This is a genomic window from Halorubrum tebenquichense DSM 14210 (assembly GCF_000337415.1).
GTDB classification, from domain to species: domain Archaea; phylum Halobacteriota; class Halobacteria; order Halobacteriales; family Haloferacaceae; genus Halorubrum; species Halorubrum tebenquichense.
In genome coordinates this window covers 1-41973 of sequence record NZ_AOJD01000050.1, presented here as the reverse complement: position 1 = coordinate 41973, position 41973 = coordinate 1, and the positions used below count along the sequence as shown (strand labels likewise).

Annotated in this window: 40 protein-coding genes, 1 tRNA gene and 2 pseudogenes; 16 read left to right on the top strand and 27 right to left on the bottom strand. The window is 70.5% G+C overall.

The features are described from left to right. Positions 1 to 123: 123 nt before the first annotated feature. The gene (gene gatB / locus C472_RS09120; protein ID WP_006629535.1) at positions 124 to 1611 is read right to left on the bottom strand and encodes an Asp-tRNA(Asn)/Glu-tRNA(Gln) amidotransferase subunit GatB; all 1488 of its coding nucleotides are present in this window, start codon (positions 1609 to 1611) and stop codon (positions 124 to 126) included. Positions 1612 to 1924: 313 nt separating this feature from the next. Here gatB and C472_RS09115 point away from each other — a divergent pair. Continuing rightward, positions 1925 to 5322, top strand: a pseudogene (locus C472_RS09115) (PAS domain-containing protein). Positions 5323 to 5374: 52 nt separating this feature from the next. Further along, positions 5375 to 5923 carry an orotate phosphoribosyltransferase gene (gene pyrE / locus C472_RS09110; RefSeq protein WP_006629534.1) on the top strand — a complete coding sequence of 183 codons (549 nt, stop codon included), beginning with the start codon at positions 5375 to 5377 and terminating at the stop codon, positions 5921 to 5923. Between the two features lie 38 nt (positions 5924 to 5961). Here pyrE and C472_RS09105 read toward each other — a convergent pair whose 3' ends face one another. Then, positions 5962 to 6924 (bottom strand): AAA family ATPase, encoded by a 963-nt coding sequence (locus C472_RS09105; protein WP_006629533.1) that lies wholly within the window; start codon positions 6922 to 6924, stop codon positions 5962 to 5964. 143 nt (positions 6925 to 7067) lie between these two features. Here C472_RS09105 and C472_RS09100 point away from each other — a divergent pair. Next, positions 7068 to 7152, top strand: a tRNA-Ser gene (locus tag C472_RS09100). Between the two features lie 95 nt (positions 7153 to 7247). Here the strand turns inward: C472_RS09100 and C472_RS09095 are convergent. From C472_RS09095 to C472_RS09085, 3 genes are read right to left on the bottom strand one after another with little or no spacing between them, the layout of a single operon-like run. Beyond that, positions 7248 to 7871, bottom strand: coding sequence for a hypothetical protein (locus C472_RS09095; protein ID WP_006629532.1), 624 nt, complete (start codon positions 7869 to 7871; stop codon positions 7248 to 7250). Positions 7872 to 7875: 4 nt separating this feature from the next. Continuing rightward, positions 7876 to 9678 carry a glycine--tRNA ligase gene (gene glyS, locus C472_RS09090; RefSeq protein WP_006629531.1) on the bottom strand — a complete coding sequence of 601 codons (1803 nt, stop codon included), beginning with the start codon at positions 9676 to 9678 and terminating at the stop codon, positions 7876 to 7878. Then, complete coding sequence (locus C472_RS09085) at positions 9679 to 10527, bottom strand: CBS domain-containing protein (RefSeq protein ID WP_006629530.1); 849 nt, start codon at positions 10525 to 10527, stop codon at positions 9679 to 9681. A gap of 287 nt (positions 10528 to 10814) precedes the next feature. Between C472_RS09085 and C472_RS09080 the strand changes: the two genes are divergently transcribed. Continuing rightward, a complete protein-coding gene (locus tag C472_RS09080) occupies positions 10815 to 11036 on the top strand; it encodes a DUF7556 family protein (RefSeq protein ID WP_006629529.1) in 222 nt (73 codons plus the stop codon). A gap of 90 nt (positions 11037 to 11126) precedes the next feature. Here the strand turns inward: C472_RS09080 and C472_RS09075 are convergent, their stop codons facing one another. The 3 genes from C472_RS09075 to C472_RS09065 all read right to left on the bottom strand — a co-directional run bounded on the left by C472_RS09075 (position 11127) and on the right by C472_RS09065 (position 14333). After that, positions 11127 to 12023, bottom strand: coding sequence for a ketopantoate reductase family protein (locus C472_RS09075; protein ID WP_006629528.1), 897 nt, complete (start codon positions 12021 to 12023; stop codon positions 11127 to 11129). 124 nt (positions 12024 to 12147) lie between these two features. Then, on the bottom strand, positions 12148 to 13377 hold the full coding sequence (locus C472_RS09070; RefSeq protein ID WP_006629527.1) for a threonine synthase: 1230 nt from the start codon (positions 13375 to 13377) through the stop codon (positions 12148 to 12150). Beyond that, positions 13377 to 14333: a succinylglutamate desuccinylase/aspartoacylase family protein gene (locus C472_RS09065; RefSeq protein WP_006629526.1), complete on the bottom strand. Its 957-nt coding sequence runs from the start codon at positions 14331 to 14333 to the stop codon at positions 13377 to 13379. Before C472_RS09065 ends, C472_RS09070 begins: the two co-directional genes overlap by 1 nt. Positions 14334 to 14483: 150 nt before the next feature. Between C472_RS09065 and C472_RS09060 the strand changes: the two are divergent. After that, positions 14484 to 16696 (top strand): annotated as a pseudogene (locus C472_RS09060) (caspase family protein). On the opposite strand, the gene C472_RS18180 reads toward C472_RS09060, so the two are convergent. Beyond that, complete coding sequence (locus C472_RS18180) at positions 16693 to 16824, bottom strand: DUF7503 family protein (RefSeq protein WP_008366192.1); 132 nt, start codon at positions 16822 to 16824, stop codon at positions 16693 to 16695. The pseudogene C472_RS09060 and the gene C472_RS18180 sit on opposite strands and share 4 nt — an antisense overlap. A 216-nt stretch (positions 16825 to 17040) precedes the next feature. On the opposite strand from C472_RS18180, the gene C472_RS09055 reads away from it, so the two are divergent. Beyond that, on the top strand, positions 17041 to 17289 hold the full coding sequence (locus tag C472_RS09055; RefSeq protein WP_006629525.1) for a hypothetical protein: 249 nt from the start codon (positions 17041 to 17043) through the stop codon (positions 17287 to 17289). Between the two features lie 91 nt (positions 17290 to 17380). Beyond that, complete coding sequence (locus tag C472_RS09050) at positions 17381 to 18178, top strand: helix-turn-helix transcriptional regulator (protein WP_006629524.1); 798 nt, start codon at positions 17381 to 17383, stop codon at positions 18176 to 18178. A gap of 17 nt (positions 18179 to 18195) precedes the next feature. Here the strand turns inward: C472_RS09050 and C472_RS18010 are convergent, their stop codons facing one another. Together C472_RS18010 and C472_RS09045 are read right to left on the bottom strand one after the other, a co-directional pair. After that, a complete protein-coding gene (locus tag C472_RS18010) occupies positions 18196 to 18318 on the bottom strand; it encodes a hypothetical protein (protein WP_256470649.1) in 123 nt (40 codons plus the stop codon). A 97-nt stretch (positions 18319 to 18415) separates the two neighbouring features. Beyond that, positions 18416 to 18949, bottom strand: coding sequence for an inorganic diphosphatase (locus C472_RS09045; RefSeq protein WP_006629523.1), 534 nt, complete (start codon positions 18947 to 18949; stop codon positions 18416 to 18418). Between the two features lie 363 nt (positions 18950 to 19312). Here C472_RS09045 and C472_RS09040 point away from each other — a divergent pair, with 363 nt between their 5' ends. Further along, a complete protein-coding gene (locus tag C472_RS09040) occupies positions 19313 to 19663 on the top strand; it encodes a PadR family transcriptional regulator (RefSeq protein WP_006629522.1) in 351 nt (116 codons plus the stop codon). 101 nt (positions 19664 to 19764) lie between these two features. Here the strand turns inward: C472_RS09040 and C472_RS09035 are convergent, their stop codons facing one another. The 3 genes from C472_RS09035 to C472_RS09025 form a co-directional block, all read right to left on the bottom strand. Beyond that, the gene (locus C472_RS09035) at positions 19765 to 20562 is read right to left on the bottom strand and encodes a DUF7108 domain-containing protein (RefSeq protein WP_006629521.1); all 798 of its coding nucleotides are present in this window, start codon (positions 20560 to 20562) and stop codon (positions 19765 to 19767) included. Next, positions 20549 to 21145: a ribonuclease HI gene (rnhA, locus tag C472_RS09030; RefSeq protein ID WP_006629520.1), complete on the bottom strand. Its 597-nt coding sequence runs from the start codon at positions 21143 to 21145 to the stop codon at positions 20549 to 20551. Before rnhA ends, C472_RS09035 begins: the two co-directional genes overlap by 14 nt. A gap of 119 nt (positions 21146 to 21264) precedes the next feature. Next, a complete protein-coding gene (locus tag C472_RS09025; protein ID WP_241432963.1) occupies positions 21265 to 22107 on the bottom strand; it encodes a halocyanin domain-containing protein in 843 nt (280 codons plus the stop codon). A gap of 178 nt (positions 22108 to 22285) precedes the next feature. Here C472_RS09025 and C472_RS09020 point away from each other — a divergent pair, with 178 nt between their 5' ends. From C472_RS09020 to C472_RS09010, 3 genes are all read left to right on the top strand, one after another. Further along, positions 22286 to 22798 carry a hypothetical protein gene (locus C472_RS09020; RefSeq protein WP_006629518.1) on the top strand — a complete coding sequence of 171 codons (513 nt, stop codon included), beginning with the start codon at positions 22286 to 22288 and terminating at the stop codon, positions 22796 to 22798. Between the two features lie 167 nt (positions 22799 to 22965). Then, positions 22966 to 23961 carry a transcription initiation factor IIB gene (locus C472_RS09015; protein ID WP_049906479.1) on the top strand — a complete coding sequence of 332 codons (996 nt, stop codon included), beginning with the start codon at positions 22966 to 22968 and terminating at the stop codon, positions 23959 to 23961. Between the two features lie 93 nt (positions 23962 to 24054). Then, complete coding sequence (locus C472_RS09010; protein ID WP_006629516.1) at positions 24055 to 25383, top strand: Nre family DNA repair protein; 1329 nt, start codon at positions 24055 to 24057, stop codon at positions 25381 to 25383. A gap of 216 nt (positions 25384 to 25599) precedes the next feature. Here the strand turns inward: C472_RS09010 and C472_RS09005 are convergent, their stop codons facing one another. The 3 genes from C472_RS09005 to C472_RS08995 form a co-directional block, all read right to left on the bottom strand. Continuing rightward, entirely contained in the window at positions 25600 to 27399 is a 1800-nt protein-coding gene (locus C472_RS09005; protein WP_006629515.1) for an aldehyde ferredoxin oxidoreductase family protein, read from the bottom strand. Positions 27400 to 27454: 55 nt separating this feature from the next. Further along, entirely contained in the window at positions 27455 to 27751 is a 297-nt protein-coding gene (locus tag C472_RS09000; protein ID WP_006629514.1) for a DUF7130 family rubredoxin-like protein, read from the bottom strand. A gap of 462 nt (positions 27752 to 28213) precedes the next feature. Continuing rightward, entirely contained in the window at positions 28214 to 29212 is a 999-nt protein-coding gene (locus C472_RS08995; RefSeq protein ID WP_006629513.1) for a radical SAM protein, read from the bottom strand. A gap of 166 nt (positions 29213 to 29378) precedes the next feature. Here C472_RS08995 and C472_RS08990 point away from each other — a divergent pair, with 166 nt between their 5' ends. Both C472_RS08990 and C472_RS08985 read left to right on the top strand, forming a co-directional pair. Beyond that, the gene (locus tag C472_RS08990) at positions 29379 to 30101 is read left to right on the top strand and encodes a DUF6517 family protein (protein WP_006629512.1); all 723 of its coding nucleotides are present in this window, start codon (positions 29379 to 29381) and stop codon (positions 30099 to 30101) included. 117 nt (positions 30102 to 30218) lie between these two features. Further along, positions 30219 to 31328 (top strand): DUF373 family protein, encoded by a 1110-nt coding sequence (locus tag C472_RS08985; RefSeq protein ID WP_006629511.1) that lies wholly within the window; start codon positions 30219 to 30221, stop codon positions 31326 to 31328. 36 nt (positions 31329 to 31364) lie between these two features. Here C472_RS08985 and C472_RS08980 read toward each other — a convergent pair whose 3' ends face one another. From C472_RS08980 to C472_RS08960, 5 genes are all read right to left on the bottom strand, one after another. After that, the gene (locus C472_RS08980; protein ID WP_006629510.1) at positions 31365 to 32408 is read right to left on the bottom strand and encodes a DUF7139 domain-containing protein; all 1044 of its coding nucleotides are present in this window, start codon (positions 32406 to 32408) and stop codon (positions 31365 to 31367) included. 82 nt (positions 32409 to 32490) lie between these two features. Next, positions 32491 to 33552: a phosphotransacetylase family protein gene (locus tag C472_RS08975; RefSeq protein WP_006629509.1), complete on the bottom strand. Its 1062-nt coding sequence runs from the start codon at positions 33550 to 33552 to the stop codon at positions 32491 to 32493. After that, positions 33545 to 35719, bottom strand: coding sequence for an acetate--CoA ligase family protein (locus C472_RS08970; RefSeq protein ID WP_006629508.1), 2175 nt, complete (start codon positions 35717 to 35719; stop codon positions 33545 to 33547). Before C472_RS08970 ends, C472_RS08975 begins: the two co-directional genes overlap by 8 nt. An 89-nt stretch (positions 35720 to 35808) precedes the next feature. Further along, positions 35809 to 37512: a PAS domain-containing sensor histidine kinase gene (locus tag C472_RS08965; protein ID WP_006629507.1), complete on the bottom strand. Its 1704-nt coding sequence runs from the start codon at positions 37510 to 37512 to the stop codon at positions 35809 to 35811. 103 nt (positions 37513 to 37615) lie between these two features. After that, a complete protein-coding gene (locus C472_RS08960; RefSeq protein ID WP_006629506.1) occupies positions 37616 to 38002 on the bottom strand; it encodes a winged helix-turn-helix domain-containing protein in 387 nt (128 codons plus the stop codon). A 114-nt stretch (positions 38003 to 38116) separates the two neighbouring features. On the opposite strand from C472_RS08960, the gene C472_RS08955 reads away from it, so the two are divergent. From C472_RS08955 to C472_RS08950, 3 genes are all read left to right on the top strand, one after another. Then, positions 38117 to 38752 (top strand): helix-turn-helix domain-containing protein, encoded by a 636-nt coding sequence (locus C472_RS08955; protein WP_006629505.1) that lies wholly within the window; start codon positions 38117 to 38119, stop codon positions 38750 to 38752. A 64-nt stretch (positions 38753 to 38816) separates the two neighbouring features. Further along, positions 38817 to 38975: a DUF7560 family zinc ribbon protein gene (locus tag C472_RS17535; RefSeq protein WP_006629504.1), complete on the top strand. Its 159-nt coding sequence runs from the start codon at positions 38817 to 38819 to the stop codon at positions 38973 to 38975. Between the two features lie 116 nt (positions 38976 to 39091). Continuing rightward, on the top strand, positions 39092 to 39547 hold the full coding sequence (locus tag C472_RS08950) for a pyridoxamine 5'-phosphate oxidase family protein (RefSeq protein WP_006629503.1): 456 nt from the start codon (positions 39092 to 39094) through the stop codon (positions 39545 to 39547). A 515-nt stretch (positions 39548 to 40062) separates the two neighbouring features. Here the strand turns inward: C472_RS08950 and C472_RS08945 are convergent. From C472_RS08945 to C472_RS08925, 5 genes are all read right to left on the bottom strand, one after another. Then, a complete protein-coding gene (locus C472_RS08945; RefSeq protein WP_006629502.1) occupies positions 40063 to 40398 on the bottom strand; it encodes a DUF5615 family PIN-like protein in 336 nt (111 codons plus the stop codon). A gap of 4 nt (positions 40399 to 40402) precedes the next feature. Continuing rightward, entirely contained in the window at positions 40403 to 40699 is a 297-nt protein-coding gene (locus C472_RS08940) for a DUF433 domain-containing protein (protein ID WP_006629501.1), read from the bottom strand. Between the two features lie 248 nt (positions 40700 to 40947). Continuing rightward, positions 40948 to 41241, bottom strand: coding sequence for a type II toxin-antitoxin system RelE family toxin (locus tag C472_RS08935; protein ID WP_006629500.1), 294 nt, complete (start codon positions 41239 to 41241; stop codon positions 40948 to 40950). Beyond that, the gene (locus C472_RS08930; protein ID WP_006629499.1) at positions 41234 to 41428 is read right to left on the bottom strand and encodes a DUF7557 family protein; all 195 of its coding nucleotides are present in this window, start codon (positions 41426 to 41428) and stop codon (positions 41234 to 41236) included. The genes C472_RS08935 and C472_RS08930 overlap by 8 nt, the downstream gene beginning before the upstream one ends. Positions 41429 to 41643: 215 nt before the next feature. Continuing rightward, a partial coding sequence (locus tag C472_RS08925) for a PGF-CTERM sorting domain-containing protein (RefSeq protein WP_006629498.1) occupies positions 41644 to 41973 on the bottom strand: 330 nt, incomplete at its 5' end.

Below are 41973 nucleotides of genomic sequence, written 5' to 3'. Positions count from 1 at the left end.
CAGAGATGTGTATAAGAGACAGCATTATAAGTGAGCGTCGCCGCCGCTGGCGTTCACTTAAATACCAGATTGAAGTCGAGAAATCCGGTACGCGGCTCCGCTGTTGTTCGACGACCGGCCGTCTCAGCCGTCCAACTCCTCGCGGAGCAGGCCGTTCACCTGCCCGGGGTCGGCGCTGCCCCCGGTCGCCTGCATCACCTGCCCGACGAGGAAGTTGATCGCGCCCTCGTCGCCGTCGTGGTAGTCGCTCACGGCGTCGGGGTTCTCGTCGATGGCGGCCGCGACGGCGGCCTCGACCTCGCCGCTCTCGGCCTTCCCGAGCCCCTCGCGGTCGATGACCGTCTCGGGGTCGTCGCCCTCGTCGAGCATCTCGCGGAGGACGACCTCCTCGGCGTTCTTGACCGTCAGCTCCTCGGCGGCGACGAGCTCGATCAGCCGCGTGAACTCGTCGAGCCGGCCTTCGACGTCGGTTATCTCCATCTCGCGGTAGTTGAGTTCGCCGAGCAGGTTGTCGGCGACCCACGTCGCGGCGAGGTCGGGGTCGAACGACTCGGCCACGTCCTCGAAGAAGTCAGCGACCGCCTTCGTGGAGGTGAGCTTCGAGGCGGACTCGCGGTCGAGCCCGTACTCCTCGCGGAAGCGCTCGCGGCGCGCGTCGGGCAGCTCCGGGATCGCGATCTGCTCTTTCCAGTCCGACACCTCCAGGGCGGGGAGGTCGGCCTCCCGGAAGTAACGGTAGTCCTTCTCGGCCTCCTTCGAGCGCATCGAGACGGTGACGCCGCGCGCCTCGTCCCAGTGGCGAGTCTCCTGTTCGATCTCGCGGCCGCGGCGGAGCACGTTCTCCTGTCGGGTGACCTCGTAGGCGAGCGCCTGCTCCGCGCCCTTGTGGCTGGAGATGTTCTTCACCTCGGCGCGGTTCACGCCCTCGAGGGCCTCGTCCGTGATCGTCCCGTCGGCGGCGACCTGATCGTCCGGGACCAACGAGACGTTGGCGTCGACGCGGAGGCTCCCGTCGCGGGTCGGATCGAAGACGCCCAAGTATTCGAGGACCTCCTCAAGCTTCGCGAGGAAGGCCCGCGTCTCCGCCGGCGACCGGAAGTCCGGCTCCGTGACGATCTCCATCAGGGGCGTCCCGGCGCGGTTGTAGTTCACGAGGGTGTGCGTCGCCGACTCGATGGAGCCGCCGGCGTGCTGGAGGCTTCCGGGGTCCTCTTCGAGGTGCGCGCGGGTGATGCCGATGGTGCGGCTCTCGTCGTCGACGCGGACTTCGAGCTCCCCGGACTGGCAGATCGGGGCGTCGTACTGGGTGAGCTGGAAGTTCTTCGGCAGGTCGGGGTAGTAGTAGTTCTTCCGGTGGAACGTCGTCGTCTCGGGGACGTCGGCGTCTATCGCCTTGCCGACCTTCACGGCGGCCTCGACGGCGGCCTCGTTGAGGACCGGCAGCGCGCCCGGCAGCCCGAGGCAGGTGGGGCAGGTGCGCGTGTTCGGCTCCTCGTCGTCGGCCGGCTCCGTCGAGCAGCCGCAGAAGATCTTCGTGTCGGTCTCGAGCTGGACGTGGACCTCCAGCCCGATCACGACTGTCCGGTCCGCCGTCGCGGCCTGCGTGCTCATTACCGGCCCGTTGTGAGCGGGCCGCCTAAATCGTGTCGGGACGAGCGGCACGGACGGAGCGAGCGGCGGGACGGTCGGGCGGACGGGAGTCAGGCGGCTGGGAGCTGGGCGGCCGGGGGTCGAGCGGGGCGCAACGGCGACGCCCGCGGACGTGGGTATCTCCCCTGAGAACGCGAGCGAACGATTATTACGACGCCGCTCGTACTCGATGAGGTGATGAGATCGGACGGGGGGACGCGGCCGACGCTCCGACTGAGGGGACCCGCCGGAGAGCGGCCGACCGCCCGCGCGAAACGACCGGTAAACGACGGAGATGACGCCTGAGGAGACGGCCGTCCACGTCGGCGAGCCGGTCGACGCCGCGTGGGGGACGCTCCCGGACGGGACGCGGACTGTCGGAGCCCTCGGCGGTCCCGAGGCCGACCGCGAGGAGGCCGCGAGCGCCGTCGTCGTTCGACTGGCGGAACCCGACGAGACCGACGGACGCGCCGAGGGCCGCGAGGACGGGCGAACCGGCCAGAACGGCCGAACCGACGCCGGCGGGCGCGTCGCCGGTCTCGCGGCCGCGCCGATCGGCATCGAGGCGGTCCGCGAGCGCTACCCGGACGCGCGGGTCCTCGCGTACACCGTCCGCGACGACCCGGACGCCGCCATCGACGCGAGCCGGCTCGGTGTCGAGTACGTCTCCGGGCGGCGGCTCTCGGCCGACGGCGAGACGCTCGCGGACCGGGTCGAGAGGGGCGAGCGAGGGAACGGGTCCGACGCCGGCGAGAGCGACCGCATCGAGTCCGAGGAGGCGGGCCCGAACCCCGACGAGTCCGAGGAGGCGGACCCCGACGAGTCCGAGGAGGCGGAGCCGGACCGCGAGTTCCTCGAACCGTTCGTGCGGATCATCTCCGACCGGTCCACGGGGTTCGACGCGACGGTCGACGCGCTGCTCGACCTCGGTCGGGACCACCTCGACCTGTCTATCGGCTACGCCTCGCAGATCGACGGCGACCGGATCGGGCTCCGCCGGTACCGGGACCCGACCGGCCTCGTCGACTCGCTCGCGGCGGACGAACTGGACGCCGACGGCATGGTCCCGCTCGAACTGACATACTGTCGAGAGACCGTGCGGGGCGCGCTCCCGGGCGACCCCGACGGCGAAGACGGGGGCGACCGCGTGTTCTCGCTCACCGACCCCGAGGCCGAGGGGCTGGGAGACCACCCCTCCTACGAGCGGTTCGGCGTCGGCAGCTACGTCGGGGGGCGAGTCGTCGTCGACGAGGAGGTCTTCGGGACGATCTGTTTCCTCGACCCCGAGTCGCGGGACCGACCGTTCGACGCCGCGGAGGAGCTGTTCGTCGAACTGCTCGCCGCGTGGCTCGGGCGGGCGATCGAGCGCCGGCTGGCGGGGGAACAGCGCGAGGCCGCGATCGAGCGGTTCGAGGAGACGCTCGACCGGATCGACGACGGGTTCTTCGCGCTCGACGACGAGTGGCGGTTCACCTACGTCAACGAGCGGGCGGCGACGCTGCTCGACCGCACCCGAGAAGAGCTGCTCGGGGCCGACGTCTGGGACGAGTTCCCGGCCGCGCTGGGGGAGGCGTACGAGCGCCACTACCGCCGGGCGATGGAGACGCAGGAGCCGGTTTCGTTCGAGGACTACTACGAGCCGCTCGACCTGTGGACCGAGGTGACGGCGTACCCCTCGGCCGACGGGCTCTCCGTGTTCTTCGCGGACGTCACGGACCGGAAGCGGCGCGAACACACGCTCGAACGCCTGCTCGGGACCGTCGAGGAGCTACAGCGGACCGGCGACCGCGAGGCCGTCGCGGAGCGGCTGATCGAGGCGGCCGACGAGGTGCTCGGCTACGGGATAAGCGGCGTGCGGCTCTTCGACCCCGAGACGGGCCGACTCCGCCTCGCCGCCACGAGCGACGGGGTCGGCGACCGGTTCTCGGCCGGCCGCGGGCCGCGGCGGCCCGGCGAGGGGATCACCGGGCGGGCCTTCGAGTCCGGGGAGACCCGGATCGTCGACGACCTCGCCGCGGGCGAGGAGCTGGCCGCGGACGAGGAGCGCGACTACTACGGGATGCGCTCGGCGGTCGCCGTCCCGCTCGGCGACCACGGGGTGCTGGTGGTCGGCTCCACGGAGGCGGAGAGCTTCGGCGAGGACGACGTCTCCGTGCTCGAACTGNGGCGACGAACGCGGTGGCCGCGATGGACGCCAACGAGCGGCGGCGGCGGCTCCGCACCTACGAGGACGCGCTGAAGAACGTCGACGACATGGTCTGCGTCCTCGACGGCGACGGCGCGGTCACGTACGCCACCGCGCCGTTCGTCGCGTGGATCGGCGCGGCCGACCTCGACGGCGTCGTCGGTCGCCGGCTCGACGCGCTCGTGGACGAGGAGGACGCGCAGCAGGTGGCCGACGCGGTCGCGGCGCTCACCGACGCCGCGACGGGGAGCGGCGGAGGGCCGGAGCCGGCCCGGACGATCGAGCTGACCGTCGACCGCGAGGGGGACGGCCGGCCGCGGCACGGCCAGTTGCGGCTGTCGACGCTGTCCGACCACGGGAGCGGGCTCGTCGGGTCGCTGTCGGACACGACCGACCTCCGTCGGACGCGGACCGAGCTGTCGGCCGAGCGCGACCGCTTCAGGCGGCTGTTCGACCGGATCCCGGACCCGGTGATGGAGGTCGTCCTCGAGGCGGACGAGACGGTGATCGACGGGGTGAATCCCGCGTTCGAGTCGCGGTTCGGCGCGGACGAGGCGACGCTCCGTGGCCAGCCGATCGGGGCGTTGGACATCCACGACAGCCGGCTTGGCGACCGCGAGGCGCGCGGCGACGGGGCGACCGACCTCGACGCGCTGGTCCGCGAGCGCGGGTTCGCGACCGAGGAGGTCCGGCGACAGACCGTCGACGGACCGCGGGAGTTCCTCTTCCGCGGGTTCAGCTACGAGACCGAGGGCGCGCGTCGCGCGTTCGGCATCTACACCGACATCACCGACCGGAAGCGCCGCGAGCGGTACGTGCGGATCGTCAACCGGATCCTCAGGCACAACCTGCGAAACGAGCTGAACGTCGTGTTCGGCTTCGCGGGCGAGATCGCCGACCGGACGGACGACGACCGGATCCGCGACTACGCCCGCCGGATCGAGACCACCGGCAAGCGGCTGAGCGGCGTCGCCGAGGGGGCCGCCACCCTCCGACGCGTCGTCGAGGAGGGGTACGCGACCGACCCGGAACCGGTCGACGTCGGCGCGGTCGTCGAGGAGGTCGTCGCCCGCCGCGCGACCGAACGCCCGGACGCGGGCGTCACCGCGGACGTTCCGAGCGGAATCGCGGTCAGCGGCGACGACCGGCTCGCGATCGCGGTCGACCACCTCGTCGAGAACGCGCTCGAGCACGGCGGCGACGCGCCCCGCGTCGCGGTGACCGCCGAGCGCGACCCCGACGCCGAGGTCGTGCGGGTGAGCGTCGCCGACGACGGGCCGGGCATTCCGAGCGCGGTCCGGGAGGTGATCGCCGAGGACCGCGAGGTGACGCAACTCCGACACAACACCGGCGTCGGGCTGTGGATCGCCGCGTGGGTCGTGGAGGCGTACGGCGGCGACATCCGGTTCGACACCGGACTCGACGGCGGGGGGACGACCGTGACGCTCGTCCTCCCGGCGGCCGAGCGGGACGGGCCAGGGCTCGCCGGCGGGGAGGCGGAGGGGTAACGCGCCCGCGCGTTCCGACCCGTTTATTGTCGGCGGCGACCCTTCTCGGCGTATGACCGACGACGACCGACGGTCGGAGCTGATCGGGGCGCTCACCGCGGCCGACGCCGTCCGCTTCGGCGAGTTCGAGCTGTCGCACGGCGGGACGAGCGACTACTACGTCGACAAGTACCTGTTCGAGACCGACCCGGACGCGCTGACGCTCGTCGCCGAGGCGTTCGCCGACCGGCTGGCCGGGACGGACGCGAAGCTCGCGGGCGTCGCGCTGGGCGCGGTGCCGCTCGTGGCGGTGACCGCCGCGGAGCTGGGCCGCCCGTACGTCATCGCGCGCAAGCAGGCGAAGGAGTACGGCACGGGCAACCGGATCGAAGGCCGGCTCGACGACGGCGAGGAGGTGATCGTCATCGAGGACATCGCCACGACGGGGCAGTCCGCGGTCGACGCCGTCGAGGCGCTCCGCGAGGCGGGCGCGACGGTGGACCGCGTGCTGGTCGTCGTCGACCGCGAGGAGGGCGCGGCGGAGCTGCTCGCCGACCACGACGTCGAGTTGGAGTCGCTGCTCACGGCGTCGGAGCTGCTGGCGGAGCGAGACGTGGAGTAACGGGAGCGACCGCTCGGGCCCGGTTACCGCGGCCGTTTTCACGCCTCGGGCGCGTCGACCGTCGGCACCGCGATCCGGTCGAGCACGTCGGCGATCACGTCGCGCTCGTCCACGTCGTTGACGGCCGCGTCCGGCGTCAACACGAGCCGGTGGGCGAGCGTCGGCTCCGCGACGCGCTTCACGTCGTCCGGCGTGACGAACTCCCGGCCGGCGATCACCGCCGCCGCCCGCGCCGTCTCGAAGAGGCGCTGCGTGCCGCGGGGGGAGACGCCGGCCTCGACGCGGCGGTCCTCGCGGGTCGCCCGCGCGAGCGACGCCGCGTAGCGCAGGAGGTCGTCGTCGACGCGGACGGACTCGGGGACCTCCCGCAGCGCGGTCACGGAGTCCGGGTCCAACACGCGGTCGACGCTCGGGGACTGCTCGACGCGGCCGGCGCGCCGTCGCAGCAGCTCCAGTTCGCCGTCCTCGTCCGGGTAGCCGATCGAGGTCTTGATCGTGAACCGGTCGAGCTGCGCCTCCGGGAGCGGGAACGCGCCCTCGCTCTCGACCGGGTTCTGGGTCGCGATCACGTAGAACGGCGAGGGGAGGTCGTGGGTCTCGCCGTCGACGGTCACCTGTCCCTCCTCCATCGCCTCCAGCAGCGCGGCCTGCGTCTTCGGCGGCGCGCGGTTGATCTCGTCGGCGAGGACGACGTTCGCGAAGATCGGTCCCGGCGAGAACGCGAAGGAGCCGTCGCGCTCGTCGAACACGTTGGTCCCGGTCACGTCGGCCGGGAGGAGGTCGGGCGTGAACTGGACCCGCGAGAACTCCAAGCCGAGCGCGGTCGCGAACGAGCGCGCCGAGAGGGTCTTTCCGGTCCCGGGCACGTCTTCGAGGAGGACGTGACCGCGGGCGAGGATACCGAGCGTGACGCGCTCCAAGAACTCGCGGTCGGCGACGACCGCGCCGCCGACCTCGTCGACGACGCGGGCGCAGGCGTCGGCCGCTTCGGGGACGTCCATACCGACCGCACGGGAGCCGAGCCGAAAAGCGTTGCCGGAAGCCGGGGAGAAGCCGAGACCGGGAGCCGGTCGGGCGGCAGATCGGTGCGCGGCGCGGCCGCGATCGAAACGCATAACAGCGGAACCGGCCAACGACGAGTCGAGCCGAGGTAGCCTAGCCTGGCCAAGGCGGTAGATTCGAAATCTACTGTCCATTCGGACACCGGAGTTCAAATCTCCGCCTCGGCGCTTCTCTCAGTCCCGTTCGGTGAGCGACGGCGTTGTCTCGTTCGACGAGCCACGGCGTCGTCGAGTCTGACAATAAAACCCGCCCGAGCCGCGCGCTACGCGATCAGCGCGGCCGCGAGGAACATCCCGCTGGCGGCCGCCGGCGGGATGGTGAGGTTGTCGTCGACCGCCACGCCGCGGATGAGCGGCGGGAGGCCGTCGGCGACGGCGGCGGGGACCGCGCCCGCCAAGGCGACGATCACGCCGGGGTCGGGACCGAACTCGGGGATCGCGTACGGGACGGCGATCCCGAAGCAGACGAACACCATCGCCGCGACCACTGAGAGCCGCTTCGGCTCCGTCGCCGCGTTCTCGCCCAGCCCGCCGCTTATCGGGTCGCCGACGGAGAGCATCCACATCGCGGGCACGGCGAACACCGGCGCGAAGACGAGCGCCGTCGCGGCCATCCCCACCTGATACAGCGCGTAGCCCGCGATCCCGTCGGCCTCGTAGTCGCGGACGAGCGCGTCGTACAGGGGGTCGAGCGGGCCGACCGAGTCGGTGAGCCGCAGCGCTTCGAGGACGGCCGCGACCGCGACGCTGCCCACCAGCAGCCACCCCGTTGTCTCCCACGAGATCCAGCCGAGCAGGAACGGGACCGGGTACAGCGTGCCGCTCGCGTGGACCAGCCGCCGCTCGAACTCCACGCGCTCGCGCCACGCCGCGGCCGGGAGTGCCACGCCCTCAGTTCCCCGCGGTCTCGACGTCGGTGTCGACCGCGTCGTACCGGTCGGCGACCGCGGCGAACGGTTCGCCCTCCCGCAGCGCGGTCAGCTCGTCCGCGAGGTCCGCGACCAGGACCCGGACCTGCGCCGCGGAGTCGCGCTCGCGGAGCGTCACCGTGTCCGGGCCGTCGCCCTCGATCCCGTCGCGGTCGACCGTGACGCAGAACGGGGTGCCGACCTCGTCCTGTCGGCGGTAGCGGCGGCCGATCGAGCCGGAGTCGTCGTACGCGACCGCCAGCCCGGCCGCCCGGAGGTCGGCCGCGACCTCGTCGGCGAGGTCGGTGAGCCGGTCGTCGTTCGTCACCAGCGGGAAGACGGCGGCGTCCTGCGGCGCGACCTCGGGTTCGAGGGAGAGGTAGGTCCGCTCCTCGCCGTCGACCTCGTCGGTCTCGTAGGCGTGCGCGAGGACCGTCTGGACGGTCCGGCCGACGCCGAACGAGGGTTCGACGACGTGGGGCGTGATGTGCTCGCCGTTCTCAGTCACCTCCTCGACCGCGAAGTTCGCCACGTCGACGTCGACCTCGTGGACCGCCGCGTCGTCGCCGTCACCGATCTCGACCGAGACCGTCTCGGCGTCGAACGCGTCGGGATCGCGCTCGGCGAGGGCTTCGAGCGCCTCGGCGACCGCGGCGGCGTCGCCGCCGAACTCGGGGCCGAGGACGGACATGTCGGGGTCGACCGCCGCGCGCTCGACCGTCTTCGGCTCGTCGTAGCGTTTGAAGACGGTGAAAGAGTCGTCACCGTGCTCGTCGTGTTTCGAGAGGTCGTAGTCGCCGCGGTACGCGAAGCCGGCGATCTCGATCCAGTCGCCGTCGACCTCGCTCTCCGCGTCCCAGCAGTCGGCCGCGTAGTGGGCGCGCTCGCCCGCGAGGTGCTGGCGGAACCGGAACCGGTCGGTGTCGACGCCGACGCGCTCGTACCACTCCTGTGCGACGCCGAGGTAGTAGCCCACCCACGGGGAGCCGATGACGCCCTCGTCGACCGCCTCGCCGACCGTCGTGTCGAGGTAGTCGCCGTCCGCGGCCTCCTGTTCGGTCGCGGGGTAGAGCCGCACTTCGACGTCCGCGACGCGGTCGAGCGGCGGCTCGTCTTCCTCGGGGTCGATGAACTGCTCCAGTTCGGCCTGCGTGAACTCGCGGAGGCGGAGCAGGCCGCCGCGGGGCGAGATCTCGTTGCGGTAGGCGGGGCCGATCTGGGTGATCCCGAACGGGAGGTTCCCGCGGGCGTACTCCTTCAGCCGCGGGAACTCCACGAAGATGCCCTGCGCCGTCTCCGGCCGGAGGTAGCCCGGCTGGGCGTCGCCGGGCCCGATGTCGGTCGCGAACATGAGGTTGAACGCCTCCACCGGCTCGCCGGCGAGCGGCGTGCCGCAGGCGGGACAGGCGATGTCGTTGTCGGCGATGAGCTCGGCGACCTCCTCGCCGGGCAACGCCTCGGCGTCCTCGATGTCGGTGACCGCCTCGACGAGGTGGTCGGCGCGGTGGGACTCGCCGCACTCCGGGCACTCGACGAGCATGTCGTCGAACCCCTCCAGGTGGCCGGACGCCTCGAAGACCGGCTCCGGCATCACGGTCGGGGCCTCGATCTCGCGGTTCCCCTCGCGGATCGTGAACCGGTCGCGCCACGCGTCCTCGACGTTCCGCTTGAGGGCCGCCCCCTGCGGACCGAAGGTGTAGAAGCCGGCGGTGCCGCCGTACGCGCCGTTCGACCCGAAGAAGAACCCGCGGCGCTTCGCGAGTTCGGCGAGCGCGTCCGCGGCCATCTACAGGCCCTCCAGCAGGTCGACGTCCCGGACGATGCCGTCCAGATCCGTGCCGGAGACGAGCGGGACCTGCTCGATGTCGTTGCTGATGAGCTCCTGTGCGACCTCCTTGGCCGTCCGCGTGGCGTTGACGGTGACGAGGTCGGCGGTCATGAAGTGACGGACCGCCTCCGCCGGGATCTCGACGTTCCGGGTCGGGAGGTAGCGCGCGCCGGTCGCCTTGATCCCCTCCCACGACCACTCGGAGTCCTCCTCCGCGATCGAGTCGCCGGTGCTCGCCTCGCCCTCGACGACGCGGGCGACCTCTAAGACGTCGACCTCGGTGAGCATCCCGGCGATCGCGGCGTCGTCGTCGAGGACGACCGCGTACGGGACGCCGGAGAGCGCGATCTCGCGCTCGGCGACCGGCAGCGGCGTCTCGGTGTGCGTCGCGTTGATCTCGGGCGTCGCCAGGTCGCCCACGCGGGTCTCGCCGTCGACCTCGCCGCGGCCGATGGCCCGCACCACGTCGGTGACCGTGAGGATGCCGACGAGCTCGTCGCCGTCGACCACCGGCAGGCGGCGCGACTCCTCGGCGACCATCGTCCGGGCGGCGTCGACGATGTCGTCGTCGGCCGCCGCGGTCGGGACCTCGCGCATCAGCAGCGCGAGCTGGTCCTCGTCCGGCTGGTCGATCAGGTCGTCGCGCGTGACGAGCCCGCGGTACACCTCCTCGCCGTCGACGTCCTTCACGACCGGCACCGAGGAGAAGCCGTGGTCCTGAATGTACTCCAGCACGTCGTTCCGGCTCCCGGGAATCTCGACGACGACGAGCTCCGAGCGCGGCGTCATGGCGTCTGCGACGTTCATGCCCGTTGTTCAGCGTGACACCTCTTGTATACTGCGAAGGTGGGCGGAGCCGTCTCACGCGATCGCGGGCTTCGGATCGGGAGTCGGGTCGCCTCCGACCCTCCCGGAGCCGTCGCGGACAGAGACGGCCGCGAGCCGATGAGAAACCCGACACGTTTCGACGGATCGTCGTCGTCGCGGCGTATTTGCGGCGGATACGTCGGCGGGCAGTCGTCGGAATCTCCGATTCGACGGCGGAGCCGGTCAGGGTTCGTAACTCTTATACGTACTGTGAACAATTCACAACCATGTCACGGAGTTCCACTCCTTGGGACGACCCGGACCCCGACCGCCGCCGGACGGCGCTGCCGACGGATCCGGCGCTCGACGCGCCCGACGCGCCGGACGTGATGGCGTCCGTCGACTCCTCGGCGTCGCGACCGGAACTCGTCATCGCGGACGTCTCGCGGGAGGACGCGTGGGTCTCGGTCGACGAGACCGACGCGACCGTCCTCAAGGAGTGGTGTTGAGCGCGCTCTGGCGACAGCGCGCCGCCGCGTCCGTTCTTTCGGTTCCGTTCGTCCCTTTCGTTCGGGAGTTCCGATTTTCCGGATAGCTTCCTACCGGAGCCCGCGCTCCGCCTCCCAGCCCCGGATCAGCGACCCGACCGTCCGGCAGGTGGGGACCGAGACGCCGTGTCGGTCCGCCCGGTCGATGACCGCGCCGTAGATGGCGTCGACCTCGGTGCGGCGCTCGTTCGCGACGTCCTCGCGCATCGACGACCGGTTGGCGGCGGTGTCGGCGGCGACGCGCTCGACGGCGTCGACCGCCCGCTCGTCGGGGAAGTCGGTCCCGACCGCGCGGGCGACCCGGGCCGTCTCGCGGGCGGCCGCGCGGGCGACGCCCCCCGCGGGACCGCCGAGCGTCGGGCCGTTCTCGGTGCGCGCGAGCGCCGAGGGGCCGTTGATCCCGGCGTTGACCGCGAGCTTCTCGAAGCGGCGGACGGGCATGTCCTCGGCGACGACCGTCTCGACGCCGGCCGCGTCGAAGGCCGCGCCGACCCGCGCCGCCTGCGGGCTGTGCCCGCCCGAGAGCCCGCCGACGACGACCTCGCCGACGCCGGTACAGGTGACGCGCCCCGGCTCCGCGAACCGGGCCCCGTAGCTCGCGGTGCCGGCGAGGACCGTCGCGTCGAGCGCGGCGACCAGCCGCTCCTCGGTCAGGCCGTTCTGGAGCGAGCAGACCGCCCCGTACTCGCCGGTCGCGAGCGCCCGGGCGGCCGCGTCGGTGTCGTACGCCTTCGTCGTGACGACGGCGAGGTCGGCGGCGCGGTGCGTCCCGTCGGTGAGCGCGCGCGGCGCGACGCGGACGTCGACCGCGCCGTCGATCCGGAGCCCGTCCTCCCGAATCCGCCGCATGTGCGGGTCGCGCCCGACGAGCGTCACGTCGTGTTCGCGCGCCAACAGCCCGCCCACGAGGCTCCCGAGCGCGCCGGCACCGTAGACGAGCACCTCCATACGCGGCATATGGGTACGGCCGGTGAAAAGGGATACCGGTGACGCGGTCTGCCGGCCGGAGACCGCCGGCTGCGGACCGACCGGTCGCGGGCCGTTCGGTCCCGGACGCCGGGAACCGCCCGGATCAGCCCTTCAGTCCGCTCCCGGTCAGCGGCACGACGACGTCTTCGCCGGGGCCGATCTCGCCGCGCTCGCGGAGGGTCCGCAGCGCGGCGGGCGCGACCGCGCACGTCGGCTCGGTGTAGAAGCCGGCGGCGTGGAGGCGGTCGAGTTCGCGCGTCGCGGCCGCCTCCGTGACCGCGAGCGCGTCGCCGCCGGTCGCGTCGATCGCCGCCCGGATCTCCGCCCCGCGCACCGGCTCCGCGATCTGGATCCCGTCGGCCGCCTCGTTGACCGCGCCGTCGGGGTGCGCCGCCTCCGACCCGTGGATCGACTCGACGACCGGCGCGACGCCGGCGGCCTGCGCGCCGTAGAGCCGGGGGACGGCGTCGATCCACCCGGCGCGTTCGAGCCGTCGGAACCCGCGGTGGACGCCGAGGAAGAGCGTCCCGTGACCGAGCGGCGTCACGACGGCGTCCGGGGCGTCCCACCCGCGCTGGAGGGCGATCTCGTACGCCGCGGTGGCGGTCCCCTCGAAGAACGCCGGGTTCCACGCGTGGCTGGCGTACCACGCGTCGGAGCCGTCGTCCGGGGCGGTTTCCGTACCCCCGTCGTCCGCGTCAGATCCTTCCTCGACAGCCCGGACGCACGCGTCCGTCACGTCTTGTCGACTTCCCTCGATCCGCACCGCTTCGGCCCCGGCGCGGCGGATCGCCCGGAGCTTCGACGACTTCGCGTCGGCCGGGACGTAGATCTCCGCCTCGATCCCGGAGCGGGCGGCGTAGGTCGCGATCGCAGCGCCCGCGTTCCCGGAGGAGTCCTCGACGACGCGCTCGACGCCGAGTTCGCGGGCCCGGGTCAGCGTCGCCGTCGCGCCGCGGTCCTTGAACGAGCCGGTCGGGAAGACGTACTCCAGTTTGAACGAGGCGTTCCACGGGTCGGCGTGGCTCCCTCCATCCCGCGCGGGGTCGCGCCCCTCGTCGGCGTCGACGAGCGGAGTCATCCCCTCGCCGAGCGTCACCCGGTCGGCGGGATCGTCGCCGACGGCCAGCAGGTCGTCGAACGCCCAGAGGCCGTCGCGCGCGTCGAACGACGCGGGGTCCGGCGCGCTCCCCTCCGGGCCCGGGGCGTCGGCGAACGAGAGGGGCGAGCCGCACCGGCAGCGCCACCGGTCGCGGTACGTCTCGCCGCAGTCGGGACAGCGCAGTCGGCGGGGGGTAGACGTTCCACGTCCGGACGGGTCGGGGGTCCCCATCAGTACTCGTCGACGTTGGTCCCGACCGAGCAGACGTACTCGCCCTGCGCCACCTGCGGGAGCCGGCGGGTGCGCCAGAATATCCCGTCCGTGTCGGCCGTCACGCGGCCCTCCAAGGCCCCGAAGGTGTCGGTCACCTCGAACAGCACGTCGCCGGCGCTGACGCGCTCGCCGAGCTCGCGCTCGAAGCGGACCAGCCCGCCGGCGGGCGAGCCGTACTGGTCGAAGCCGCGGGCGCGCGTCTGCGGTTCGAGCGGCGCGTCGCCGTCGAGGAACCCGTAGTGGCGGAGCACGTTGAACACGCCCTCGACGCCGTACTGAATCGACTCCTCGTCCCAGCCGACGCAGCCGCCCAGCTCCGGGTCGATGGTGGGAATCCCGTGTTCCGGGCCGGCCCGCGCGAGCTGGCCGTCGGGACCCTTGATGTCGAGGACGTGTCCGCAGCCGAAGACCTTCGCGAGCTCCAGGCAGTCCCCGTGGAGCCGGTGGCGGACGCCGCAGCGCACGCGGCTCTCGTTTATCATCCGGCTCGTCGACCCCTGATGGAGGTCCAAGATGTAGTCGGCCCGGGAGGCGATCTGGAACGTCTCGTGAGCGATCCGCTCGCTCGTCGTCCCGTCCGCGTCGCCCGGGTAGCCGCGGTTCATCTTCCGGTCGTCGACCGGGTTCCGGTGTTCCGCGGCCTGGAACGCGAAGTGGTTCACGACGCCGACGACGAGGACCGACCCGGACAGCTCCGTCGGGTCGATCCGCGGGACGACGCGGTTGACGACGCCCAGCCCGTTCAGCTCGTCGCCGTCGCTCACCGCCTGGACGTACAGCGTCGGCCCGTCGGTCGCGCCGTTGATCGCGGCGACCGGCAGCCGGACGGGACTCCCGTCCCGCATCTCTCCCACCTCGAGACGGCCCGTGTCCGTCTCGCCCGGAGAGGCGCGGGCCGTTCCCAGCGTTATCATTACGCGAAGGTGGGGCGGGCGGGACTTTATCCGTTCGGTCCGCGGCGATCCGACCGACACAACCTTTATCGCCGCTATCGCACTACGGAGTGGCACGCACCGCCGCGGCGTCGGTCCCCCCCGCTCCGACGACCGCCGCGGCGAGTCCCCATGAGCATCGACATCGACCCGCTGCGTGAGACCGACGGCATCACCGTCACGGACCACATCGAGAACACGCAGTTCGAGGTGTACACCGACCGCCCCGTCGACCCGCGTCCCCGCCCGGAGTCCGACCACTACTTCCCGGTGGACGCGAGCGTCGCGGTCGAGACCGGGTCGATCGAGATCCCGCGCGTCGCGGTCGTCGAGACGCGGGCCGGCGACGGGACGCTCCTCACCCACGGCGACTGTTACGCGATGCCGGACGGGACGTACCACGTCGGGATCAACCCCGCCCCGACGAAGTTGTACTTCGCCTTCGAGTCCGGGTTCTCCGTCTCGACGACCGACCGAACGACGCGGATCGACCTCGACACCCCCGGAACGGTCGCGCTCGGGTTCCGGTCGCTCCACCAGACGCCGGCGGGGACGAGATTACTACCCCGACCGATCCGGAGTCGCTGATGGACGCCGTCTCGCTGCTCGGGTCCGCGCTCCAGACGACCAGCCCGGAGCGGTCGTTCCCCACGCTGCGAGGCCACCCGCCGCTCGTCGAACCCGGCGAGGAGTTCAGCGTTCCCGAGCGCGTCGAACCGGTCGACAGCGGCGTCCGGATCGTCGTGCCGCCGGAGTACCGCTACCTGTACCCCGTGGTGTCGCTGGCGTACTACTTCGCGGCCGAGGTGGTCCCCGGCGACGAGCCGCGGATCGAGGGCGACGGGTGGACGTACCCGCTCGAACCGGGCTTCGAGGCGCGGACCGCGGAGGTGCTCAGGCAGTCGTTCCACATGGACTGTCTGGTTCGCACGGAGGGCTTTTACCCGGTCGATCTCCACGAGCGCGAGACGACCGACCTCGATCTCGACTGGGGGCGGCTGTACGACCTCCCGCTCGCGGAGCGGCTCGGCGAGTACCTCGACGTGCCGTTTGAGGTCGTCGAGCCCGAACTGCCGCAGTGGACGCTGACGACGGACGTCCGCCCCGACCCCGAGAACGTGGAGATGCTCCCGTTCGTCGCCGGGGAGCTGTCGATCGTCCGCTCGCCGGAGACGGTGACGCCGGCCGACGAGGAGGGCGGCGTCGGGGTCGGGTTCCTGCGGGCGTCGGACGACGGCGCGCCGGCGACGACGAACGTTCCGACGGGGCCGAACCGGTCCGTCCCCGCGACGAGCGCGGTCGACGCGTTCGACGAGAGGGATTTCGTCCGCGGCGGCGCGAGCGCCGACCCGGTCTCCGACACCGATCCGGAGTTGAACGCCGATCCGATCCGGGGCGCGGACGCGTCGGCGGACCGCGGCGCGGTGGCGGCCGAGGCCGACTTCGTGCGCCCGGACCCGGTCGACACCGTCGAGCACGCGTGGGTCGGCGACGGCGTCCCCCTCGACGCGAACAAGGCGACGCTCGACGCGTACCACCGCCGGCTCGAAGCCGGGCAGGTCGAGCAGTCGCGGATCTCCGTCCTCGTCGTCTGTAACGACGAGCAGATGCGCGAGGAGGGCGACGTCGCCGACCTCTACGGACTCCGCGACATGGTCCAGTTCGACATCGAGGTGCGCCACGACCTCGACCGCGAGGAGATGCGCGACGCGCTCGCGTCCGACGTCGACTTCCTCCACTACATCGGCCACGTCGACGACCGCGGGATGCAGTGCGCCGACAGCTACCTCGATCTGACCGACGAGGACCTCGAGATCGGCGTCAGCGCCTTCCTGCTCAACGCCTGCCAGTCGTACCAGCAGGGAGAGGCGCTGGTCCACCGCGGCTCCCGCGGCGGCATCGTCACCCTCTCCGACGTGGCGAACTCGCCCGCGACGAAGCTCGGCCGGATCATCGCCCGCCTGATGAACAGCGGGTTCAACCTCCGCACGGCGCTTCACGTCGCGAAGCGGGAACTGATCACGGGCAATCAGTACATCGTCGTGGGCGACGGGGGGACGACGATTTGTCAGAGTCGGAGTGGCGGAGCAATTGTGGTGGATTTAAACGGGGATCCAGATGAAAATTCCGAGATAGAGACCAAAATATACCCAAATGGGTCTCACGGGATCGGGTCACTGTCTAGGATCAACCTAGAATCAAGCAACACGAACCACTACGTCCCTTCAAAAATCCTCACTTGTCACGTATCTAACAGTGAGCTGAAAGACTTCTGTGATTTGGAACTCTTTCCAGTGTTTGCCGATGGAGAACTTCGGTGGAGTGACGACTATTCGGTGAATTAGGGTCCAGGGTTTACGACAGCAGCGTTCGCCGCCGCAGGCGCTGCCTGCGTCAACAGCAGCAGTGCGGTGAACAGGACGCCGGCCATTTTCGGGTGCTCTGCCACGTAGTCCGCGACACTTTCGTGCATACAACAGAAGTATCAGGATAAATAAATATCCGAGCTTGTTGTGCGGTGAAACAATAAAGATATTTGAATTTTAAAAGAAGTGTATTAAAGATAGGTAGCATCTAATCGGCCCGATCCCGACGAAATCTGGGAATATCGAGCGGTTGTCTCCGAGCGTCTCCCCGATCCGGTCGAGGACCCCGTTTTTTCACCGGCGAGCGCGGAGGGCGAACTGCTATGACCGACATCGAGTCCACGATCCGAGAGGCGTTCGAGCACACCGAGTACGACCTCGGCGACGTCGCGGTCAACCGCCGACAGGTCCGCGTGCCGGTGATACAGGAGGGAGCCGACCCGGACGCGCTCCGGGCCGTGATCGAGGAGGCGCTCGGCGCGGACGCGCTCGCGGCCGTGACCGTGACCACGGAGCGCATCGCCGGCGAGGACACCGTCGGCACCGTCGTGTCGTTCCGGTACCGGGGCTGACGCCGGGTTCGGGCGTCGAAACCGCCGGTTCAGTCCCGGGGCGCGACGCGGTACGGTTATCAGGTCGGTACCCGTACACACGGATCACACGATGACGGCCGAGGAGGGACACGACGGCGCACAGTACCTCGCCGGCTCGCCCGTCCGGGTCGCGATACTCCGGGCGTTGCGCGAGGAGCCGCGACGCCCGGCGGCGCTGACCGACGCGGTCGACGCGACCCGGACGACCGTCCAGCGGATCCTCGCGGGGTTCCGCGAGCGCGACTGGGTGGTGAAACGCGACGCCGCCTACCGGGTGACGCCGACCGGAGCGCGCGTCCACGACGCCTACGAGGCGCTGCTGACGGAGGTCGAGCGCGGGGAGCGCTACGGGCGGTTCGCCGCGACGGTCGAGCGCGTCGGGGTGGACTTCCCCCCGGCCGGAATCCCGGACAGCGACCTCACCGTCGCGTCCGACCAGAACCCGCTGGCGGCGGTCGACCGGCTCACGGAACTGCTCCGCGAGAGCCACGGTGGCGACATCCGGGCGGTCTCTCCGGTCGTCATCCAGCAGTTCAACGACGCCGCCGCCGCGGCGCTGGACGACGGCGCGAGCGTCGAGCTGATCATCGACCGCGACGTGGTCGACACCTCCGTCGCGGAGTTCGAGCCGGCGACCGACCGCGCGCTGGACGACGACGACGCGGAGGTGTACGTGAGCGCGGACCCGATCGAGTACGGGCTGTTCCGGTGTGACGAGGTCGCCTGCGTGACCGCGTACGACGACCGGAACAACCCGCGGAGCGTGCTCGAATCGACGGACGGAACCGTCGTCGAGTGGGTCGACGACACGTTCGAGTCGCTGCGAGACGACGCGACGCGTCTCTCCTCGGTGGTGGAGCGCGCCTGAGAAGGGCGGGCCGACCGCTACGCGTCGTCGCTCGCGGTCCCGTCGTCCGTCGCCTCGCCGGTCGCGTCATCGTCCGGGTCGAAGTTCGCGGGGACGACCGTCGGATGGTCGATGGCGACGGAGGGCGTGGTTGCGCTCATGGGTGTATCAGCCGGTAGACGGCCGACACCCTAAAAATTACCCATGGGCATAAGGCATCCGGGCGCTGGCCCGTAATGTGCTTCGGTTATACGGGAGTCAGGCGACCTGCTCGTCGTACAGGTCCTGCGCGTGTTCGATCGCGTCCTTCGCGGCCTGTTTGTCCTCCCACCCGAGCGTTTCGACCTCCTTGCCCGCTTCGAGGTTCTTGTAGGTCGCGAAGAACTCGTCTATCTCGTCGAGGGTCTGCTGGGGGATGTCGTCGAGGTCCTCGATGTGGTCGAACCGGGGGTCTTCCGTCGGCACCGCGATCACCTTGTCGTCCTGCTCGCCGTCGTCGTCCATCTTCATCAACGCGACGGGACGGGCCTCGACGACGCAGCCGGGGAACGTCTGGTCCTCCACGAGCACCATCACGTCGAACGGGTCCTCGTCGTCGTAGTACGACTGCGGGATGAAGCCGTAGTCGTACGGGTAGTGGACGTTCGAGTGAAGGACGCGGTCGAGGACGACGCCGGGGACGTCCTTGTCGTACTCGTACTTGTTCCGCTCGCCCTTGAGACACTCCACCACGGCGTAGATCTCGTCCGGCGCGTTCGGTCCCGTCTCGAGATCTTCCCAGAGGTTGACCATGTGTCCGTTGATGCGTCGATGCCGGTCAAAGTCCTTTCGGGATCCGCCGGTTCGACGCGGTTCGCGTCGCGCCCCGCGGGCCATCGCGGCCGATCGAACGACTCCGACGAGCGACCGAACGCCCTCAAACGACCGATCGATCGGTTTCGATCGCGAGTCGGATCAGGGATCGTTCCGACGGATCGTCGGCGTATCGGGCGGTGACGGACCGGATTAATCGAAACGCGCTCTCGGGCCGGATCGCGCGCTCGCCCGCCGAGCGGCGGCGAATACCTCGCTATTCGGACGAGCGTCCGGGGTGAGGCATCGCAGCAGCCGTAATTGTTGAGAAAGATTATAAGTTCGGACTCCTTTCTTATACCCATGTCAGAGGCACAAGCAGTTAGTGACGAATCGACAGCGGCGAGCGACCTCACGGCGTTCCAGCAGAACATCCTCAGCATCCTCGCCGAGGAACCGATGTACGGCCTCGCGATCAAGCGGGAGCTGGAGGCGTACTACGGCTCCGAAGTGAACCACGGCCGCCTGTACCCGAACCTCGACGACCTCGTCGAACTCGGGCTCGTCGAGAAGAGCGAACTCGACAAGCGGACGAACCAGTACGAGCTCACCGACGCCGGCCACGACGTCGTCCTCGGCCAGATCGAGTGGGTCCTCGACCGCTTCGTCACCGACGAGGCGCGCGCGGACGAGGTCCGCGCGCTGCTCGAGTAGGCGGACGGGGCGAACCCGCGCGGCCGGACGCATCGACTACCGACCGACCTTTTGGCACACGGCGCGGCGAAAGCCGCGTTCTCCCGCCCTCCGAGCGGCCGCTACGCCGAGTCGTCGGTCGCGGGACCGTCGCTGGCGGAAGCGTCGTCGTCGGAATCCGCGGCCGCGGGGGCGTCGGAGGCGGAATCGGCGTCGACGGCCGGACCGTCGACGTCGGCCGCGACCGATTCGATGACCGACAGCGACTCGTCGACGGCGTCGAGCTGTTCGTCGGTCGGCCAGCCGTTCCGGACGAGGTACTCCTCGCGGAACTCGGCGCGGGTCTCCGGGGTCGCGTCGTCGACCGGGCGGACGTAGTGGTTGCTCATGAACGCCGCGAACGTCTCCGCGGTCCGGGCGTGGACCTCGGCTTCCCGCTCCGCGACCGCCTCGGCGACCGCCTCGTTGTACGCGGCCACCTCGCGGTAGCGGTCGGCGTCGCCGGGACCGGACAGCGACACCTCGACCGCGCGGTCGGTGTCCTCGACGCGGTCGAGCTGGACCGTCCCGGCTTCCATCCACTCGTCGGGGTACAACACGAGCGCGTCGTCCTCGTCGCGGACGCGCGCCGTGTAGCCGTACTCGGCCGCGAGGGCGTCCCGCCGCTCCCGGTACTGTTCGGCCGCCTGTTCGATCTCCGGCGTGGGTTCCGCGGACTCGGCCTCGCGGGCGAGCCGGGTGAGCCGCTCCGCCTCGTCGACCGCCTCGACCGGCACGTCCGGGACGCGCTCGTCGTCGGGGTCGGGGGCAGTCGCGTCCTCGGCGTCGGGCTCGTCCGCCCCCCCGTCGTCGTCCGCCGCCATCATCTCCCGCGCCCGTTCCTTCGCCCACTCCGGCGGTTCGTCGTCAGTTCGCGTCATCGAGTGCCTCGTTCGCCAGATCGTCGGCGCGTTCGTTTATTTCCCGCGGTACGTGGGCGATCGACCACCGGTCGAACCGCTCCAACAGCTCCCGGGCGCGGACGCGCCGCTCGCGGAGTTCGGGGTCGTTGGCGTTCCACTCGCCGCGGACCTGCTTGACGATGAGTTCGGAGTCGCCGCGGACGTCGACCGCGTCGAAGCCGTACTCGTCGGCCCCCTCCAGCGCGCGGATCAGCGCGGCGTACTCGGCCTGATTGTTCGTCGCGCGGCCGATCCGCTCGCCGCCCTCCGCGACGACCCCGTCCGACGTGACCAGACACCAGCCGACCGAGGCGGGTCCCGGGTTCCCCCGCGAGGCCCCGTCGAAGTAGACGTGCGCGCGGCCGCCGCCGTCGGACAGCAGGGCGGTGAGCCGCGTCGGGTCGCTCCCCTGAACGACGACCTTGTCGTCGTACGCGACCGCGACGGCCCCCTCGCGCTCGGCGCGCCACCGCTCGTGGGGCGTGTTCCCGTCGTCGACGCTGACGCCCGCGTCCGCGAGTCGCTCGCGCGCGGCGGTCGGATCGCAGTCGATCGTCGGCATTCGTCCGGGCTCCGCACCCGGCGGACAAAGGGCTGTCCGTCCGCCGTCGGACGGGCGTCGACCGCAGCGTGACGGAAGCCGCCGACCACACCGCGATCCGCGACGGGAGCCGTTTCGGCTTACTCGACGACGATCGCGCCGCGGTGGCCGATCTCCCGGTGAGGTCGACAGGCGTACCGGAAGACGCCGGGCTCGTTGAACGTGTGCTCGAAGTGGACGCCGGGCTCCGCGTCGATCGTCTCGCCACCGATGTCGGCGTCCTCGAAGGCGACGTCGTGTGCGCCGCCGCTGCCGGTCCACGACCAGCGGACCGTCGTTTCGGTCGAGACCCTCACCGCGTGCGGGTCGAACGCGAAGTTCCCGCCGTTGCCTTCGGCCCCGGTCGCGATCTCGACGAGGTCCTCGTCCGTCCGATCCGCGACGCTGCCGTCGTATCCGTTGGTGTCGACCAACCACTCGTCGACGACCGGGTACCCGCTCGACGGCGCGGCTTCGACCACGACGACTCCCTTCATCCCCGCGTCCGCCTGCGGTTCGCTGACGTACCGATACACCCCCGCCGACTCGAAGGTGTGCTCGAAGGTCGTCCCGGGCTCCCCGTCGGGCCCGCCGCTGTCGAACGTCCCGTCCGCGGCCACGACGTTGTGTTCGTCGTCGGTTCCGATCCACTCCCACGTCACCGTCGTGCCGGGCGCGACCTTGATCGCGGGCGGCGAGAACGACTTCGAGTTCGATACGTCGAGGTACACCGTCGGCGGGTCGTCGAACCGGAAGTCACGGATCTGGGGAGTTCGCGGGTCGTTGGCCGTCGCAAGCCAGTTCTCCAGCGAGTCGTCGCCGTGATCGCTCGTCGTGCGTTCCGTCTCGCCGTTCTCCGCGTGTCGGTTCCCGAGAGCGACCAGGGAACCGAGGCCGATGACGCTGCTCGCTCCGAGGAACGCTCGGCGGTTAGTGGAGGGCATGTCCATCCGGAAGTTCGCTCGTGACCATACAAACGTGGGAGTCGGTTCCAAGATATTTAGAATCGTGATGGAATCCGGGGCAGCTCGACCGAGATCGACATGCTACCGCCGTCGGACTAAAAAAGCCGAATATCTGAGGTATAGGGGTAAGGGACTACGCCTCCGTCATCGACAGGCAGTGACCGCGCCGAACGCCGACCCGATCCGAGAGCGCGCCGCGTCGACCCGCGAGGGGACCGAATCCGACCTGCTGTCGGCCCTCAACGCCGTCAGAGAGCGACGCGGCACCGTCACCGTCGCCTGCCGCTATCGGTGTGCGACCGGGACGGCGTTCGGGGGCGAGTGGCGCGGCGTCCCGGTGGGGCCGCTCCTCGACGCCGCGCCAGCGGACACGACCCACCTCCGCGCCGAGTCGGCTGACGGGTACTGGGCGCACGTCGCGGTGCGGAACGCGCTCGACGCCGTCGTCGCGACGGAGCGCCTCGACGGGACGGGGGACGGCCTTCCGCGCCTTGTCGGCCCCGGGTTCGACAGTTCGCGGACGGTACGAGACCTCGCCGCGCTCGTCCCCGTCGCGCTCCCGCCGGGCACCGATCCGGAGACGGCCGCGCTCCGCGACGACCCGTCGGAGGCGGACGCCGCCGGACGCGACGGCGGCGGGCCGACGGAGTCCGCGGGAAACGACGCGTGAACGCCGCGGAACGGCGAACGAATCACACCCGACCTAGAAGCCCCGCGGCTCGCGACCGATCCGACACGGGCGACTCGCCGTCGAGCTGACCGCGGCGACGTGGTGTGCTATACACTCGCATAGTAACGAACTTTTAAGTTAAACGGTTTCGATAGCATATAAATGCGATGACACGGCCCACCCGGCAACGGGATCACGACCGGCAGCGCGTGGGGGACGAGGACGCCGAAGAAGCGGAGACCGACGTCGCGGACATCGAGGACGTCGACGAACTGGATCCCGAGGACTTCGATCCGGAGGATCTCACCCGGACGGCCGACGGGGAGCTGATACACGAGGAGACCGGGCTCGTCATCGAGGACGAGCAGATCGATCCCGGCCCGGAGTGGCGCGCGTTCAACCACAACGAGCGACAGGAGAAGTCGCGCGTCGGGGCCCCGACGACGAAGACGATGCACGACAAGGGGCTGACGACGACGATCGACTGGAAGGACAAGGACGCGTACGGGCGCTCCATCTCCTCGAAGAAGCGGTCGCAGATGCACCGCCTGCGCAAGTGGCAGGAGCGGATCCGCACGAAGGACGCGGGCGAGCGCAACCTCCAGTTCGCGCTCTCGGAGATCGATCGGATGGCCTCGGCGCTCGGCGTTCCCCGGTCGGTACGCGAGGTCGCCTCGGTGATCTACCGACGGGCGTTGAACGAGGATCTGATCCGCGGCCGCTCGATCGAAGGCGTCTCCACCGCCGCCCTCTACGCCGCCTGCCGCAAGGAGGGAATCCCCCGCAGCCTCGAGGAGATATCGGAGGTCTCGCGGGTCGACCGCAAGGAGATCGGGCGCACGTACCGGTACATCTCTCAGGAGCTCGGGCTGGAGATGCGGCCGGTCGACCCGAAGAAGTACGTCCCGCGGTTCTCCTCGGAGTTGGAGCTCTCGGAGGAGGTCCAGTCGAAGGCCAACGAGATCATCGAGACGACGGCCGAACAGGGGCTGCTCTCCGGGAAGTCCCCGACCGGCTACGCCGCGGCCGCCATCTACGCGGCCTCGCTGCTCTGTAACGAGAAGAAGACCCAGCGCGAGGTCGCCGACGTGGCCCAGGTCACCGAAGTCACCATCCGCAACCGGTATCAAGAGCAGATCGAAGCGATGGGCATCCACAGTTAGGCGTCGGCCGACCCGCGTCTCGCCCGCCCGCTGTTCCCGTTTTCGCCGGTCGCCAGCAACGTTCAAGCCGCCGCGCCGCCAACGCCGATCCGAATGCGGCTCGACGAGTTCATCGAGTTCGAGGCGAACGAGCGCGCCGAGCGACGCCGCCTCGCGAGCGAGAAGGACTACGGTATCCTCGATCACCTCGACTCCTTCGAGCGGCGCTTCGACGAGCACGTCTCCGACGACGCCGTGGTCGGGAGCGTCTCGCCCTCCATCTTCGTCGGCCGCGCGGACTACCCGAACGTCTCGACCGGGCTGCTCTCGCCGGTCGGCCGCGAGGAGCGCGCGGCGGCGTTCGAGACCTCCGCGGCGTGGTACGAGGAGGGCGTCTCCATCGCCGACGTGTTCGACCGCCGGACGAGCCTGCTCAACTCGACGCGCGGGGTCGACGTGGCGGACGCGGGCGCGACGGGCGGCGTGACGTCGGCCGGCGGCGGGGGCGGGCCGGCCGAGAGCGTCCGCGACGCGTGGGACGGCTGGCTCGGCGTTCAACGCGAGGTCGCGATCGCGGACCGCCCGGTCGACGTGGAGATCGGGCTCGACGGCCGCCCCGACCTCGACTTCGAGGTCGGGACGGAGGACATCAAGACGCCGACCGGCCCGCGCGCCGCGGCCCGGACGGCCGACCTCGGCGAGAACCCGCACGTCCCGCGGCCGGTGAAGAAGACCCTCGAAGACGACGACTGGCGCGCGGAGGGAGCGATGGCGTACCTCTACCGCCGCGGGTTCGACGTGTACGAGATCAACACGATCCTCTCGGCGGGGGCGCTCGGACGGGGCGAGAACCGGCGGCTCGTTCCGACGCGCTGGTCGATCACGGCCGTCGACGACACGGTCGGGCAGTTCCTCCGCGGGTCGATCCGCGACAATCCGACCGTCGACCGGATCGAAGTCCACCGCAACGAGTACCTCGGCAACGCGTTCTGGGTGATCCTGGTTCCGGGACAGTGGGAGTACGAACTCGTCGAGATGAAATCGCCCGGCTCCATCTGGAACCCCGACCCGGAGGCCGGGGTGTACCTCGCGGCCGCGAGCGAGGGGCGCGAGGGGCGCACCGGCTACGTCGAGGAGACCGCGGGCGCGTACTACGCCGCCCGCCTCGGCGTCTTGGAACACCTCGACGACCGGGGGCGACAGGCGAAGGCGCTCGTCTTACGCCACGTCTCCGACGACTACTGGGGACCGGTCGGCGTCTGGCAGGTCCGCGAGGCCGTCAGGAACGCCTTCGAGGGCGAACTCGGCACCGCGGAGACGTTCGGCGAGGCGGTCCGCGGCGTCGCCGACCACCTCCCCGTGTCGCTGACGCGGCTCCGCCGGAAGTCGACGCTGGCGGCCGGGCTTCAGGCGAACCTCGGGGACTTCGTCGACGCTGGGTGAGCCGGGCGGCTCGCCGGCCGGCAGAGGGCGTTTTTCGAATCCCAGACGGTCGGTCGCGATTGGCGAGTTCCACGACGGCAAACAAGCTGTCCAGGCTGAAGGAGGAGTCCCGCTCGCCGACGGTGACGGCAACGCCGCGTTCGCGGTGAAGGCCAGTAGCGTCACGGACATCCCCGGAGTCGACACGCTCTCCCGCGCCGGCACCGGCGAGGCCCCTCAGAAGGCGGCGGGGTCCGACGACATCCCGACCGGCGTCTCGCCGTCGACGGTCGCGTTGAGGTCGAGTCGCGCGAGCGTCTCGGGGGTGGGGAGTCCGTCGCGGTCCCAGCCGCGCGCGGCGTAGTAGGCGTCGAGGAGGCGTTCGAAGGCCTCGCGGTCGAGCCCGTCGGTCGCCTCGGAGCCGCCGTGGACCGGGTCGGTCAGCGTCGGGGGGAGTTCGTCGTCGTCGCGGTCGAACCCCTCGCGGGCGTTGAACAGCCGCACGAGAGCCCAGATCCGCTCGCCGGCCAGCCGGAGCGACTCGGCGTCGTGGTCGCGGCCGAGCGCGTCGAACCACTCGGCCCCGAACTCGTCCCACAGCGGCTCGCCGGCGAAGTCGTCGGCGACGAAGCTCCACAGCGCCGACCGGGTGTTCTGCGCGGTCACGACCGCGGCGACCCGCTCGCTCGTCGACGCCTCCTCGGCGACGGCTTCCCACTCGATCGGGCGAGCGCGCCGGTGACAGCCGCCGCGGTCGCTCGTCGCGTACGCCAGCGCCATCCCGACGGCCGCGCGCGGGTCGTACGCCGGCAGCTCCATCGACTTGACCGTCGGGATGGCGTCGTCGGTGCCGTACGCGTCGGCGGCGGCGTCGACGCCGTCGGCGAGCGCGTCGGCGACTCCCGGCTCGCAGGGGCCGTCCGCGCCGGTCGCGATCGCCTCGATGAGCGCGCGGGCCCCGTCGGGGTCGCCGAACGACACGTCGCAGTCGACGCGACCGGCCTCGGCCGCCCGGACCGCCCACGCGACGGCGTTGCCGGCCGAGATGACGTCGACGCCGAGGCGGTCGCAGCGCTCGCCCAGCGCCGCGACGGCGTCGAACGAGCCCACGCCGAGCCCGGCACCGAGGGTCATCGGGGTCGCGCCGCGGGGGACGGACCGGCCCTCGTCGGTCTCGACCTCGAAGCCGCCGGGCACCGCGCTGTCGGGGCGCTCGCGGCCGACCGCGGCGTCCGCGGCGGCCTCGACGCCGATGTCGTCGGCGGCCGCGAAGCGGTCGCGCTGCCACCCCTCGGTGGCGAGCGCGCCGACCTCGTTGGCGAAGTCGACGCTCTCGAGCGTCTCGCCCGCCGCCTGCCAGCGGCCCGTGTCGCCCTCGGCGTACGCGCGCTCGACCCGCTCGCGGAGCGGGACCAGTTCGGGCGGCACCGCGGGGGGGTCGTCGCGGGCCACGACGGCCTTGAGCCGCTTCGACCCCATGACCGCGCCGGCCCCGCCCCGGCCGGCGTGGTGGGCCCCGGCATCCGAGGCGATCGTCGCGTAGGCCACGCCGCGCTCGCCCGCCGGCCCGACACAGGCGACGCCGGCGTCCGGGTGAGCGGCGTCGGTCTCGACCGTGTCCGCGCCCCACGCCTCGGCCGGCTCGACGCGGGCGTCGCCGCCCTCAACGACGATCCGGACCGGCCGGTCGGCGGCCCCGGTCACGAGCAGGGCGAGGCAGTCGTCGAGCGAGCCGGTCAGCCGGCCGGCGAAGTCGCCGCCGGCGTAGGAGTCGAGGAAGCCGCCGGTCAGCGGCGACTTCGTCACGGCGGCGTATCTGGTCTCGCCGGGGAGGTACCCCGAGAGCGGGCCGACGCAGAAGGCCAGCAGGTTCTCGGGGCCCAAGGGGTCGGTGCCGGGGTCGAGCTCGTCGTAGAGGTAGCGGGCACCGATCCCCTTCCCGCCGAGGAACCGGCGACGCCACGCCGCCGGGACGGGCTCTCGCTCGACGGTCTCCGAGGAGAGGTCGACCCGTAAGACGTGGTCTCGGTCGGGCATCTCTCCGCCGGTTCGACGCCGGTACTCAAAAGCGTGGCGACGGGGGAACCGGCGCTCAGTCCTCGGCCCAGTAGTACAGCTCCTCGCGGGGCGCGTCGCAGCTCGGGCAGTTCTCCGGGAGCTCGTCGCCGATCTCGCCCATCTCGCCGCACTCCCAGCAGCGCCACATCACGTAGGCGGTGCCGAACACGTCGCGGGCGTCGGTGAGCGCCAGCGGGTCCGTTCCCGTCGGCGCGGAGACGTAGAAGCCCGCGTCGTCGACCCCGCGGACGGTCCCCAGCTCCTCGCCCGACTCGTCGTACACCGTCTGTCCGATGCTCACGTCGGCGAATTCGGGTTCTTCGGAGGCCATGCGCGAGCGTACGGACCGCACCGTCTTAAATCATGACTCGTGTTGACAAGAAACAATTCTGCGGTGCGGTGGCGCGTGCCTGTGAGCGTGCCGCCGAAGGCGGCCGCGAGCAGCACGCGCGAGGGAGTCGCTGGCGGNCAGCGACGAGGCTGGGGAGGCGTGAGGCTGTGCGGTCGCGGTCGGGCGGGGCTCGAAGGGGCAGTCGCGAGCCGGGCGCAGGCGACGCAAGCACTGGAAGGAGCGAGTGAAACGAGCGACTGAAGCGCGCAGCGAGCGTGCGCCCGCCTCGCGACTGGGGCTTCGGTGGCGTTCGTGCCGATGGTTGATTTATAAGCAGAAACCGAGTCGTAGCGAGCGACTGGGGCTTCGGCGGTCTCGATCACAGAGGTCGCCGTTTCGTATCGAATGACCGTATCTTCGACTGTCAGAGGAGCGAGAAGACGACTCAGAGGTCCAAATTCGTTACGCGACCGGGGTGCGCTCGACGACGGTGCCGTCGACGGTCGGGTACTGCTCGACGATTTCGCCGCGGTCGAGGTCGCCGTCCTCGACCATCTCCTCTAAGAGCCACCACGCCACCTCGACGTGGTCCGACTTGACCGTGTAGAACTCCTCCGGGACGCCGAGCGCCTCGAACCGGTCGGCGTCGGCGAACGCCTTCCCGTAGACGAGAGTGCCGTCGTCGGTCACCTCGTCGAACTCGCGGCGGATGTTCTTCGCCATCCGCTTCAGGCGGTTCCGGTGCTGGGCGGCGTCTTTGAACACCGAGGTACAGAAGTACACCTTCTCGTGGCTCGCCATCTCTTCGAGGATGGCGTCGTCCTTCGAGCCCTCGACGGCGGACATGTGGTCCTCCTGCAGCTCGAAGCCCTCCTCTTGCATCCGGCGGTAGTTGCCGTCGGACATCTCGAACTCGTTGATGTTACAGAACTCGGCCGCGCCCTCGTCTAAGAACTCCAGGAACTCCGGCTCCGCGCGAATTCCCGGGATCTCGAAGGCGGGCGTGAGCCCCTCCTCGCGGGCGATGTGGAGGATCTCCTCCCACTCGGTGCCGTGCATGTCGCCCCACATCTCCAGCGGCGGGTGGAAGCGGATCTCGTCGAGCCCCGCCTCCGAGAGGCGGCGCATGTTCTCGCGGCCGCCCGTGATCCCGGTGTAGAGGTGCGTGTGGTGGTCCTCGCCGAACTCGTCTTTCAGCAGTTCGAGGTACCGGGTCGTCTTCGCCATCGCCTCCTGCGGCTCGCCGCCGGTGATCGACGTGCCGAGCGCGCTCATGCGCTTGGCCTCCTCGATCACGTCCTCGTCGGACTCGACTTGCCGCTCGTTGGCGTACACGTCGGTGACGTTCTTCCGGTTCTCTCCGAGGGGGCAATAGAAGCAATCCCGCTGGTCGCAGTAGCCGTAGACGAAAAGCACCATCTTCCCGCCCTTGGCGCACTGTTCACAGCCCTTGGAGATCATCTACCCCTTTCTACCGGCCGCGGCCTCAAAAAGCGTCCGAACCGCGCGTTCCCGGGAGAGCCGTTGTCACGGGGCCGCGATCGCGGGCGGCCCGGGAGCAGCCTCCGGCGGGCGGAGGAGTCACCCGAACACAAAGTATGTACCCCCGCCCCCGAGAGGTAAAGCCATGAGATCCGGTGAGACGTCCGATTCCGACGACGAGACCCGCTCGACGACCGACGCGACCACCCGTCGTGGCGCGCTCGGGCTGGCGGGCGCTGTCGGCCTCGCGAGCCTCGCCGGCTGCACCGCGCTCGACGTGGCGACCGGCGGCGAGCCCGCGGAATTTTCTGCCGGGACGGCGACGGTCGCGGACGCGACCCTCTCCGACACGGGGTACGAGCTCAACGACGTGAGCGAGGAGACCCTCTCTCGGGAGGTCGAGGCCGGCGGCCAGACCCGCGAGGTCCAGGTGACGAACACGGTCGGCGAGTACGACAAGGCCGTCGAGCTGTTCGGCGAGCGCTATCAGGCCGCCGTCTTCGCGGCGGTGGCGACCCCGCGGATCGAGGTGCTCGGGCAGGCGCTCAACCCGATCGCCGAGTTCAGCACGCGGGAACGGGCGGAGCTCATCCTGAGCCGCTTCGAGAACGTCGGCGACCTCGAACGCGGGACGGAGTACACGACGACGGTCCTCGAAAGCGACGCCGACGTCGTCGTGTACACCGCGCAAGGCGAGATCGAGGGCACCGGCGCGAGTACCGAACTGGAGCTTCACATCGGCGAGCCGGTCTCGGTCGAGGACGACTTCGTCCTCCCGCTCGCGGCGTACCCGGCCGCGTTCAGCGACGGCGAGAACGTCCGGCTGATGATGAACGGGCTCGAACACGAGCCGAACGAGGAGAACTGACGCGGCACGGCTTACGCCGCGACGGGACGACCGCGGCGACGGCGGCGAGGGCGGCGGGTTCGCGGCCGCGCGGCGCGAGCCGAAAACATATGCCGACCCCTCGCGTAGCCCGGGACGATGCTGCTCGTCCTCTGTGTCGACCTCGACGACGACCTCGGCCGGAAGACGGGGATCCCCACCCCAGTCATCGGCGACGAGGCCGTCACCGAGGCCGCGGTCGCGCTCGCGACCGCCGACCCCGAGGACTCCGACGTCAACGTCCTCTTTCAGGGCGTCAACGTCCACGACGAGCTGGCCGCCGAGGGCGAGGCCGTCGAGGTCGCGGCCGTCACCGGCGTCGACGGCCCCGACGTGAAGGCGAACCGCGCCGTGGGTCAGGAGGTCGACCGCGTCCTCGCGGAGCTGTCGACCGGCGAGGAGGTCTCCGCGGTCGTGATCACCGACGGGGCCCAAGACGAGTCCGTCCTCCCCGTGATCCGGTCGCGGATGCCGATCGACGGGATGCGTCGGGTCGTCGTCCGACAGGCGCAGGACCTCGAATCGCTCTACTACACGATCAAGCAGGTGCTGGCCGACCCGGAGACCCGCGGGACGATCCTCATCCCGCTGGGCGTCCTCCTCCTGATCTACCCGCTCGTCGTCGTCGCGAACCTCTTCGACGTCGCCGGCGCGGCGGTGCTCGGAATCCTCTCCGGCGCGGTCGGGCTCTACTCGCTGTTCCGCGGGCTGGGCCTCGAAGAGACCGTCGACGGCGCGGCCGAGAGCGTCCGCAACGTCCTCTACACCGGCCGCGTCACCCTCGTCACGTACGTCGTCGCACTCGCGCTGATCGTCGTCGGCGGCGTTCAGGGGGTCGAGACCGTCGACGCCGTCGGCGGCGTTCAGGGCGGGTCGCTCGCCGCCGGCACCGCCCTCGCGGCGTTCGTCCACGGGTTCGTCCAGTGGCTCGGCGTCGCCGGCGTCACCTCCAGTCTCGGCCAGATAACCGACGAGTACCTCGCCGGGCGGTTCCGGTGGCGCTACCTCAACGCGCCCTTCTACGTCGTGTCCATCGCGGTCGTGCTGTTCGCGGTCTCCGGGTTCTTCCTCCCGGACGCGCCGGGCGTGACGGCGCTCGGCCTCTCGGAGCTGGCGATGGCGCTCGCGGCGGGGACGCTCATCGGCGTGTTGAGCACGCTCGCGTTCGCCGTCGCGGAGTCGCAGCTCCCGTCGGCGGACCCGGTGTGAGAAGGCTCGTTCGCGGGGCGGACAGACGGAGCCCGGTCAGCGCGGCGTCCAGGAGTCGCAGGCCTCCATGTCGTCCATGAGCTCGTCGTAGTGCGCGCAGTAGGGGCGCATGCCGTCGTCGGTGCGGACGTAGTCGAACTGCGCGCAGTTGCCGCAGTAGGCGTCGCCCGGCCCGTCGCGCGCGGCGGGGGAGCCGGGCGAGGGGGCGGCGTCGGGCGCGGCCGGCGACGACGGGGCGCTCGGCCCGGCGTCGTCGAGCGGCGAGGTGATGTCGGGCTCCGCGCTGCCGCCGTCGCTCACGCCGGGCGAGCCGGGACCGGAGCGACCGTCGGCCCCCGACCGCCCGCCCGTACCGGAGCGGTCAGTCGCGCCGGGTTGGCCCGTCGCGCCGACTCGTCCCGCGGAAGCGTCGTCCGGACGGTCCGTCCGGCGCGGGTCGTCGGTCGGCCGGTCCGTCCGATCCGCGGCGTCCGCCGGGCGGTTCGTCTGCGTCTCGACGTCGCCGTCCGGGGTCCCGCCGAGGAGCCCGACGCCGCCGCGGCTCCCCAGTTGGTCGCGAGGAACCTCGACGACCTTCGTCTCCCCTTTGTGCGTCACCTCCATCGTGACGGTGCCGCCGGGGTCGTTGCGGGTCTTGAAGTTCGCGACGCCGACGAACACGCTCCACAGCGTCGTCGCCGCGCCGAGGAAGTAGACGCCCGCGGTCGGTAGCGTGAGGTCCGTCAGCTCCGGGCGCGGCCCGCCGACCCACTGCTGGGGGTACGCGTGCGCGAACAGCGCCACGCCGAGACACATGACGGCCGCGCCGACGACCGCCGCCGCGTAGGTGTTACGCTCGGCCGGCAGGACGGCCATCACGCCGAGCAACACGAGCGGGACGCCGACGCCGCCGAGGATCCCGCCGAGCTGCCGGGCGTCCCCCGCGGAGTACCCCGCCGGCACCGTCACCTCGGCCGCGACGAGGATCCCCGCCACGACGAGCAGCGCGCCCGCGACGAACGAACCCACACCGAGATAGAGCCGACGCGGGTCGACCCCGGAGCGCCCCCGTCCGCCGTACGCCTCCGAGAGACTGGTCATGGGCGGGGTACGTCGTCCACCGTGAAAACAGTACGTCAGACGATCACGGACCCGAGCGGAACGGGCGGCGACGCGGGCCGGCTCAGACGAGCGCGTCCACGTCGACGTGGTCGCCGAGCAGTTCGGCCATCCGGTCGACGGTCCGGACGTCGCGCGTGCGGCCGCCGCGGACGACCGCCTCGGCGCGGTCGATGGCCGTGACCGTGTCGGTGTTCACCGCCAGCACGGGCTTGCCGGCGTCCGCGGCCTTGCCCAGCACCGCGCCGGAGGGCCGGTGGCCGCCGGTGAGGACGAGACAGGCCACGCCCGAGGCGTCGAGCGCGGCGGTCTGCACGTCCGCGCGGTCGCCGCCCGTGATGACGGCGGCGTCGCGGGCGCGCCGGAAGTACCGCAGCGCCTCGTCGCCGCCCATCGCGCCGACGAGGAAGCGCTCGACGAACGCGTCGGTCGGCGCGTCCGTGAGCAGTTCGGCACCCAGCTCGTCGGCGAGCTCGCCGACCGTGACGCCCGCGAGCTCCTTCTCGTACGGGAGCGCGCCGAACACCGTGATCCCCTTCGATTCGAGGAACGGGATGCCGTCCTGGTCGAGCGACTCGAAGGCGTCGTCGGACACCTTGTTGAACACGACGCCGGCGAGGCGGTCGCCGAACGCGTCGGCGGCCGCCAGCACCTCGTCTAAGTCGTTCGGCGAGCCGTACTCGGCGACGAGGACGACCCGCGCGTCGAGCAGCTCCGCCACGTCCGCGTCGGTGAGGTCGACGACGCCGCCGGTGGTCCAGCTGCCGCCGCCCTCGACGAACACCCGGTCGTGGTCGGCGGCGATGCCCTCGTACTCCTCGCGGATCCGGTCGCGCAGGGCGTCCGGGTCCTCGGTGCCGCGGACCGCGCCCTCGACGAACGTCGGCGAGTAGACGACCGGCTCCATCTGGTGCATCTCGGCGTCCAGGCCGAGCACCTCGCGGGCGAGCATCGGGTCCTGGTCGAGCGTCTTGCCGACGTTCGACTGGAGCCGGGTGCCCTTCGGTTTCATGTAGCCGACGCTGCGGTCGCCCTCCGCGGCGAGCCGCGCTAAGGCGACGGTGATGGCTGTCTTTCCGGCGCTGTCTCCGGTCGCGGTGACGAGTGTAGTGGGTGTGTCAGTCATTGGTGGGTTCCTCCGCGTCGATCGGGGTCGGGTCGGTCTCCGGGTCGGCCGTCGCCGAGTCGAGCTCCTCCGGGTCGACGGTGAGTCTCACGTCGACGGCGGCGGCGTCCGTGCCGCCGTCGTCGTCGGGCAGTGCGACGAGGGGGTTGATGTCGAGTTCGAGGATCGCCGGGAAGTCGGTGACCAGCTGCGAGAGCCGGCCGATCGTCTCGATCACGGCGTCGACGTCGACCGGGTCGCGGCCGCGGGCACCGCGCAACAGCGGTGCCGACTGGATCTCCTCGGTCATCTCGCGCGCCTCCGGCTCGGAGACGGGCGCGACGCGGAAGGTGGTGTCCTCCATCACCTCCACGAAGATGCCCCCCAGCCCGAACATCAGCAGCGGCCCGAACTGCGGGTCGCGGTTCATGCCGACGATCGTCTCGACGCCGTCATCGAGATCGACCATCTCCTGCACCTGTACGCCGAGGACGGTCGCGTCCGGCTGGTAGTTGCGCGCGCGGGTGATCAGGTCCTCGTAGGTGTCGGCCACGTCCCCGTCTTCCACGCCGACGGCGACGCCGCCGATGTCGGACTTGTGTAGGATGTCCGGCGAGACGATCTTCATCACCACGCCGCCGTCGATGTCGGCTGCGACCTCGCGGGCGCGCTCCGGCGAGTCGACGATCTCGCCGGCGGGCGTGGGGATGCCGTAGGCGTCGAGCAGTTCCATCGCCTCGACGCCCAGCCGGTTGTCGTCGCGGTCGCGCACCGTTTCGAGTATCTCGCGGGCGCGCTCGCGGTCGACGTCGAACGACATCGGGGGCGCGTACTCCCGGGCCTTGATGTCGCGGTACTCGGCCAGCGTCGCGAGGCTGTCGATGGCGCGCGCGGGGTCGAAGTAACAGGGGATCCCCTGCGCCTGAAGCCGCTGTTTCGGCTCGCGGGTCCGGTCGCCGCCCATCAGGCAGGCGGCGACGGGGGCGTCCATCTCGGCGCTCACGTCGGTGATCGCGTCCGCCAGCTCGTCGAAGTCGATCGTCGCCGTCGGCGCGGCCAACACCAAGGCGGCCCCGACGTTGTCGTCGGCGACGGTCGTCTCGAGCGCCTCGCGGAACCGCGCCACGTCGGCGTCGCCGATCACGTCGACCGGGTTGTGGATGTTCGCCTCCTCCGGCATCGACTCGGCGAGGGCGTCCGTGGTCTCGCGCGTGAACGACGCCATGTCGAGGTCGGCGTCGCCCACCGCGTCCGTCGCCATCACGCCGGGGCCGCCGGCGTTCGTGACGATGGCGACGCTGTCGGTGTCGGGCAGCGGCTGGCTGCCGAGGATGCCCGCCGCGTCGAACAGCTCGTCGACCGACTCCGCGCGGATGACGCCGGCCTGGTCGAGGCCGGCCTCGTACGCCTTGTCGGAGCCGGCGAGCGTGCCGGTGTGCGAGGAGGCGGCCTGCGCCCCGGCGCTGGTCCGCCCCGACTTCACGGCGACGATCGGGGTGTCCTGGGTCGTCTCGCGGGCGGTCTCGATGAACTCGCGGCCGTCCTCGATCCCCTCGAGGTAGCCGATTATCACGTCGGTCTCCTCGTCGTCCCCCCAGTGGTCGACGAAGTCCGTCTCGTCTAACACCGCCTTGTTACCGAGCGAGACGACGTCCTTGAAGCCGATCCCGTTGTCGTTGGCCCAGTCGAGGACCGCCGTGACGAACGCGCCGGACTGACTCATGAAGGAGAGCCCGCCCGGGAGCGCGTTCTCCGGGCCGAACGTCGCGTTCATCCCGGAAGGCGTCGACATGACCCCCAGACTGTTTGGGCCGACGAGGTTGAGGTCGTGCTCGTCGGCTAGCTCCGCGAGGCGCTGCTCCCTCGCGGCCCCGTCCTCTCCGGTCTCGCCGAACCCGGCGGTGATCACGACGACGTTCCGGACGCCCGCCTCGCCGCAGGCCTCGATCGCGTCCAACACGATCGAGGGCGGCACGACGACGACGGCCACGTCGGCGTCGGCGTCGGCCACCTCGTCGACGCAGGGCGTGCCGAGCACCTCGTCGTAGTTCGGGTTGACGGGGACCGTGTCGCCGTCGAAGTCGTCGAGGAGATTCGACGTGACGGCGCGACCGACGGCACCCTCGCGGGCGGTGGCACCGACGACGGCGACCCGGTCCGGGTCGAACAGCTCGTTGAGCGTACCCATCAACGCGGAAGTACGCGAAGCGTGGGCTTAAGATCGGTGGGATGTTCTTCGAAATCGGAGTCAACGGTGAACGATCGATCGGGTTTCCGTCAGCCGTCCGTCGATCCCGGCGGGGGATCGGCGGCGGCCTCCCCGTCGGTCGGGGTCTCCGACGCCGCGTCCCGGTCCGCGGCGACGCCGTCGAGCCCGGCGGCCGACGCCGCGCCCCCGCCGTCGGGCTCCGCGGCCGAGCCGCCGCCGGAAACCGCCGACGGCCGGCCGTCAGCCGTCGTCGAGGCGGGGTCGCGGTCGGCGTCGGGGACGCTGATCGTCACCTCGTTTCCGTCGACGCCGGTGTCGAACCGCAGGTCCCCGCCGGAGCGGTCCGCGATCCAGTAGACGAGCCACAGCCCCATCCCGTCGGTGTGTCTGAGGTCGTCCATCCTCCAGCGGTCGGTGATGGGGTCGCGCTCGGCCGTCGGGATCGGCGGGCCGTTGTCCCGGACCGCGATCTCGACGCGCTCGGCCGGGGCCGTGACCTCGATCTCGACCGTCGGCGTCGCCTCCGCGTGTTCGATCGCGTTCTCGATCAGCTCCGCGATCGCGTAGTCGAGTTCGGGGTGGGTGAACGCCCGCACGCCGTCGGGACAGGAGACGGACACCCCCACCCGCGAGTCGTCGGGGTCGCCGACGGCGTCCGCGACCGCGCTCTCGACGAGCGGCGCGACGCGGAGCGGCTGCGGCGGCTCGTGCTGCCGAAGCAGGTCGATCACGCCGCGCTGCTTCTCGGCGGTGGTGAGCAGGTCGTCGGCGACGCGGCGGACCGTCTCCGCGTGTTCGATCACGTCGGCGGCGAGTTCCGCGAAGTCCCCGTCGGGAGCGTCGAGGTCCAAGTCCGGGGGATCGGTACCGGCGGAGTCGGGACCGACGGGACCGGAACCGTCCGACGCCGACGACGCCGACGAGGACGCGGACCCCGCCGCGTCGCGGACCCGGTCGGCGATCCGTTCGGCGGTCCCGTCGACGATGTTCATGTCGTTGCGGATCGTGTGTCGGAGCAGGTTGTCCATCACCGTGAGCTGGCGCTCGCGGCGGTACTCGTCGGTGACGTCGCGGGCGAACCCGGTGACGGCGACTACCTCTCCGTTCTCGGTGACGGGACGGCCGGGCACCCGGACCCAGCTCGTCGGCCCGTCTGGGGAGCCGACCCGGTAGTCGAGGTTGGTGGACTCGCCGGCGGAGAGCCGCTCCATCGCGCACTCGACGGCCGGGCGGTCGTCGGGGTGGACCGACTCCAGGAACCGCCGCGGCCGGCGGTCGAGCGCGTCGGGGTCGATCCCGAACACCGGCTCGACCGCGCCGTTGACGAACAGCAGTTCGGTCCAGTCGGCGCTGAACATCCACAGCACGTCGGGGGAGGTCGACGCGATGGTCTCCAAGCGCCGCCGGGACTCCACTTCGAGGGTGATGTCGCGGGAGCTGAGCGCGTAGCCGTCGACGCCGGTCTCCGCGGGCGGGAACACGAGCGTGCGGAACCACACCCAGTCGCCGTCGGCGGTCGCGTAGCGGTACTCGACCGGGGAGTCGGACCGCGTGCCGTCGGCGACGATGGACTCGAACGCGGCGCGGACGCGGTCGACGTCGTCCGGGTGGACCAGATCGAACGCGTTCCGGCCGACGAGCTCGTCGGGGTCGAACCCGAGAAGCTCTTCGGTGGCCGCGTTGAGGTACCGGAACCGACCCCGCTCGTCGATCACCGCGACCTTGTCCTGCGCGAGATCGATGAGGGTCTCTGGCTCCGGCGAGCGAGACATACGGAACAGGTCCGCAAACTGGCGTAAAACCTTGGCCGTTCGATTATCACGCGCGAAAAGCAGCGGCGGCGGAGTGAGTCGGCGCGTCGCGGTCGGCGGGCGGTCAGTCGGCTGAGACGCCGGGCGCGTCGAGCGCGGACGCGAGCGGGTCGGCCCCGCCGCCGTCGACCGAGAGCGTCACGCCGTCGTCGCCGAGTTCGACCGCGGCGTCCGCGGCGTCGCGGACGTACTCGGCGGCGTGGTCGCCGTCCGGGTCGAACCGGACCCCCTCGGCGAGCAGCGGGGTCTCGCTCAGCAGTTCGACCTTCCGGTAGGCGGTCGAGAGCGCGATGTCGCAGGCCTCGGCGAGCTCGCTCGTCGTCTTCGGCGTCGCCGCGGCGGCGAGGATCGCCCGGCAGTCGCCGTCGGCGAGCGCCTCGAACGTCGCGTCGAGCGCCGCGTCGTCGTCGGTCGTCGTCGTCGCGTCGTTCGCTCGCGGGCTTCGCTTCATATCTCTACGTACCGGCTCCGGGCCCCCGAACCGTGGCCCATCATATGCGGGGGGTTTTATACCGCGGTGCGCGCCCGTCAACGTTTTTGCCCGGGGCGGGCACGGACGAACGAGATGGGATCGGGAATCCGGGCGGAGGTCTCGCTGCCGACCGAAGCGCCGTCGCCGTTCGACGGCGTGGTCGACGGGGCGACCCCGGTCACCGGCGTCTCGCGGTGTACGCCCGAGGGCGACCGCGAGCGCGTCGTCGTGGAGTTCATCGCCGACGCCGACCTGTCGGTCCCCGAGGGGGTCGAGGTCGTCTTCGATTACGGCGGCCGGGCCGCCTACCGGTTCGACGCCGCGGTCGACCCCGACTCGCCGTTCGCCGTGCTCGACCGCCACGAGACCCCCGTCTCGGAGGCGGTGGTCCGCGACGGGCGGCTCCGCGTCACCTTCCACGCGAGCGACCTGCCGACGCTGCGGTCCGTGTTGGAGGCGTTCCGCGACGGCTGCCCGGACATGGAGGTGAAGCGCCTGCTCCAGTCGACGACGACCCCGACCGAGTCGGACCTGGTGACCGTCGACCGGAGCGAACTGACCGAGCGCCAGCGCGAGGTGCTCGCGGCCGCCTACGAGGCGGGGTACTTCGACCACCCGAAGGGGGCCAACGCCGGCGAGGTGGCCGAGTCGCTGGGGATCGGCCGGTCGACGTTCACCGAACACGTCGCGGCCGCCCAGCGGAAGCTGTTCGGAGCGCTGCTCGATTGACCGCGTTCCGAAGCCGCGAGAATCCGAAGTCCGTTTGATGGGCGTGGGTGTCGTACCCACGAGTATGACGCCCCCACCGACGCACACGTTCGTCTGCCCGGAGTGTCGGCGCTCGATCGAGGTGGACGACGCGATGCGGGCGACGCTGCTCGAAACGGGCTGCGTCGTCTGCGGGGCCCCGGTTACCGAGGAGGACGTCGGTGGCGCGCCGGCGATGAGCTGACCGATCGCCCCCCGCGCCCCCGTCGCGGTCGCCGCCGCGGCCCCCGAGGTCCCCGGTCCGTCCCCGTTCTCGCGTCGTCTCGTGTCCTTTATCCCGCCGTACGAAGAAGTTCGGATATGGCGACGAACAGCGAGGTCGAGATGTCTCCGGCGGAGGTAGACGCGCTCTTGTCCCGCCACGAGACGGGAGTGCTCGCGCTCGCGCGCGACGACGCGCCGTACGCGATCCCGATCTCCTTCGGGTACGACGCGGACGAGCGCGCGCTGTTCCTCCGGCTGGTGTCGACGCCCGACAGCGAGAAGCGCGAGTTCCTCGCGTCGACGCCGCGGGCCCGCGTCGTCGTCTACGAGGACGACGGCGACGAGTACGCGAGCGTCGTCGGCGTCGGGACGCTCGAACGGGTCGACCTCGACGAGCTCACCCCCGAGACGATCGCGCAGTACGGCGAGGCGCAACGTCCCCTCTTCGAGATCTGGGCGGACGACAAGCCGGACTTAGACATCGAACTCTACCGCTTCACGCCCGAGACGCTGACCGGGCGGACCGTCGTCGTCGAGCGCGACGACGAGTAGAACTCTTCGCGGTCGACCGGCGCTGTTCTCCCGACCGTTTCGGTCGGAATCGCAGGCCCGTCTGGACGCCGACTGCGATTGCCGAGCGAACCGTCCGGCTCCGCGTCGCTCAGTCGTCACGGAGACGAGCGTCTCGGTGGGGCTGGCAACGCACTCTCGCCTCGGGAAATGTGGCCGACGACACATCCGAAAATCGGAGCGATGCCAAGTCGGAATCCGATCCGTCGTATGTCTCGGAGCGGTGTCGTCGGCGGTCCGCAGATCACCGGTCTGAGATAAGTATCTGTCCGTTCAAGCAGTATTTCGACCGATCACCGCCGCTGGTCGGAGCGAGACGCGATACAGAACGACCGCGTGTGGATCGGGTCGGGAGGGCCGATGGTTTAGCGACGGCGAGTCGCGTCCGCGACAGCGGCGGTGGGATCGAAGCGAAAGGCTGGCACCGAAGCCGAGCGTTCTATCGTCGGTTTACAGGCTTCCGCAGTATACCGGAGTCGAGTAATCGCGGTGGCTCCTCACTCCCACTCGTTCACGTTCACCACCGGCGGCAGGTCGGTCGGATCCGGCACCAACTCGATCACCGCTGCGACGCGGTCCGCGATCGCGTACGTGTCCATCGTGTCGTCGGCGTAGTAGAAGACCGGAACGTCGTCACGAACCTCCATATCGAGAAAATCGGCGTCGTGAGTGAGTACGACGTAGCCGTTCGTCCGAGCGAACGTCGCGATCGAATCGTCGTCAGCCCCCTGAGAGAGGACACCGTGGACGTGTTCTGCGGTGATCCCCTTCCCGCGGAGCGTCTCTGCGACTCGCGGACTCGTGTTCTCGTCGACGAGGACGCGATACTCCATCCGGTCAGGCGTCGGTATCGTCTTTCAGTTCCGACAGCGACACCGCACCGGCCGCTCGCGCCGACGCCTCGCGTTCCGCTCGCCGGCGCTCGACCGCGGCCATCTCGTCGGGGTGGCCGTGGTAGTATTGGAGCGCGGCGTACACCTCCGTCACGTCGAGATCGAGCTGTTCGGCCACCGCGTCGGCCGATTCGCCGGCCTCCTCGACGAGGCCCTGAATCCGACGGACGGTCACCCGCCGCCCGTCGATGTGCGGCTCGTCGTGGAGATCAGTCACGATCCGAACGGACGACTGCGCCATGCCCGATCGTATCGACCGAGAAGATATAAAATGTCGCTCCGAGGCGTCACTCGGTTCTCAACCGGAAACGACGAGCCGACCATCGCGCCGAGATTGGACTCGATTGCGACGAGCGCGAGCGCCGCCACTGGTCGGTGCGAGGCGCGATAAAGAAAGACCGCGTGTGAGTCGGCCCGCGAGGGCCGATGGTTTAGCGACGGCGAGTCGCGTCCGCGACAGTGGCGGTGGGACCGAAGCGAAGGGCCGGCTCAGAAACCGTAGCGTTTGTGCGCCTCGTCGATGGGGACGATCTCCAGCACGCGTACTTCCGTATCGTCTTCCAAGACCGTGTAAATCGCCGTGTAGGTCCGCGAGATGTGTATCCGATAGCGATCGCGACGACCGTCAATCGGGAGTTTCTCTTTGTCTCCACGGCCGCGTCCCGGATACGGATTCTCCGCGAGATACCCGAGGTTCTCCGTACAGATGCGTTCGGTCTTCTCGTCGGCGACATCGAGAAACTCCCGGGCCTTGTCAGCGAGCAGAACGTCGTACTCAGACATCCGAGAGGGGCGTGAGATCCTCGCGATCCGCCTCCTCAAGCTCTCGGAACTGTCGCTCCAAGTCCTCTCGGCGACGCTGTTGGGCGAGTTCCGCGAGCAGATCGTCGTACGTCTGCCCCGGTTCCTTCAGCTCGTGGAGTTCCTTCCGCGTCTCCTCGGTCACCGGAATGCGCTTGTCCGCGGACATCGGTCTGTACGGATGTATCAGGCTGATCGTCTTAACAGTTCTGGAGGTCACGGTCGTCGCAAGCCGACTGCCGTGCCGAGACGCGCGATCTGATTGCGACGAGCGCGAGCGCCGCCGCTGGTCGAAGTGAGGCGCGATAAAGAAAGACCGGGTGTGAATCGGCCCGCGAGGGCCGATGGTTGGAAGCTACGAGTCGCGACCGTTAGGCAACGATGTTACTCGTTGCGGCGGGTCGCGAGCAGCGCAGCGGCGATGAGGGCGACGAGCGCGACGAGCGCACCGAAGCCGGGCGTTCCGTCATCGGTGGAGTCGCCTTCGCTGTCGCCTTCACTGTCACCAGAGGAGTCGCCTTCACTGTCACCAGAGGAGTCGCCTTCGCTGTCACCACTAGAGTCACCAGAGGAGTCGTCTCCGCTGGAGTCACCGCTGGCCTCGATGGTCAGCGTGCCAGTGGCCTCGTCGTCGTCGGTCGCGACGCCGTGCGTGTAATCGCCGGCTTCGAGACCGGACGTGTCGGCAGTGAACTCGACGGTGGTACTGTTACC

Excerpts from the sequence above, each read along its gene's own strand:
- gatB (WP_006629535.1), bottom strand. The coding sequence starts at position 1,611 with ATGAGCACGCAGGCCGCGACGGCGGACCGGACAGTCGTGATCGGGCTG.
- pyrE (WP_006629534.1), top strand. The coding sequence starts at position 5,375 with ATGACCGACGACGACCGACGGTCGGAGCTGATCGGGGCGCTCACCGCG.
- C472_RS09105 (WP_006629533.1), bottom strand. The coding sequence starts at position 6,924 with ATGGACGTCCCCGAAGCGGCCGACGCCTGCGCCCGCGTCGTCGACGAG.
- glyS (WP_006629531.1), bottom strand. The coding sequence starts at position 9,678 with ATGGCCGCGGACGCGCTCGCCGAACTCGCGAAGCGCCGCGGGTTCTTC.
- C472_RS09085 (WP_006629530.1), bottom strand. The coding sequence starts at position 10,527 with ATGAACGTCGCAGACGCCATGACGCCGCGCTCGGAGCTCGTCGTCGTC.
- C472_RS09080 (WP_006629529.1), top strand. The coding sequence starts at position 10,815 with ATGTCACGGAGTTCCACTCCTTGGGACGACCCGGACCCCGACCGCCGC.
- C472_RS09075 (WP_006629528.1), bottom strand. The coding sequence starts at position 12,023 with ATGGAGGTGCTCGTCTACGGTGCCGGCGCGCTCGGGAGCCTCGTGGGC.
- C472_RS09070 (WP_006629527.1), bottom strand. The coding sequence starts at position 13,377 with ATGGGGACCCCCGACCCGTCCGGACGTGGAACGTCTACCCCCCGCCGA.
- C472_RS09065 (WP_006629526.1), bottom strand. The coding sequence starts at position 14,333 with ATGATAACGCTGGGAACGGCCCGCGCCTCTCCGGGCGAGACGGACACG.
- C472_RS18180 (WP_008366192.1), bottom strand. The coding sequence starts at position 16,824 with ATGCACGAAAGTGTCGCGGACTACGTGGCAGAGCACCCGAAAATGGCC.
- C472_RS09055 (WP_006629525.1), top strand. The coding sequence starts at position 17,041 with ATGACCGACATCGAGTCCACGATCCGAGAGGCGTTCGAGCACACCGAG.
- C472_RS09050 (WP_006629524.1), top strand. The coding sequence starts at position 17,381 with ATGACGGCCGAGGAGGGACACGACGGCGCACAGTACCTCGCCGGCTCG.
- C472_RS18010 (WP_256470649.1), bottom strand. The coding sequence starts at position 18,318 with ATGAGCGCAACCACGCCCTCCGTCGCCATCGACCATCCGACGGTCGTC.
- C472_RS09045 (WP_006629523.1), bottom strand. The coding sequence starts at position 18,949 with ATGGTCAACCTCTGGGAAGATCTCGAGACGGGACCGAACGCGCCGGAC.
- C472_RS09040 (WP_006629522.1), top strand. The coding sequence starts at position 19,313 with ATGTCAGAGGCACAAGCAGTTAGTGACGAATCGACAGCGGCGAGCGAC.
- C472_RS09035 (WP_006629521.1), bottom strand. The coding sequence starts at position 20,562 with ATGACGCGAACTGACGACGAACCGCCGGAGTGGGCGAAGGAACGGGCG.
- rnhA (WP_006629520.1), bottom strand. The coding sequence starts at position 21,145 with ATGCCGACGATCGACTGCGATCCGACCGCCGCGCGCGAGCGACTCGCG.
- C472_RS09025 (WP_241432963.1), bottom strand. The coding sequence starts at position 22,107 with ATGCCCTCCACTAACCGCCGAGCGTTCCTCGGAGCGAGCAGCGTCATC.
- C472_RS09015 (WP_049906479.1), top strand. The coding sequence starts at position 22,966 with ATGACACGGCCCACCCGGCAACGGGATCACGACCGGCAGCGCGTGGGG.
- C472_RS09010 (WP_006629516.1), top strand. The coding sequence starts at position 24,055 with ATGCGGCTCGACGAGTTCATCGAGTTCGAGGCGAACGAGCGCGCCGAG.
- C472_RS09005 (WP_006629515.1), bottom strand. The coding sequence starts at position 27,399 with ATGCCCGACCGAGACCACGTCTTACGGGTCGACCTCTCCTCGGAGACC.
- C472_RS09000 (WP_006629514.1), bottom strand. The coding sequence starts at position 27,751 with ATGGCCTCCGAAGAACCCGAATTCGCCGACGTGAGCATCGGACAGACG.
- C472_RS08995 (WP_006629513.1), bottom strand. The coding sequence starts at position 29,212 with ATGATCTCCAAGGGCTGTGAACAGTGCGCCAAGGGCGGGAAGATGGTG.
- C472_RS08990 (WP_006629512.1), top strand. The coding sequence starts at position 29,379 with ATGAGATCCGGTGAGACGTCCGATTCCGACGACGAGACCCGCTCGACG.
- C472_RS08985 (WP_006629511.1), top strand. The coding sequence starts at position 30,219 with ATGCTGCTCGTCCTCTGTGTCGACCTCGACGACGACCTCGGCCGGAAG.
- C472_RS08980 (WP_006629510.1), bottom strand. The coding sequence starts at position 32,408 with ATGACCAGTCTCTCGGAGGCGTACGGCGGACGGGGGCGCTCCGGGGTC.
- C472_RS08975 (WP_006629509.1), bottom strand. The coding sequence starts at position 33,552 with ATGACTGACACACCCACTACACTCGTCACCGCGACCGGAGACAGCGCC.
- C472_RS08970 (WP_006629508.1), bottom strand. The coding sequence starts at position 35,719 with ATGGGTACGCTCAACGAGCTGTTCGACCCGGACCGGGTCGCCGTCGTC.
- C472_RS08965 (WP_006629507.1), bottom strand. The coding sequence starts at position 37,512 with ATGTCTCGCTCGCCGGAGCCAGAGACCCTCATCGATCTCGCGCAGGAC.
- C472_RS08960 (WP_006629506.1), bottom strand. The coding sequence starts at position 38,002 with ATGAAGCGAAGCCCGCGAGCGAACGACGCGACGACGACGACCGACGAC.
- C472_RS08955 (WP_006629505.1), top strand. The coding sequence starts at position 38,117 with ATGGGATCGGGAATCCGGGCGGAGGTCTCGCTGCCGACCGAAGCGCCG.
- C472_RS17535 (WP_006629504.1), top strand. The coding sequence starts at position 38,817 with ATGACGCCCCCACCGACGCACACGTTCGTCTGCCCGGAGTGTCGGCGC.
- C472_RS08950 (WP_006629503.1), top strand. The coding sequence starts at position 39,092 with ATGGCGACGAACAGCGAGGTCGAGATGTCTCCGGCGGAGGTAGACGCG.
- C472_RS08945 (WP_006629502.1), bottom strand. The coding sequence starts at position 40,398 with ATGGAGTATCGCGTCCTCGTCGACGAGAACACGAGTCCGCGAGTCGCA.
- C472_RS08940 (WP_006629501.1), bottom strand. The coding sequence starts at position 40,699 with ATGGCGCAGTCGTCCGTTCGGATCGTGACTGATCTCCACGACGAGCCG.
- C472_RS08935 (WP_006629500.1), bottom strand. The coding sequence starts at position 41,241 with ATGTCTGAGTACGACGTTCTGCTCGCTGACAAGGCCCGGGAGTTTCTC.
- C472_RS08930 (WP_006629499.1), bottom strand. The coding sequence starts at position 41,428 with ATGTCCGCGGACAAGCGCATTCCGGTGACCGAGGAGACGCGGAAGGAA.